The organism is Reyranella sp. (genome assembly GCF_004297265.1).
Classification (GTDB): domain Bacteria; phylum Pseudomonadota; class Alphaproteobacteria; order Reyranellales; family Reyranellaceae; genus Reyranella.
In genome coordinates, this window is record NZ_SCUT01000036.1 from 1 (window position 1) to 55,542 (window position 55,542).

The 55,542-nt window shown below is 66.9% G+C and carries 56 protein-coding genes (1 of these 56 only partly in view); 31 read left to right on the forward strand and 25 right to left on the reverse strand.

Annotated elements, in window-relative coordinates; translation table 11 throughout:
- Positions 1-852: SEC-C metal-binding domain-containing protein (locus EPO41_RS16110; RefSeq protein ID WP_296326893.1), on the forward strand; the 852-nt coding region annotated here is incomplete at its 5' end.
- Between the two features lie 53 nt (positions 853-905).
- On the opposite strand, the gene EPO41_RS16115 is transcribed toward EPO41_RS16110, so the two are convergent.
- Positions 906-1,484: a hypothetical protein gene (locus EPO41_RS16115; protein ID WP_296326895.1), complete on the reverse strand. Its 579-nt coding sequence runs from the start codon at positions 1,482-1,484 to the stop codon at positions 906-908.
- 58 nt (positions 1,485-1,542) lie between these two features.
- On the opposite strand from EPO41_RS16115, the gene EPO41_RS16120 reads away from it, so the two are divergent.
- Positions 1,543-2,079, forward strand: a complete 537-nt coding sequence (locus EPO41_RS16120; protein WP_296326896.1) for a Crp/Fnr family transcriptional regulator — start codon at positions 1,543-1,545, stop codon at positions 2,077-2,079.
- Between the two features lie 35 nt (positions 2,080-2,114).
- On the opposite strand, the gene EPO41_RS16125 is transcribed toward EPO41_RS16120, so the two are convergent.
- On the reverse strand, positions 2,115-2,882 hold the full coding sequence (locus tag EPO41_RS16125) for a helix-turn-helix transcriptional regulator (protein WP_296326898.1): 768 nt from the start codon (positions 2,880-2,882) through the stop codon (positions 2,115-2,117).
- Between the two features lie 80 nt (positions 2,883-2,962).
- Here EPO41_RS16125 and EPO41_RS16130 point away from each other — a divergent pair, with 80 nt between their 5' ends.
- On the forward strand, positions 2,963-3,730 hold the full coding sequence (locus EPO41_RS16130) for a class I SAM-dependent methyltransferase (protein ID WP_296326900.1): 768 nt from the start codon (positions 2,963-2,965) through the stop codon (positions 3,728-3,730).
- Positions 3,731-3,774: 44 nt separating this feature from the next.
- Here EPO41_RS16130 and EPO41_RS16135 read toward each other — a convergent pair whose 3' ends face one another.
- Entirely contained in the window at positions 3,775-4,047 is a 273-nt protein-coding gene (locus tag EPO41_RS16135) for a hypothetical protein (RefSeq protein WP_296326902.1), read from the reverse strand.
- Between the two features lie 102 nt (positions 4,048-4,149).
- On the reverse strand, positions 4,150-4,524 hold the full coding sequence (locus EPO41_RS16140) for a hypothetical protein (RefSeq protein WP_296326904.1): 375 nt from the start codon (positions 4,522-4,524) through the stop codon (positions 4,150-4,152).
- Positions 4,525-4,584: 60 nt separating this feature from the next.
- Here EPO41_RS16140 and EPO41_RS16145 point away from each other — a divergent pair, with 60 nt between their 5' ends.
- The 5 genes from EPO41_RS16145 (at position 4,585) to EPO41_RS16165 (ending at position 10,303) form a co-directional block, all read left to right on the forward strand.
- Positions 4,585-5,022: a Rap1a/Tai family immunity protein gene (locus EPO41_RS16145; protein WP_296326906.1), complete on the forward strand. Its 438-nt coding sequence runs from the start codon at positions 4,585-4,587 to the stop codon at positions 5,020-5,022.
- Entirely contained in the window at positions 5,001-5,984 is a 984-nt protein-coding gene (locus tag EPO41_RS16150; protein WP_296326908.1) for a class I SAM-dependent methyltransferase, read from the forward strand. Before EPO41_RS16145 ends, EPO41_RS16150 begins: the two co-directional genes overlap by 22 nt.
- A 92-nt stretch (positions 5,985-6,076) precedes the next feature.
- A complete protein-coding gene (locus EPO41_RS16155; RefSeq protein WP_296326909.1) occupies positions 6,077-8,242 on the forward strand; it encodes a TonB-dependent receptor in 2,166 nt (721 codons plus the stop codon).
- A 47-nt stretch (positions 8,243-8,289) separates the two neighbouring features.
- A complete protein-coding gene (locus tag EPO41_RS16160; protein WP_296326911.1) occupies positions 8,290-9,045 on the forward strand; it encodes a tyrosine-protein phosphatase in 756 nt (251 codons plus the stop codon).
- 22 nt (positions 9,046-9,067) lie between these two features.
- A complete protein-coding gene (locus EPO41_RS16165) occupies positions 9,068-10,303 on the forward strand; it encodes an epoxide hydrolase family protein (RefSeq protein ID WP_296326913.1) in 1,236 nt (411 codons plus the stop codon).
- Between the two features lie 8 nt (positions 10,304-10,311).
- On the opposite strand, the gene EPO41_RS16170 is transcribed toward EPO41_RS16165, so the two are convergent.
- From EPO41_RS16170 to EPO41_RS16200, 7 genes are all read right to left on the reverse strand, one after another.
- The gene (locus EPO41_RS16170; RefSeq protein WP_296327000.1) at positions 10,312-11,187 is read right to left on the reverse strand and encodes an ABC transporter permease; all 876 of its coding nucleotides are present in this window, start codon (positions 11,185-11,187) and stop codon (positions 10,312-10,314) included.
- A gap of 19 nt (positions 11,188-11,206) precedes the next feature.
- On the reverse strand, positions 11,207-12,175 hold the full coding sequence (locus EPO41_RS16175) for an ABC transporter permease (protein WP_296326915.1): 969 nt from the start codon (positions 12,173-12,175) through the stop codon (positions 11,207-11,209).
- Between the two features lie 31 nt (positions 12,176-12,206).
- Positions 12,207-13,817, reverse strand: a complete 1,611-nt coding sequence (locus EPO41_RS16180; RefSeq protein WP_296326917.1) for an ABC transporter substrate-binding protein — start codon at positions 13,815-13,817, stop codon at positions 12,207-12,209.
- Positions 13,818-13,874: 57 nt separating this feature from the next.
- Positions 13,875-14,885: an ABC transporter ATP-binding protein gene (locus EPO41_RS16185; protein ID WP_296326918.1), complete on the reverse strand. Its 1,011-nt coding sequence runs from the start codon at positions 14,883-14,885 to the stop codon at positions 13,875-13,877.
- Complete coding sequence (locus EPO41_RS16190) at positions 14,882-15,880, reverse strand: ABC transporter ATP-binding protein (RefSeq protein WP_296326923.1); 999 nt, start codon at positions 15,878-15,880, stop codon at positions 14,882-14,884. Before EPO41_RS16190 ends, EPO41_RS16185 begins: the two co-directional genes overlap by 4 nt.
- A 253-nt stretch (positions 15,881-16,133) precedes the next feature.
- On the reverse strand, positions 16,134-17,384 hold the full coding sequence (locus tag EPO41_RS16195; RefSeq protein ID WP_296326925.1) for an MFS transporter: 1,251 nt from the start codon (positions 17,382-17,384) through the stop codon (positions 16,134-16,136).
- A 7-nt stretch (positions 17,385-17,391) separates the two neighbouring features.
- Positions 17,392-18,252 (reverse strand): MaoC family dehydratase N-terminal domain-containing protein, encoded by an 861-nt coding sequence (locus tag EPO41_RS16200; protein ID WP_296326926.1) that lies wholly within the window; start codon positions 18,250-18,252, stop codon positions 17,392-17,394.
- A gap of 45 nt (positions 18,253-18,297) precedes the next feature.
- Here EPO41_RS16200 and EPO41_RS16205 point away from each other — a divergent pair, with 45 nt between their 5' ends.
- The gene (locus EPO41_RS16205; protein ID WP_296326927.1) at positions 18,298-18,804 is read left to right on the forward strand and encodes a GNAT family N-acetyltransferase; all 507 of its coding nucleotides are present in this window, start codon (positions 18,298-18,300) and stop codon (positions 18,802-18,804) included.
- 111 nt (positions 18,805-18,915) lie between these two features.
- Here EPO41_RS16205 and EPO41_RS16210 read toward each other — a convergent pair whose 3' ends face one another.
- Positions 18,916-19,812: a TauD/TfdA family dioxygenase gene (locus EPO41_RS16210; protein ID WP_296326928.1), complete on the reverse strand. Its 897-nt coding sequence runs from the start codon at positions 19,810-19,812 to the stop codon at positions 18,916-18,918.
- Positions 19,813-19,895: 83 nt separating this feature from the next.
- On the opposite strand from EPO41_RS16210, the gene EPO41_RS16215 reads away from it, so the two are divergent.
- Positions 19,896-20,546 (forward strand): TIGR02466 family protein, encoded by a 651-nt coding sequence (locus tag EPO41_RS16215; protein ID WP_296326929.1) that lies wholly within the window; start codon positions 19,896-19,898, stop codon positions 20,544-20,546.
- Positions 20,543-21,829, forward strand: a complete 1,287-nt coding sequence (locus EPO41_RS16220) for a tetratricopeptide repeat protein (RefSeq protein WP_296326931.1) — start codon at positions 20,543-20,545, stop codon at positions 21,827-21,829. Before EPO41_RS16215 ends, EPO41_RS16220 begins: the two co-directional genes overlap by 4 nt.
- A 74-nt stretch (positions 21,830-21,903) precedes the next feature.
- On the opposite strand, the gene EPO41_RS16225 is transcribed toward EPO41_RS16220, so the two are convergent.
- Genes EPO41_RS16225 through EPO41_RS16235 form a run of 3 tightly spaced genes read right to left on the reverse strand, consistent with a single transcriptional unit; the run spans position 21,904 to position 24,854 of the window.
- Complete coding sequence (locus tag EPO41_RS16225) at positions 21,904-22,920, reverse strand: LLM class flavin-dependent oxidoreductase (RefSeq protein ID WP_296326933.1); 1,017 nt, start codon at positions 22,918-22,920, stop codon at positions 21,904-21,906.
- A gap of 5 nt (positions 22,921-22,925) precedes the next feature.
- Positions 22,926-23,879, reverse strand: a complete 954-nt coding sequence (locus tag EPO41_RS16230) for an acetyl-CoA carboxylase carboxyltransferase subunit alpha (RefSeq protein WP_296326935.1) — start codon at positions 23,877-23,879, stop codon at positions 22,926-22,928.
- Positions 23,880-23,912: 33 nt separating this feature from the next.
- Entirely contained in the window at positions 23,913-24,854 is a 942-nt protein-coding gene (locus tag EPO41_RS16235) for a site-specific tyrosine recombinase XerD (protein ID WP_296326937.1), read from the reverse strand.
- Positions 24,855-25,173: 319 nt separating this feature from the next.
- Here EPO41_RS16235 and EPO41_RS16240 point away from each other — a divergent pair, with 319 nt between their 5' ends.
- From EPO41_RS16240 to EPO41_RS16255, 4 genes are read left to right on the forward strand one after another with little or no spacing between them, the layout of a single operon-like run.
- Positions 25,174-25,755, forward strand: a complete 582-nt coding sequence (locus tag EPO41_RS16240; RefSeq protein WP_296326939.1) for a shikimate kinase — start codon at positions 25,174-25,176, stop codon at positions 25,753-25,755.
- Complete coding sequence (aroB, locus tag EPO41_RS16245) at positions 25,752-26,879, forward strand: 3-dehydroquinate synthase (RefSeq protein WP_296326941.1); 1,128 nt, start codon at positions 25,752-25,754, stop codon at positions 26,877-26,879. The genes EPO41_RS16240 and aroB overlap by 4 nt, the downstream gene beginning before the upstream one ends.
- Positions 26,880-26,887: 8 nt before the next feature.
- Complete coding sequence (locus tag EPO41_RS16250) at positions 26,888-28,192, forward strand: HlyC/CorC family transporter (protein WP_296326943.1); 1,305 nt, start codon at positions 26,888-26,890, stop codon at positions 28,190-28,192.
- Positions 28,193-28,220: 28 nt separating this feature from the next.
- A complete protein-coding gene (locus EPO41_RS16255) occupies positions 28,221-28,874 on the forward strand; it encodes a DUF2889 domain-containing protein (protein ID WP_296326944.1) in 654 nt (217 codons plus the stop codon).
- 137 nt (positions 28,875-29,011) lie between these two features.
- Here the strand turns inward: EPO41_RS16255 and EPO41_RS16260 are convergent, their stop codons facing one another.
- Entirely contained in the window at positions 29,012-29,296 is a 285-nt protein-coding gene (locus tag EPO41_RS16260; protein WP_296326946.1) for a BolA family protein, read from the reverse strand.
- A 52-nt stretch (positions 29,297-29,348) separates the two neighbouring features.
- Between EPO41_RS16260 and EPO41_RS16265 the strand changes: the two genes are divergently transcribed.
- The 4 genes from EPO41_RS16265 (at position 29,349) to EPO41_RS16280 (ending at position 34,142) form a co-directional block, all read left to right on the forward strand.
- Positions 29,349-29,930: a J domain-containing protein gene (locus EPO41_RS16265; protein WP_296326948.1), complete on the forward strand. Its 582-nt coding sequence runs from the start codon at positions 29,349-29,351 to the stop codon at positions 29,928-29,930.
- A gap of 111 nt (positions 29,931-30,041) precedes the next feature.
- A complete protein-coding gene (gene cobS / locus EPO41_RS16270) occupies positions 30,042-31,046 on the forward strand; it encodes a cobaltochelatase subunit CobS (protein ID WP_296326950.1) in 1,005 nt (334 codons plus the stop codon).
- Between the two features lie 13 nt (positions 31,047-31,059).
- Complete coding sequence (gene cobT / locus EPO41_RS16275; RefSeq protein WP_296326952.1) at positions 31,060-32,973, forward strand: cobaltochelatase subunit CobT; 1,914 nt, start codon at positions 31,060-31,062, stop codon at positions 32,971-32,973.
- A 176-nt stretch (positions 32,974-33,149) separates the two neighbouring features.
- Entirely contained in the window at positions 33,150-34,142 is a 993-nt protein-coding gene (locus EPO41_RS16280; protein ID WP_296326953.1) for an esterase-like activity of phytase family protein, read from the forward strand.
- A gap of 134 nt (positions 34,143-34,276) precedes the next feature.
- Here EPO41_RS16280 and rpmB read toward each other — a convergent pair whose 3' ends face one another.
- The 5 genes from rpmB to EPO41_RS16305 form a co-directional block, all read right to left on the reverse strand.
- A complete protein-coding gene (gene rpmB / locus EPO41_RS16285; RefSeq protein ID WP_295141896.1) occupies positions 34,277-34,582 on the reverse strand; it encodes a 50S ribosomal protein L28 in 306 nt (101 codons plus the stop codon).
- 73 nt (positions 34,583-34,655) lie between these two features.
- Positions 34,656-35,138 carry a YcgN family cysteine cluster protein gene (locus tag EPO41_RS16290; RefSeq protein ID WP_296326955.1) on the reverse strand — a complete coding sequence of 161 codons (483 nt, stop codon included), beginning with the start codon at positions 35,136-35,138 and terminating at the stop codon, positions 34,656-34,658.
- Positions 35,128-36,126: a methylmalonyl Co-A mutase-associated GTPase MeaB gene (gene meaB / locus EPO41_RS16295; RefSeq protein ID WP_296326956.1), complete on the reverse strand. Its 999-nt coding sequence runs from the start codon at positions 36,124-36,126 to the stop codon at positions 35,128-35,130. The genes EPO41_RS16290 and meaB overlap by 11 nt, the downstream gene beginning before the upstream one ends.
- A gap of 15 nt (positions 36,127-36,141) precedes the next feature.
- The gene (locus EPO41_RS16300; RefSeq protein WP_296326958.1) at positions 36,142-37,299 is read right to left on the reverse strand and encodes an MFS transporter; all 1,158 of its coding nucleotides are present in this window, start codon (positions 37,297-37,299) and stop codon (positions 36,142-36,144) included.
- Positions 37,286-39,154 carry an ABC transporter ATP-binding protein/permease gene (locus EPO41_RS16305; protein WP_296326960.1) on the reverse strand — a complete coding sequence of 623 codons (1,869 nt, stop codon included), beginning with the start codon at positions 39,152-39,154 and terminating at the stop codon, positions 37,286-37,288. Before EPO41_RS16305 ends, EPO41_RS16300 begins: the two co-directional genes overlap by 14 nt.
- Positions 39,155-39,299: 145 nt before the next feature.
- On the opposite strand from EPO41_RS16305, the gene EPO41_RS16310 reads away from it, so the two are divergent.
- From EPO41_RS16310 to EPO41_RS16350, 9 genes are all read left to right on the forward strand, one after another.
- Positions 39,300-40,094 carry a DUF3108 domain-containing protein gene (locus EPO41_RS16310; RefSeq protein ID WP_296326962.1) on the forward strand — a complete coding sequence of 265 codons (795 nt, stop codon included), beginning with the start codon at positions 39,300-39,302 and terminating at the stop codon, positions 40,092-40,094.
- A 365-nt stretch (positions 40,095-40,459) separates the two neighbouring features.
- Positions 40,460-40,969, forward strand: coding sequence for a TRAP transporter small permease (locus tag EPO41_RS16315; RefSeq protein WP_296326963.1), 510 nt, complete (start codon positions 40,460-40,462; stop codon positions 40,967-40,969).
- Positions 40,966-42,255: a TRAP transporter large permease gene (locus EPO41_RS16320; protein ID WP_296326965.1), complete on the forward strand. Its 1,290-nt coding sequence runs from the start codon at positions 40,966-40,968 to the stop codon at positions 42,253-42,255. Before EPO41_RS16315 ends, EPO41_RS16320 begins: the two co-directional genes overlap by 4 nt.
- 19 nt (positions 42,256-42,274) lie before the next feature.
- Positions 42,275-43,300 (forward strand): TRAP transporter substrate-binding protein DctP, encoded by a 1,026-nt coding sequence (gene dctP / locus EPO41_RS16325; protein WP_296326966.1) that lies wholly within the window; start codon positions 42,275-42,277, stop codon positions 43,298-43,300.
- A gap of 70 nt (positions 43,301-43,370) precedes the next feature.
- Positions 43,371-44,567: a CoA transferase gene (locus tag EPO41_RS16330; RefSeq protein ID WP_296326968.1), complete on the forward strand. Its 1,197-nt coding sequence runs from the start codon at positions 43,371-43,373 to the stop codon at positions 44,565-44,567.
- Positions 44,564-45,712: a CaiB/BaiF CoA-transferase family protein gene (locus EPO41_RS16335; RefSeq protein WP_296326970.1), complete on the forward strand. Its 1,149-nt coding sequence runs from the start codon at positions 44,564-44,566 to the stop codon at positions 45,710-45,712. Before EPO41_RS16330 ends, EPO41_RS16335 begins: the two co-directional genes overlap by 4 nt.
- Positions 45,713-45,720: 8 nt before the next feature.
- A complete protein-coding gene (locus tag EPO41_RS16340) occupies positions 45,721-46,851 on the forward strand; it encodes an acyl-CoA dehydrogenase family protein (RefSeq protein WP_296326972.1) in 1,131 nt (376 codons plus the stop codon).
- A complete protein-coding gene (locus EPO41_RS16345) occupies positions 46,851-47,870 on the forward strand; it encodes an acyl-CoA dehydrogenase family protein (protein ID WP_296326974.1) in 1,020 nt (339 codons plus the stop codon). The genes EPO41_RS16340 and EPO41_RS16345 overlap by 1 nt, the downstream gene beginning before the upstream one ends.
- An 11-nt stretch (positions 47,871-47,881) precedes the next feature.
- On the forward strand, positions 47,882-48,682 hold the full coding sequence (locus tag EPO41_RS16350) for an enoyl-CoA hydratase-related protein (RefSeq protein WP_296326976.1): 801 nt from the start codon (positions 47,882-47,884) through the stop codon (positions 48,680-48,682).
- Here the strand turns inward: EPO41_RS16350 and EPO41_RS16355 are convergent.
- From EPO41_RS16355 to phaZ, 3 genes are read right to left on the reverse strand one after another with little or no spacing between them, the layout of a single operon-like run.
- Complete coding sequence (locus EPO41_RS16355; protein ID WP_296326979.1) at positions 48,679-49,461, reverse strand: IclR family transcriptional regulator; 783 nt, start codon at positions 49,459-49,461, stop codon at positions 48,679-48,681. The two genes, EPO41_RS16350 and EPO41_RS16355, sit on opposite strands and share 4 nt — an antisense overlap.
- Before the next feature lie 34 nt (positions 49,462-49,495).
- The gene (scpA, locus tag EPO41_RS16360; RefSeq protein ID WP_296326980.1) at positions 49,496-51,652 is read right to left on the reverse strand and encodes a methylmalonyl-CoA mutase; all 2,157 of its coding nucleotides are present in this window, start codon (positions 51,650-51,652) and stop codon (positions 49,496-49,498) included.
- A 41-nt stretch (positions 51,653-51,693) separates the two neighbouring features.
- Positions 51,694-52,905 (reverse strand): polyhydroxyalkanoate depolymerase, encoded by a 1,212-nt coding sequence (phaZ, locus tag EPO41_RS16365; protein ID WP_296326982.1) that lies wholly within the window; start codon positions 52,903-52,905, stop codon positions 51,694-51,696.
- 79 nt (positions 52,906-52,984) lie between these two features.
- On the opposite strand from phaZ, the gene EPO41_RS16370 reads away from it, so the two are divergent.
- Positions 52,985-53,641, forward strand: coding sequence for a glutathione S-transferase family protein (locus tag EPO41_RS16370; RefSeq protein ID WP_296326984.1), 657 nt, complete (start codon positions 52,985-52,987; stop codon positions 53,639-53,641).
- 30 nt (positions 53,642-53,671) lie between these two features.
- Here the strand turns inward: EPO41_RS16370 and EPO41_RS16375 are convergent, their stop codons facing one another.
- The gene (locus EPO41_RS16375; protein WP_296326986.1) at positions 53,672-54,205 is read right to left on the reverse strand and encodes a DUF3833 family protein; all 534 of its coding nucleotides are present in this window, start codon (positions 54,203-54,205) and stop codon (positions 53,672-53,674) included.
- Positions 54,206-54,301: 96 nt separating this feature from the next.
- Here EPO41_RS16375 and EPO41_RS16380 point away from each other — a divergent pair, with 96 nt between their 5' ends.
- Positions 54,302-55,288: a tripartite tricarboxylate transporter substrate-binding protein gene (locus EPO41_RS16380; RefSeq protein WP_296326988.1), complete on the forward strand. Its 987-nt coding sequence runs from the start codon at positions 54,302-54,304 to the stop codon at positions 55,286-55,288.
- A gap of 2 nt (positions 55,289-55,290) precedes the next feature.
- On the forward strand, positions 55,291-55,542 hold the start of the coding sequence (locus EPO41_RS16385) for an alpha/beta fold hydrolase (protein ID WP_296326989.1). 552 nt of this gene lie beyond the right edge of the window; the window shows 252 of its 804 coding nt (coding positions 1-252); it begins with the start codon at positions 55,291-55,293; the stop codon falls past the right edge of the window.

Here is a 55,542-nt window from a genome sequence, read left to right on the forward strand (position 1 = left end):
CGCAACTTCGAGATCCGCAAGAACCTGCTGCGCTTCGACGACGTGATGAACGCCCAGCGCCAGGAGATCTACAAGGAACGCATCGAGCTGATGGGCACCGACGACGTGTCCGATACGGTCGCCGGCATGCGCCGCGACGTGGTCGACGCGCTCATCAAGCGGACCATTCCCGAGGGCGTCTACGCCGAGCAGTGGAAGGTCGGGGAACTCAAGGACGAGGTGCAGCGCATCTTCGGCCTCGACCTGCCGGTCGACGAGTGGGCCAGGGAAGAAGGCATCGCCGACGAGGAGATCAAGGTCCGCCTGAACGATGCGGTCGAGCGGGTGTTCGCGCAGAAGGCCGCGCAATACGGGCCCGACGTCTGGCGCCAGGTCGAGAAGAGCGTGCTGATGCAGCTCTTCGACCAGAGCTGGAAGGACCATCTGCTGCATCTCGACCATCTGCGCCAGGGCATCGGCCTGCGCGCCTACGGCCAGAAGGATCCGCTGAACGAGTACAAGCGCGAGGCCTTCAACCTGTTCAGCGACCTGCTGACCAACCTGCGCGAGCAGGTGGTCACGTTGCTGGCGACGCTGCAGATCCGCATGGAGCCGCCGCCCATGCCCGACATGCCGTCCAACATGCACGAAGTGCACGAGGATCCGGCCCTCGCCGCCTCGATGAGCGACGACCCCGCCTACGATCCGGCCGACCCGGACGGCGGCGGCGTGGCGACGCTGCACCGCCCGCGCCCGGTCGCCAAGGGCCCGGTCGACCCCAACGATCCCTCGACCTGGGGCAAGGTCTCACGCAACGCCGCCTGCCCCTGCGGCTCGGGCAAGAAGTTCAAGCACTGCCACGGGCGGGTCTGAAGTTCAGGCTCACCAGGTACGACGCGAGCACCCGTCGAGCCGGGCCGGTACCGTCAGTGCGGATGCTGCCCGCGAGCAATCATCAGGTGATGCTCCTGGTGATGCATGCCTCTCGTCATTACGCCAATGAAGCCCAGAGCCTTCGGCTTTGCCATGTCCGCTGGCGGGACATGAACTTCCAGAACGGCACCACGATCGACATCCGCCGCCTCGAAACGCCAGCCGCCGACGCCGTTCATCGTAGCTGCGTGAGCGGTGATCATCCTGCGAATGGACGCAACGACAGGACCTGAACCCGTCACCGTAAAGCGCATTCCGTCGCTGAGCGGCTCGCTGCCGACAACGGCGAGCAGGGTCACGTTGCTCATGTCGATGAGGTGCTGGCGAAGGGCCTCGATGTCGACCTTCGTCCAGTCCGTTTGGGGGTCTGCCTCCAAGACCTCGACGATCTCCTGGATAGCCGCGAAGGCATCCTGACCCGGCTGCTTTGGCGTGAAAGCCGGGTTCGCGTGCCCCAACTTCATGTGGTCGGTTGGCGACATTGATTGCGTCGTGGCGCCATGGTTGTGCGTCTGGGCATACGCAAGGGTCGGAAGAAGCGCCAACAAACAGCAGAGGAATCGGAACATCATCGTTCTCCTTCACCTCTGCTCTTGCCACGGCACGCTGGTGACGAACATGATATCCATCATGTTCAACGACCTTGAACCGCGGTTGACCGGCCTGATCCGGCACAAACTCGTGTACCAGCCTGGGCGATACCTGTTTCATCGCGGTGATCCGGTGCGGCGCATTCACTTCGTGACTGCTGGGACGGTACACCTGGTCCGCCATCTGCCATCGGGAGCACCGCTCGTCATCCAGCGTGCCGGTTCAGGCGATCTGGTGGCTGAGGCCTCGCTATACGCTGCCAAGTACCACTGCGATGCGATCGCGACGACGGAGACAAGCATCCGGGCATTTGCGAAGCGGGAGCTGCTTGTTCGCCTTGCCGATGACCCCGTCCTGGCTGCAGCGCTGTTGAAACGGCTGGCCGCAGAGTTGCAACATGCCCGTTTTCACGCCGAGATCCTCTCTCTCAAAACGGTCGCGTGTCGTCTTGATGCGTGGATGGAATGGAAGGGGACCGTTCCCGCGAAAGGGGAATGGGTCCGTCTCGCATCGGAACTCAGTGTGAGCGCGGAAGCGCTGTATCGTGAGATGGCAATCCGTCGCGCCAAGACCTGAGGACGCCGAACCGCACAAGAGTTGGCGATCGAGGCTCAACGGGCCGCGGGAACGAGAACGACCAGCTTGTAGTCGGGACGGTCCGAAGGGCTGAATGTGTGCTGCTCGAAGCGCAGCGGCCCGGCCTGGGGATGCGCGAATGTGCGCAGTCCGCCGGCCCGTTGCTGGACGTCCTGCTCGTCCCAGGCCTTCGCGAAGAACGGACTTTCACGCCGCAGCGCGTCCACCAGCGCCCGCGCGCCCCGGAAGTTGGTGCCATAGTCCGCTCGAAACTCCGCGAGAAGGCGTCTTGCGCGTTCCTCCCATTCAGGGATGAGGCGGTGGGCAGCCTCGTCCAGGAAGACGAAGCGCAACAGATTGCGCTGGCACCCCTCGCCAAGCCACCCGACGAAAAGGCCTGCCGCCGGTTCGTTCCAGCAACAGGCATTCCAAAGCGGGTCCAGTCCATAGGCAGGATGCCCGACCGCGGTGACGAGCGCGACCAGCGATGCCGGCGCGTCCGGAACGGGATCGGATGGTGCCGCGGGATCGAGACGTCCCGCGAGTTCGAAGAGGTAGGCGCGCTCGGCCCTCGACAGAGCGAGGGCCGCCGCGAGCCGTCCCAGCGTCTCCGGCGAGGCCTGGACGGGCCGCCCCTGCTCGATCCACGCACACCAGGTCGTGCTTATGCCCGCCCGTTCCGCCAGTTCCTCCCGGCGAAGCCCCGGTGTGCGCCTTCGCGCACCGGCTTCCTGCGGTCGCATCCGCGCGCGATGGGCACGGACGAACTCGCCGAGAAGCCGCCTCTGGTCGGTGTCGAGCATGAGGAAATCTATAATAGGATAAATCCCACATTGTAACAGGCTGGGTTTGAGGCACGGTGCCGTCATCAGGAGGGAACGAGATGACGGGCAAAACCCACAAGGATCTGATCGACGCGCAGTTCGGCCCGCGCGCAAAAGCCTATGTGGAGAGTGCCGTGCATTCGCGCGGCCCGGATCTCGATGCCCTGGAGTCGATCGTCCGCGACATCGCCCCCTCTCGCGCGCTGGATCTCGGCTGCGGCGGCGGCCATGTCGCCTATCTGCTGGCGCACCATGCCGGGAAGGTCACGGCCACCGACCTGTCGCCCGAGATGCTCGCCGCGGTTGCCGAAACAGCGAAGTCCCGTGCGTTACATAATATCGAGACGGCCGAAGCATCGGCGGACCGGTTGCCGTTCGAGGACGGCGCCTTCGACTTTCTCGCCTGCCGCTACTCGGCCCATCACTGGCGGGATTTCGAGGGCGGTGTACGCGAGGCGCGGCGGGTGCTGCAACGCGGCGCGACCGCCGTGTTCATCGATGTCGTCGCCCCGGCGCATCCGCTGCTGGACACGCATCTGCAGGCGGTCGAACTCCTGCGCGATACCTCGCATGTCCGGGACTACAATGCCGCGGAATGGATCGCGGCCGTCGGCCGGGCAGGATTTGCTCCGAACGTCTATCGGACGTGGCGCGTACGGATGGACTTTCCCGTCTGGATTGCCCGGATGCGTACACCGGAACTGCACGCAAGCGCGATCCGCAGCCTGCAGGACGGGGCGTCCGCCGAGATCCGCTCGCACTTCGCCATCGAGAGCGATGGCTCCTTCATGCTCGACGTCCAAATGCTCGGGATGAACGCGGCCTGACCGCGTACGTCCCGCCAGCATGACAGGCATCGCGAGCGGCGTCGCTACTTCAGAAGCTTGAGGCACTCCCCGGCCGCCTCGGCCGCCGTGCGCGCGGCATCGCGGGACAGCGTGCCGTTCATCACCAGCGGACGGGCCTGCGCGGTGAGGGCGTCCTTGATGTCGCTCTGCGGCGTGATCGTCGGGGCGGTCTTGTTGTAGAGCATCTGACCGGTCGGCGACAGATTGGCCGCGCAGGCGTTCCCCGCAGCTTGGTCGGCATGGGCCGCGACGGGAAGAACGACAAGCAGCACCGCCGCGAAGATCCGGTTTTTCATTGCAGGAAGCCCTTTCGAAAAGACGTCGCGAGGATAGCGGCGAGGCAAGCGACGCCGCAACAGATCAGTAAGACCGCGACCGCCTGTGACGTTTCAATCGTATCACGCGCTCTCTTGCGTCGCGAGCCAGGCGCGGGCCTTCTTCTCCGTCTTGAACAGGGCCGCCGGTCGCTTCGACGGCGAAATATTGACGAAGCGCTTGAAGGCCATGACGACCGATGGGTCACCGCCGACGACGGCCAGCGGACCGCTCGGGAAGTGGGACGTGTAGGCGCTCAACCGCGCGCCCATCGCCATCACGTCGGCGTCGTCGTAAACCGGCTTGAGGCGGGTCGCATCGAACAGCTTCGAATAGGCGAGCGCATTGGCCACGACGAGGGCGTCGAAATGCTCCTCCATCTCCTTCAGCGTGACCTCGCCCTCGGCGACGATATGAATGAGTTTATCCGAATGAAGGATCTCCCAGCGCAGCGGCATCGTATTCGTCTCCAGCAGCCCTCGTCCCCGTGCAGCGAGCCCGAGCCTATCACGGGCAACATGCAACCCGCCAAAGCCTGTTCGCAGGCCTGCGCTGCGCGCTATCATCGCACGGAAACCGAAGAGAACGGACGGATGAAGCTGGCTCATCGTTTGGCTGTGGCATTGACCATTGCCCTCGCCACCCCCTTGACCTCTCCCGGAGCCAGGGCGCAGCAGGACACGAACTCGGCCAACTACATCATGCTGGGCTGCGAGGCGTTCCTCCTCGATCCGATTCCGACATCCAAGCTGCTGATCGCCGGAGTCTGCGCCGGGATCATCGACACGCTGCAGGCGGTCAAGCCGAACATCTGCCTGCCCGGCATCTCGACGCGGCGGCTGCTGGTGCGTGGGGTCGTCACCTACATCAACAACAATCCCGCGCGCCTTCATGAAAATTTCATCGAGCTGGCGGGCGAGGCCCTGGAGCAGACTTGGCCCTGCACCCCGAAGTAGCGGCGACGCTCGTATGTCCGCGCGACCGCACGCGCCTTTCGGGCACGAGCGACCAGCTGGTCTGCGAGCAGGGACACCGCTTCCCGGTATGCGGCGGCATACCGGTACTGGTGCTGGATGACGGCCCCGGCATTCACGTCTCCGTCGCACGCGCCCTGGATGAAGCCGAACGCACCGAGGATCTGGGGCTCGACGATGGCGAGACACCGCCGCCGACGACGCTCCATCCTTTCGTGCGCGAGCTTCAGGGCGCCACGAGCGGTGCGATGTTCCATGCCGCCCGCGACCGCTTCACCACCTATCCCATTCCGGAGCTTCGCCTGCCCGACGGCGCGGGCGAGCGGCTGCTCGACATCGGCTGTGCCTGGGGACGCTGGTCGATCGCGGCGGCCCGGAAGGGCTATCGCGTCACCGGTATCGATCACAATTTCAGCCGCCTGGTTATCGCCCGTCGCGTTTGCCGGCAACTGGGCGTCGAAGCGGATTTCGTCTGCGCCGACGCGCGCCGCCTGCCTTTCGCCGATGGCGGCTTCGACGTTGCCTTCAGCTATTCCGTCGTCCAGCACTTCAGCAAGGACCAAGCGCGCCTGATCCTGGCGGAGGTCGGGCGTGTCCTCGCGGCGGGCGGCACGGGCATGATCCAGATGCCGAACCGCTACGGCATCCGTTCGCTTTACCATCAGCTTCGCAAGACATGGACGCCGGCGCGGCCTTACGACGTGCGCTACTGGACGGCACGCGAACTGTTAAGGGACTTCGAGGCGGCGATCGGGCCGTCACGACTCACGATCGACGGCTTTTTCGGCCTCGGCATCCAGGCTCGGGATTCAGAAAGATTCCTGCCGCACCACCGCGCGATCGTCCGGCTCTCCGAACGGCTGCGCCGCGCGCCTTGGCTGGCCCCGGTGGCCGACTCTCTCTACGTGCACTCGACGGCGCGTTCGCCTCGCTCGACGACGTAGGGAACAAAACGCGCCGCGCCCCAGGGACCATCTCAATTGACGGATAAAATGTTATACTATAACTAGCAACAGTATAACATTTTTGTGCGTAGATGGAGACCCAGATGCAGCGGATCGGCGTATCGGCATTGGCCCTCGCGGCAGGTCTTTCCGCGGCTCACCCGGTACGGGCGCAGACTCCGCCAGAGGCCCAGCCCCAGCCGGCGCCTTCGGACGGGCTGGCGATCGAAGTGGTCGGCAAGCGGCTCGACCGCGAGCGCAGCGAGATCCAGCCGAGCCTCGGCGCCACGCGCTACGATTTCAGCAAGACGGCGATCAGCAACACGCCGCTGGGCGAGAACGCCACGCTCAACCAGGTCCTGCTGCGCGCGCCCGGCGTCGTGCAGGACGGCTTCGGCCAGATCCACGTGCGCGGCGACCATGGCAGCCTGCAGTATCGTCTGGACGGCGTGCAGCTGCCCGAGGGCCTGGCGCTGTTCAGCAGCATCCTTTCGCCGCGCTTCGCCGACCAGCTCTCGCTGATCACCGGCTCGCTGCCCGCCCAGTACGGCCTGCGCACCGCCGGCGTGGTCGACATCACCGTGAAGTCGGGCACGACCAATCCCGGCGGCGAGGCCTCGGCGATGGTGGGATCCAACAACTGGGTCCAGCCGGCGCTGGAATATGGCGGGCGCTCCGGCAACTTCGACTATTTCGCGGTCGGTCAGTATGTCAGCAACAACATCGGCATCGAAAATCCGACGCCCAGCACCTCGCCGCTCCACGACTCGACGGCGCAATGGTACGCTCTGACCAAGCTCAGCGCCCTGGCCGACGAAAATACGCGCCTCAGCTTCATCGCCGGCGGTGCCAGCGCGCGCTACCAGATTCCCAATGTGCCGGGGCAAACGCCAGAGTTCCCCGTCAATGGCATCACGAACTGGAACAGCGCGGTGCTCGACCAGCGCCAGTGGGAGGACACGTACTTCGGCATCGCCTCGCTGCAGAAGAGCTACCAGAACTTCAACATGCAGCTCTCGGGCTTCGGCCGCTATTCCAAGCTCTCCTACCAGCCCGACGCGCTGGGCGACCTGCTCTACAACGGCATCGCGCCCTGGTCGCAGCGCTCGAGCCTCGCGTTCGGCGTGCAGGGCGATGCGAGCTGGAAAGTCGCCTCGAACCACACGCTGCGCGGCGGCTTCCTCGTCCAGCGGGAACAGGTGTCGAGCTACAGCCAGAACAATGCGCTGGGTCTGGTCCCGGACCCCAGCGATCCGACAGCACTCATTCCCGGCGAGAATCCAGTGGGCTTCAGCGACGGCTCGACCCTCGTCGGCTGGACCTACAGCGTCTACGTCCAGGACGAATGGAAGGTCATCCCGACGGTGACCGTGAACTTCGGCGCCCGCTTCGATGCCATCTCCGGACAGGTCTCGGAAAACCAGGTCAGCCCGCGCATCAACGTCGTCTGGGAGCCGACGCCGCAGATCAGCCTGCGGGCCGGCTACTCGCGCTACTTCGTGCCGGCGCCGCTCAACCAGGTGGGCTTCGGATCGCTCGCCGCCCGTTTGGGCACCACGGCCGAACCCGAGAATTTCATCAACGATCCGGTGCGGGCTGAACGCTCCGACTATTTCGACGTCGGCCTCACCGTGAAGCCCCTCGAAGGGCTCACCATCGGCTTCGCCGGCTACTACAAGATCGCCGAGAACTATCTCGACAAGGGCCAATTCGGCGCGCCGATCCAGCTGGCGTCCTTCAACTATGCGAACGCGCAGGTGAAGGGCTTCGAACTCTACGCCAACTACGACCAGGGTCCGTGGTCCGTCTACGGCAACCTTGCCTGGTCCAAGGTCAGCGCGACCCGGATCAACTCCGCCCAGTACAATTTCTCGCCCGAGGATCTCGCCTATATCGGCAACTACTGGATCGCCGCCGACCACGACCAGGGTTGGACCGGCTCCGCCGGTGTCGCCTACATCTTCAACTCCGGCAGTGACCGGGCAACCCGGGTTTCGGCGGACATGCTGTTCGGCAGCGGCCTGCGCACCAGCGTCATCACACCCAACGACACGTCGCTGCCGGCCTATGCCACGCTCAACCTGTCGGTGACGCAGAAGATTCCGATCAACGGCAGCAAGGGCACCCAGATCCGCCTCGACGCGATCAACGTCACTGACGGCGTCTACGAACTGCGCACCGGCGAGGGCGTGGGCGTCGGCGCACCGCAATACGGAATGCGCCGGGCCTTCTTCGTGACGCTCGCGCAAAAATTCTGACGCGCAAACGACATGATGTGGGAAGGCCGGGCATGGTAGAAAACACCATGCCTGACACCAGCCTTCCCTTCGTCCTGACCCTTCAGGGCGGCTCCAACTTCCGCGACCTCGGCGGCTACAAGACCGAGGACGGCCGCACCGTGCGGCGCAACACCGTGTTCCGCTCGGCCCATCTCGGCGGCCTGACCGACGAAGACCGCGGCGCCCTCGGGCGCCTCGGCGTCCGCACCATCGTCGACCTGCGCGGCGTCAGCGAAGCGGCCGAGACACCGCACCTGATCGAGGGCCTCGCCTGCCGCATCGTCGGCGCGCACATCGAACCGGGTGTCGGTGACAAGATCCGCGGTGCCGTGGCCGACGGGACGGCCAACCCGCACGTCATGATGGGGTTCCTCACGGACCACTATCGTGACTATCCGCGCCGCTGCGCGCCGGGCTTCCGGACCCTGTTCGCAACGCTCAGCGACGGCGAACATCGTCCGCTGGTGTTTCACTGCACCGCCGGTAAGGACCGCACCGGCTTCGCCTCGGCCCTGCTGCTCTCGCTGCTCGGCGTGCCCTGGGAAACGGTGATGGAGGACTATCTCCGCACCAACGAGCTGTGGACCGGGCATATCGGCCGCTATCCCGAACTCGACATCGACACGCGCGCCGCCATCATCGAAGCCCGCACGCCTTATCTCGAAGCCGCCTTCGAGGTGCTGCGCGGGGACTTCGGCACACCAGAAGACTTCGCGGAAAAGGCGCTTGGCCTCGACGCCAAGGCTCGCGACCGGCTGAAGGCGGATTTGCTGGAAGGGTGAGTTCCGCGCTACGCCTGTCGGCATGGCCGACACGCGCTACGACACACCCGAACCCTTCAAGGTCGACATTCCCGAACGGGCGCTGATCGACCTCGACGAGCGGCTGCGCCGCTGGCGCCCGCCGGTGGCGATTGCCGACGGCGGCTCCTGGGCCTCCGGAACCGATCCGGCTTTCCTCGCCGAGCTGGTCGACTACTGGCGCCACGGCTACGACTGGCAGCGCTGCCAGGAGGCCATCAACCAGTGGCCCAATTATCTCGTCGATATCGGCCCGCAGCGCCTTCATTTCATCCGCGAACCCGGCACCGAGGTCGAGGACGCGCCGCGACCGTTGCCTCTGGTCGTGACCCATGGCTGGCCGGGATCGATCGTCGAGTTCCTGCACATCATCGACGTCCTCGCCCATCCGGAGGACCATGGCGGCGATCCGCTCGACGCCTTCGACGTGATCGTGCCCTCCCTGCCGGGCTACGGCTTCTCCGGCCCGCCGATCCGCGCCGACGGCACGCAAGGTCCGATCGGTCCGCGCGCCATCGCGGGCCTGTGGCACAGGCTCGTCACTGAAAAGCTGAACTACGACCGTCCCTACGGCGCGCAGGGCGGCGACTGGGGTGCCGTCGTTTCGTCATGGCTCGCCTTCGATCAACCGATGAAGGACGAGACCGGCGTCCTCGGCGTCCATCTCAACATGATGGGACTGCGCCCCGGCATCGATCTCGAGACCGTCACCCTCAGTGCCGACGAACAGGCCTGGCTCGCGAAGATGGGCAGCGCGCTCGACGACAAGACCGCCTACCAGCGCATCCAGGCAACACGGCCGCAGACGCTCGGCGTGGCGCTCGCCGATTCGCCGGTGGGACTGGCCGCCTGGATCGTCGAGAAGTTCCAGGCGTGGAGCGATTGCGGCGGCGATCCGCTCAAGCGCTTCCCGATGGACACGCTTCTCGACAACGTCATGGTCTACTGGCTCACCGGCACGGCCGGCACCTCGACGTGGCTCTATCGCGGCGTCACCGAGCAGAAGCCGCGCGCCTTGCCAGAAGGCGCAAAGGTCGAGACGCCCACGGGCTTCGCCGCCTTTCCCGCCGACATCGCGCCGGCCCCGCCGAAGGAATGGATCGAACGCGCCTTCAACCTGCGGCGCCATACGATCATGCCGAGCGGCGGCCACTTCGCGGCGCTCGAGGAACCCGAGCTGCTGGTCGAGGACATCCGCGCCTTCTTCCGCCCCCTGCGCTACGGCGCGGCAAACGATTGAGGAAAGTGTCAGCGCTCCCGCAGTTTCGGATCGATGGCATCGCGCAGCGCATCGCCGAAAAGGCTGAAGCCGAACACGGTGAGGGCGATCGCGAGCCCGGGAAAGATCGCGATCCAGGGCGCCGTGGAGGCGTATTCCTCCGCCCCACCCTGCAGCATCAGCCCCCAGGCCGGCGTCGGCTCCTGTACGCCGAGCCCGAGATAGGACAGAGACGCCTCGGCGAGGATCGCCTGCCCCACGAAGGCCGTGAGCATGATCAGGAACGGCGCCACCACGTTCGGCATCATGTGACGCAGGATGATGCGGCTGTGGCTGAAGCCGGAGGTGCGCGCGGCGTCGATGTAGGGCACTTCGCGGATCGAGAGCGCGCTTGCCCGGACCACGCGGGCGCAGCGCGGGATCAGGGGCACGGTGATGGCGGCGATGACGTTCTGCACGCCGGTCCCGAAGATCGCGACCACGGCCAGCGCCATGATGATCAGTGGAAACGCCATCAGGATGTCCATCACGCGCTGCAGGATCAGGTCGATCTTGCCGCCGAAATAGGCGCTGCCGACGCCCAGCACCAGGCCGGCGAAACCGCCGACGAAGGCCGAGATGAAGCCGATGATGAGCGCGGTGCGCGCGCCGTAGATGATTCGCGACAGCAGGTCCCGGCCGAACTGGTCGGTGCCCAGCCAGTGCGCCCAGCTCGGCGCCTCGGTCATGGCCTCGAAATCGTTGGCGGTCGGGTTGTAGGGCGCGATCCATTCGGCCGACAGGCCGGCGATCGCGGTGACGATCACGATCGCCAGGCCGAACGTGCCGAGCGGTTGACGGCGGCAGAAACCAAGCGCGGCCGTGCGCCACGAACGGTGGATCTCGTCGGGAGCCTCGCTGGTCATGACGGCCACCGCTCTCTCCTCAGGCGAAGCGGATGCGAGGGTCGAGCCACGCATACAGAACATCGACGACAAGATTCGTGACCACGAAGATGGCGACCGTGAGCATCACCAGCGCCTGGGTAAGGGTGTAGTCCTGGTTCTGGACGGCGAGCACGAACAGCCGGCCGATGCCGTTCAGGTTGAAGACCTGTTCCGTCACGACCAAGCCGCCGATCAGAAAGGCGAACTCGATGCCGACCAGCGTCACCACCGGCAGCATCGCGTTCTTGAGCGCGTGGCGGTTTACGATGAGCTGCTCCAGGAGACCCTTGGCGCGGGCGGTTCGTATGTAGTCCTCCCGCAGCACCTCGAGCATGGCCGAGCGGGTCATGCGCATGGTCACCGCGGAATAGCGGTAACCGATGGTCAGCGCCGGCAGGATCACGATCGAAAGATTGTGCAGCGGATCTTCCCAGAACGGCACGAAATTTATCGGCGGCATCCAGGGCGCTCCGAACAGGAGGTGGGAGACGTCGAGCACGATCAGTATCGACATGATGCCAAGCCAGAATGACGGCGTTGCGATGCCGGCAATCGCCACCGTGCGCACGACATGGTCGAGCCAGCTGTTCTGATGAAGCGCCGAGATGGTGCCGAGCGGGATGGCGATCACCACCGCCACCACGGTGGCCAGGATCGCGATCTCCAGCGACACCGGGATGCGGGTGGCGATCTCCTCTGAAACGGGCTTGCCCGACCACATCGAGGTTCCGAAGTCGCCGCTTGCGAATCCCACGATGAAGTCGACGAACTGCAGCAGCAGGGAGCGGTCGAGGCCCAGTTGGGCATGGCAGTTGGCGACGGCAGCAGCGTTGATCGAACTGCCGGAGCCCAAGCGGATGACGCAGATGTCGCCCGGGATCAGGCGCATCAGGATGAAGACCAGCGCGGCCGCCCCGATCAGCGTCGGGACGGCCAGCAGCAGACGGTTCAGGATGTAACGATACATCTGTGCGCCCGATTCCTCGACCCGGGTGCTGCTACTTGTCGAGCCAGATGTTCGCGAGGTTGAGGTTCAGATAGTGGCTCGGGCTGATCTTCCAGCCCTTCATGTACGAACGATGGGCGAGGATGCGATTCCACCACGGCGTCATGATGGTGACGACCTTGGTATCGAGCGCATAGGTCTCGAAGTCTCGCATCCTGGCGCGCTGCTTCACCGGATCAGTTTCCTTGAGCATCGCATTGTACAGCTCGATCAGCTTCGGATCCTCGTAGCCGCCGTAATTCTCGGGATAGACCGAGCGCGGCAGGACCTTGGCGACATCGAGCAGCGGGTTGACCATGTTCTGGCAATTGAATTCGACGGTGACCTCGAAATTGCCGCTGCGCAGCGCCTCATAGAACGGCCCTGTCGGCAGCACGCGCTGCGTCACCTTCAGGCCGATCTTGCTCCACTCGTCGATCGCCCAGGTGGCGACGAACTTGTAGGGCTGGTCGACGTTGCGGTTCATGAGTTCGAACTTGAGCCCTTCCGCGCCGGCTTCCTTCAGGAGCTTGCGGGCCTCGGCGCGCGCCTTCTCGATGTCCGGGCCGAAGCCCGCGATCTTTTGCAGTTCCTCCTTGTTCGCGGCCAGCGGCGAGCCCGGGAAGACCAGTCCGCCGACCGTGTGGACGGTGGCAATCCGCGACAGCGCGGGGGCGCCCTTCCAGGGATCGATCGCCAGCGCGAGCGCCCGCCGCACCCGCACGTCGTCGAACGGCTTCTTCTTCTGGTTGGGCGTCAGCAGGTTGACGCAGTTCCAGTCGCTGGTCTGGACGGTGATCTTGTCGCCCAACTCCTTCACCAGCTCGTCGCGCGCCGACGGCGGCATGCCCCGGAACTCCGTCGCGGCGCGATCGGCCCGGATGGCGTCGACGCGGACAGACTGCTTGGCGGCGAATATGGCCGTGAAGCCGTCGATATAGGGTTTGCCCTCGTGGTAGTAGTCCGGGTTGCGCGTCCCCTTAATCGACTGGCCGGTCTCGTACCCGACGAACTTGAAGGGCCCCGATCCCATCACGTTCTTCTCGTACCAGTGCGGTTCCTTCTCGAGGATGTCCTTCTTGTAGATGTACGCGAAAGGATCGGCGAGCGCGGGCAGAAACGCCGACGTGGCGAACTTCAGCCGGAAGACCACGGTCTCCGGATCGGGGTTCTCGATCTTGTCGACCATCGACATATAGGCTTCCCGCGCGCTCGAAACGCCCGTGGGCGGGAACGCGATGTACTGCCAGCTCTTCGCCACATCGGCGGCCGTGAGCGGCGTGCCATCGTGGAACTTGACGCCCTTGCGGATCTTGAACGTGTAGGTCTTGCCGTCGTCGGTCGGCTTCGGCATCTCCGTGCAGAGATCGCAGACGATATCGGTCGTCGACGACGGATTGTCGGGATTGATCGAGATCAGGGTGCTGTAGAATGGCGCCGTGGCGTGCAGCGTGGCAAAGGTGTTTTCCTTGTGTCCGTCGAGACTGGGCGGCGCATCGGCCGGAATCATGTAGGTGAGCGTGCCGCCTTTCTTGATCGCCTGCGCCGCAACGGGCGTGGCGGCAAGTGCGGCCGTGACAGCAATCGAAAAGCTTACGCCAAGCCACCCGGTTCGATTCATCATGGTCGCCTCCCTTGACTCTTTTCAGGTCGTTCTGGTTTTCCCCGATTGGTTATCGCTTCAACTCACTTCACTGCACGCCACCCAGTGGCCGGGCCGCAATTCGCGCAGCGCGGGCCGCATCCGCCGGCAGCTCTCGACCGCCTTCGGGCAACGCGGATGGAAGACACAGCCTCCAGGTGGATTGATCGGGCTCGGCACCTCGCCGAGCACCGGTTGGAAATTCCGGCCGGCCTCGATGACCGGATCCGGCACCGGCACCGCGGCCAGCAGGGCGCGGGTGTAGGGATGGAGCGGGTTGTCGAACAGTTCGTCGCAATCGGCCAGTTCGACGATGCGGCCGAGATACATCACCGCTACGCGCTGGCAGAGATGGCGCACCACGGACAGGTCGTGGGCGATGAAGAGATAAGTCAGGCCGAAACGCTCGCGCAGATCCTCGAGCAGGTTGATCACCTGGGCCTGGATCGACACGTCGAGCGCCGAGACCGCCTCGTCGCAGACGATGAACTCGGGTTCGAGCGCCAGCGCGCGGGCGATGCCGACGCGCTGACGCTGACCGCCCGACATCTCGTGCGGATAGCGATCGGCGAAGCCGGGGTTCAGGCCACAGACCTGCAGCAGTTCACGCACGCGCGCACGCCGCCGCGCCGCATCCGGTGCAAGGCCATGGACATGGATCGGCTCGCCGACGATGTCGCCCACCTTCATGCGCGGATTGAGCGAGCTGTAGGGATCCTGGAAGATCACCTGGATGCGCCGCCGCAGCGCCAGCCTCTCGCTGCGCGACAGGGTGTTGATGTCGACGCCGTCGTACAGGATGGCACCCGAGGTCGGGCGCTCGAGCTGCAGGATGCAGCGGCCCGTGGTGGTCTTGCCGCAGCCGCTCTCACCCACCAGGCCGAGCGTCTCGCCGCGCCGCAGGCTGAAGTCGACCCCGTCGACCGCCTTCACCTCGCCGACCTGGCGCCGCATCAGGATTCCCTCGGAGATCGGGAAATGCATGTGCAATCCCTTGATCTCGAGCAGGGGTCTGTCGGCGCCGGCGTCCGTCATGGCGATGCCCGTCATGCCGCGACCTGCACGGAGGGAAGTTCGTCCCGGCGGAAGCAAGCCGACAGGTGGCCCGCCGCGCCGATCGCCTCGAGGGCCGGACGCGACTCGCCGCAGGCCTCGACGGCGAACCGGCAGCGCGGACGGAACGCACATCCGCCGTCGAGCCGTGTCAGGTCGGGCGGCTGGCCGTCGACCGGATCGAGTCGTGCCTGGCGAGGCCGGTCGAGCCGTGGCACCGAGCGCAGCAACGCCATCGTGTAGGGGTGGCGCGGATCGTGATAGACCTCGGTCGCCGGACCACTTTCGACCAGGCGACCGGCATACATGACGTTAACCCGCTTGGCGTAGCGGGCGACGACGCCGAGATTGTGCGTGATGATGATCAGCGCGACATTGAGACGCCGCGTCAGCTCGGCCATGAGCTCCAGAATCTGCGCCTGGATCGTGACGTCGAGCGCCGTCGTGGGCTCGTCCGCGATGATCAGTCGGGGCTCGCAGGTCAGCGCGATGGCGATCATGATCCGCTGGCGCATGCCGCCCGAAAGCTGATGCGGATACTGCCGCAGCCGGCGCTCGGGATCGGCGATGCCGACCAGGTTCAACAGCTCGACGGCACGCCGGTCCGCCGTGGCCCGGTCGGCGCCGCGGTGCTGCTGCAGCGTCTCGGTGATCTGGCGCCCGATCGTCAGCACTGGATTGAGCGACGTCATCGGTTCCTGGAAAATCATGCCGATCTCGCTGCCGCGCACCTCCCGCATCTCCTCGGTGGACAGGCTGAGCAGATCACGACCGGCAAACAGGATCTGCCCCTGGGTAATTCGCCCCGGCGGATCCGGAATGAGGCGCAGGATCGACATCGCGCCGACCGACTTGCCCGACCCGCTCTCGCCGACGACGGCCACGGTCTCCCCGGAATGGACTGTGTACGAGACGCCATCGACAGCACGCACCACTCCCGCTCCTGTGCGGAACTCGGTGTGCAGCCCTTTTACCTCGAGCAGCGGCGGCATGCGGTCTCGCTCCGTAAAGCCTGATCAACGACTACGCACGGTGAGAACTAAGCACGGTAAGAACGACGCACGGCGATGCACTTCGCGGTGGCGCGGCATCACAGGTCCCCCAACGGCCTGTGCCTCTACATCGATCTGTCTCTACGCGAAGTCTGTTTCGTCCCTGTCCGCTCCGCCGGTTCAATGCCGGCGGGCGCAGCCTCTTGCGGGCTTGCGCGAATCGTACGGGAGTGAGCCGCACATCGCAAGCCGCTTAAGCCGGGTCGGGCGGTCGTCGCGCCAGCAGCGCCGCCACCACCGCACATGACGCCAGGATACCAAACAAGATCAATGAGTCGGTGTAGTTGCCGCTCCAGTCGCGCAGCATGCCGGAGGCCAGCGGCCCCGCGGCCTGCGCCGTCACCTGCAGAGACAGGGCCACGCCGCGAATGGCGCCGTAGCTTTCGCGACCGAAATAGTCGGCCCAGGCGACCGGCAGCAGCAGCATGATTCCGCCGATGCCGATGCCGAACAGGCCGGCCGCCGCCATCGCGGTCTCCACGCCGGAGACGAAGATCAGCCCGTAGCTGCCGAGCGCCATGCTCGCCGCACACAGCGCCATCTGGTAGCGCACCGGCCAGCGGCGCGGCAGGAAGCCGATGCCGAAGCTCGCCGCGCCCGAGAGCATGGCGACGAAGGCGATCACCGAGGCCGCCGCGACAGGCGACAGGCCGCGTTCGATCAGGTGCGGCGCATTGTGGAGGCTGACGCCGGCCTGCACGGGAAACACGAGGACCGTGTAGAGCGAGAGCAGCCAGAAGGCCGGCGTCCGCATGGCCTGCGCCCGGCTCCAGCGCGGCTCGACCAACGGCGCTGCCTTGCCATCGGCCAGCCGGTCGGGCTGGAGGCCGACATCCTCCGGCCGCCGCACCAGCAGCAGCCAGCACGGCACGAAGCCCACCAGCAGCACCGTGACGCCGACCGCGATCCAGCCGGCGCGCCAGTCGGCGCCGCCGATGGCGAACTGCGCGATCAGCGGCAGACCGACCAGCCCCGACATCTGTGCGAGCGTCGCAAACGAGGCGGCGATGCCGCGGCGTGCCACGAACCAGTTGTTGAGCGCGCCGTAGAGGCCGAGGTCGAACGGCCCCGCCCAGATCATGCGGGCGAAACAGAACAGCAGATAGAAGAGCAGCAGCGACTGGACGAGCGACAGCGCCATGCAGGCGATGCCGGTGCCCGCCACCGCGAGGCAGAGCACGAGGCGCGCGCCGCGGCGGTCGACGAACGGCCCGATCAGCGGCGACAGGATCGCCGCCAGCACCCCGCCCAGCGACACCGCGCCCGACATCTCCGTCCGCGACCAGCCGAAGGCCTCGGTCATCGGCACGACGAAGATCGAGAGCACGGCAACGGCCGGCCCCTGCCGCGCGAAGCCCGCGAGGCAGATGCAGCCCAGCACCACCCATCCGTAGAAGAAGGGCAGCCGCGGGATCAGGAACCGCGGCAGGGGTGGTGCTTGCATCGAAAGCTTAGGCGAAGGTCGCCGTCGCCTGCGCCGCGATCGTGCCCTGGGGCGTCACGGTCCAGAGTTCGGCGCCCTTGCCGTCGGCGGTCGGCCGGCCGATCGCGTCGAACGGCGCGGTGTCGAACAGCGGCGCGCGCGCGCGGATGGCGAAAGTCTTGACCGTCCGGCCGGGATTGGAATCGCGCAGCAGGTCGAACAGGCATTGCTGGGCAAACGGTCCATGCACCACCAGGCCGGGATAACCCTCGGTCTCGATGCAGTAGGTGCGGTCGTAGTGGATGCGATGCGGGTTGAAAGTGATGGCGGAATAGCGGAACAGCATCACCGGATCGGCCTTGATGGTGCGCCGCCACGGCACGTCGGTGGGGGCCGCCTCGCGCACCGGCACGCCGCTCTTCTCGCCCGCCTTCACCTCCTCGCGGAACACGGTGTTCGCCACTTCGGTGACGGCGAGGCCGCGCGGCGTGTAGATGCGGCGTGTCTGGCTGGTGACGATCAGGCTGCCGGTGCCGCCGCCGCGCAGCTGCACATCGGAGAACTCAGTCTCGCGGCGGAGCCTGTCGCCGACCCTGATGTCGCCGTCGAAAGTGAAGGTCGAACCGGCATACATGCGGCGCGGCAGCGGGATCTTCGGCAGCACGCCGCCCTCGGTCGGCAGCCCGTCCTCGGCCAGGACGTTGCGGCGGGCGTAGGAATGCAGGAAGCAGAGGTGCCAGCCCGGCGCGATCGGCTCGCCCTCCGCCGGCACCTTGTCGTCGCGATCGAAGGTCGCGATCATCGCCTTCAGCGGCGCCTGGGTGACGACGTCCTCGTCCTCGATCTTGCGGCCGAGTTCCTTCTTCAGCGGTTCGATGTCGATGGTCATGGTTGCTTCCTCCGGACTTTCAGCCAGCCTAACCAATCCCCTGCCATGATTCGCCGCCCGCATCCGCATGAAATCAAGCTGCTGCCGCAGATCGAAAACGAGGCCGATCTGCGCTACCGGCGCGCGGGCCTCGGCCGCATTCTCGACATGCCGCCCGCCAGCCTGGCGTCGCTCGAGGCAGGACGGCGTGAGGCCCGGCTCTGGGTCGCCGTCTCGCCACTCAACCGGCCGGTGGGTATTGCCCTGATGAAGTTCCCGGGCGGCACGGCCTGGCTCGACCAACTCTCGGTGCTGCAATGCTGGCAAGGTCGAGGATATGGCAGCGCGCTGATCGACCGGACCGCCGCAGCCGCTCGCGATCTTGGCCATCGCGCGCTCCATCTGTCGACCTATCGCGACGTCCCGTGGAACGCGCCCTACTACGCGCGCCGCGGCTTCGAGGAGGTGCCGCGCAGAGAGTGGCCGCACGTCTTCCGGATGCAGGCGATGGAAGAAAACAGCCAAGGCCATCCACCGTGGCGCCGCACGATCATGAGGCGGCTACTCGATTGAGAGGCGGTGCGCAGCCCCCTCACCCAGCCTCTCCCCCTAGCGGTGGAGAGGAGTCTGAATTTCATGTTCCTCTCCCCCGATCGGGGAGAGGTTAGGTGAGGGGGCGACGCACTACTCCGCGGCGACGGCCAGGCCCATCTGCTCGCAGGTCGGGGCGACGTCGGAGACGGTGGCGCGGCGCATGTCGCGCTTGTAGCGCTGGTCGTCGAACGCCATGCCGCGATGCATGGTGCAGCGATTGTCCCAGATCACCAGGTCCTTCTCGCGCCAGCGATGGGCGTGGACGAACTGGCGCTGCGTCGCGTGCGCGGTGAGCTCGTCGATGAGCTGGCGCGCCTCGTCGTCGGCCATGCCGCGGATCGCACCGGCGTGGCTGGCGATATAGAGGCTCATGCGGCCCGAATCCTGCAGCCGGCGCACCAGCACCTGCGGCACCGGCGCGAAGGCCTGGCGCTCGCTCTCGTCGAAATCCGCGAAGCCCAGCTTCGCGCGCGAGGTCATGATCGAATGCTCCGCCACCAGCCCGACGATGCGCTGCTTCGTCGCCTCGGGCAGCGCATCGTAGGCCGCACGCATGTCGGCGAACTCGGTATGGCCGCCGATCGGCGGGATCGAGCGCGCATGCAGCATCGAGCAGTAGGCCGGCAGGCGCTTGAACGAGGAGTCGGTGTGCCACAGCCGGTTGCCGAGATTGTAGAGCCGCTGCCGGTTGTTGGTCTCCAGGATCCGGTTGTCGGCGTCGAGATTGCCGACATCGGCCATGTTCTGGTGCAGGCGCAGGTTATGGCCCTTGCGCGCCATGAAGACCGTCGTCTCCAGCGGGCCGAAATGGCGCGCGAAGGCGAGCTGGCTCTCGTCGTCGAATTCCTGGTCGGGGAAGACCAGCACCGCGTATTTGGTGAAGGCTTCGCGGATCGCGGCGAGGTCCTCGCGCGAAACGCTGTTCAGGGCGACATCGCCGACTTCGGCCACGAAATCCGGCGTCACGGCATGGATCGACAGGGCCACGGGATTCTCCTCCTCGCTTTGCTTATGCGGCGGATTGGACCACCTAACGGACATCCGGGCAATCGCGGGATATACTTTCAGCCATGATCGAGAAGCAGGAAGTGCAGGAGATCTTCCCGACCCCGTTGTGGATCGTGGACCTCCAGCCGGCCGCCGCAGCCAGCCTCAATGCGAAACTAAAGGCCGAGATCGAACGGTTGATCGCGCCTCGTCCGAAGGTGCCGGCCGGCAGCAACTGGCAGACGCCGCAGGATCTGCACACGCGACCGGCCTTCGCCGAGTTCGTGAAACTGGTCGAGACGGCGGGCCGCGGCGTCGCCCGCTTCCTGCAGGTCGATCAGTATCCGATGGCGATCACCGGATGCTGGGCGAACATCAATCCGCCGGGCGCCTACCATCCGATGCACCACCATCCGAACAACTACCTGAGCGGCGTCTACTACGTGTCGATCCCGGCCGGCGGTTCGCAGATCCTGTTCCAAGATCCCCGCGGCCAGGCCTCGATGATCATGCCCAGACCCCGCCAGTACACGCGCCTCACGGCCAACGGCGCCAACGCGCCGAGCAAGGAAGGCCGCATGGTGATCTTCCCCTCCTGGCTGAAGCACACGGTGCCGGCCAACGACGGTGAGAGCGAGCGCATCAGCATCTCGTTCAACCTGATGTTCAAGAATTTCACCGAGACCATGGCTTCACCGATGTGGGATCCCACGGCGGGCAAGGAGAACGCATGAGCAGCCTGCAGGATCGCTACGGCAACGAACTCGGCACCCAATCGGTCGCGGCGCGCGACGCCTATCTCGCGGGCGTCGACAGCCTGATGGCCGCGACACCCGGCATGGACACGGCCTTCCAGAAATCCGTCGAAGCCGACGAGACCTTCGCGCTGGGGCACATTTCGCTGGCCCGCGCCAAGCAGTTGCTGGGCCGCGGCCACGAGGCCAAGCAGCCGCTGGCGCGCGCAAAGGAGCTGGCGGCGAACGCCACCCCGCGCGAGCAGAGCCAGATCGCGATCTTCGAGAAGATCCTGACCGGCCAGGGCGCCGCCGCCCTCGAGGCGATCCGCGAACACATGAAGGAGTGGCCGCGCGACGCCATGGCGCTCGCACCCGCGACCAGCGTCTTCGGCCTGATCGGCTTCTCCGGCATGACCGGCCGCGAGGTCGATCAGTTGGCGCTGCTCGAACCCTTCGAGAAGCACTATGGCGACGACTGGTGGTACCGCACGCAGCTCGCCTTCGCCCAGATCGAGCTGCAGAAGCTCGACGAGGGCCGGCGCAACATCGATGCGGCGCTCGAAGCCTTTCCGAGGAGCGCCCACGCCGCGCACATCCGCGGGCATCTGTTCTACGAGCTGGGCGAGCGCGAGGCCGGGCTCGCCTTCCTGAAGGAATGGATGAAGGACTATTCGCGCGACGGCCTCATGCACGTCCACAACAGCTGGCATCTCGCGCTGTGGTCGATGGAAACCGGGCGGATGGACGAAGCCTGGCGCATCTATGACGACGCGCTCAGCCCCGCCGTCGCCTGGGGACCGCAGATCAATGTCGCGACCGACTGCGTGGCGTTCCTGGCGCGCGCCGAGATGGCGGGCGAACCGCGCCAGGCGCAGCGCTGGCGCAAGATTGCCGACTACAACACCAAGTGGTTCGGACGTCCGGGCCTGGGCTTCGTCGACATGCACACGGTGCTGGCCTACGCGATGGCCGGCGATGGCGCGGCCCTGGCAAAGTTCACGGAGAAGCCGGCCGGCGCCACGGCCGACATGCTGCCGCCGCTGGCGCGCGGCTTCGAAGCCTATGCGCAGGGCGACTGGACGCGCGCGATCGGCGAAATCGAGCCGCTGCTCGCGACGCACGAGCGCCTGGGCGGCAGCCGCGCCCAACGCGACCTGCTCGAATACGTCGTGACGTCGGCGATGGTGAAGGCCGGCCGCACCGCGGAGGCTCGCGCGATGATCGAGAAGCGCCGGCCGCAGAACGGCAAAGGCAAGGGCTTCCCGCTGGCGGGGCTTTGATCATTGGAGCGCGCCACTCCAGTGGCGCAATCATGATCATGAGCGCCACTGGAGTGGCGCGCTCCGTTGAGACGCTACGCGCTCAGCCCGAACTCTTTCGCCAGCAGCTCGTAGGACCGCTTCCGCTTCTCGAAGTCGTAGCAGATCGTGACCGCCATGATCTCGTCGACCTCGTAGGCGGCGGCGTGGCGTTCGAGGCCGGCGCGGACGGTCTTGGGCGAGCCCACCACCGAGCGGCGGCGCAGCGCCGGCAGCCAGCGTTCGGCGCCCGGTTGCTTCGCCGCTTCCAGCGCTTCCTCGACCGACGGCACGGGGCCGGGGTTGCCCAGCGTCCTGAGCCGCATCGCCCAGACCTCGCGACTGCGCGAAAGAAGATCAGCCTCCTCGTCGGTCTCGGCGCACAGGACCGAGATCGCCATCATCGGCACCGGCCTGGGGTGCAGCGAAGACGGCTTGAAATGCGCGCGATAGGCGCGCGTCACGCCGTCGCCGCCGTCGGGATTGATGAAGTGCGCAAAGCAGAACGGCAGGCCGAAATGAGCGGCAAGCGCCGCGCTGTCGTCGCTCGAGCCCAGCAGCCAGACGTCGGGCGCCGTCTCGCCGGTCGGCTGCGCCACGACGCCAGTGCCTTCGTGGTTCAGCGGCAGCGCGTCGTGCAGCCAGGCGACGAGGTCGCGCACCTGGTAGGGATACTTGTCGGCGTTGCTCCAGTTGGGCTTGCCGTCGGCCAGGATGCGCATCGTCTGCTGGTCGCTGCCCGGGGCACGGCCGATTCCGACGTCGATGCGGCCGGGGAACAGCGTCTCCAGCATGCGGAAGTTCTCCGCCACCTTGTAGGCGCTGTAGTGCGGCAGCATCACGCCGCCCGAGCCCACACGGATGCGCTCGGTGAGACCGGCGACGCGCGTGATCAGCACCTCGGGCGTCGAGCCGGCCAGCGCCTCGCTGCTATGGTGCTCGGCCAGCCAGTAACGCGTGTAGCCCAGGCGGTCGCAGAGCTGCGCCAGTTCCAGCGTGTCGCGCACGGCTTCGGCCGGCGTGCCGCCTTTGCGGATCGGCGACTGGTCGAGAACGCTGAGACGCAGCGACAAGGAAGTCAGAGGCCCTTCTTGCCCATCGCCAGGAACTTGTCCTGGCGGCGCTCGCGCAACGTGTCGGCGTCGAGCTTCGTGAGGTCGGCGATCGCCTCGGCCACGACGCGCCCCACGACGTCGATCGTCTCGCCGGGCGCGCGATGGGCGCCGCCCATCGGCTCGGGGATCACGTCGTCGATCACCTCGAGCTTCTTGAGGTCGGCGGCCGTGACCTTCATCGCCTCGGCCGCATCCTGCGCGTTGGCGTTGTTGCGCCACAGGATCGAGGCGCAGCCTTCCGGCGTGATCACCGAATAGACCGAGTTCTCCAGCATGTAGACGCGGTCGGCCGAGGCGATGGCAAGCGCGCCGCCCGAACCGCCCTCGCCGATCACCACGCTGACCAGCGGCACGCCGAGCCCGAGGCAGGTCTCGATCGAGCTGGCGATCGCCTCCGCCTGGCCGCGCGCCTCGGCCTCGATGCCGGGATAGGCGCCGGGCGTGTCGACCAGGGTCAGCACCGGCAGCTTGAACCGGTCGGCGAGCCGCATCAGGCGCTGCGCCTTGCGATAGCCCTCGGGCCGCGCCATGCCGAAATTGTGCTTGATGCGCGAATCGGTGTCGTCGCCCTTCTGCTGACCCAGCACGACGATGCTGCGGCCCTGCAGGCGGCCCATGCCGCCCACGATCGCGGCGTCCTCGCCGAAGGCGCGGTCGCCGGCCAGCGGCGTGTAGTCGGTGATCAGTCGGTCGATATAGGCCTGGGCATGCGGCCGTTCGGCATGGCGGGCAACCTGGACCCTCTGCCACGGCGTCAGCTTCGCATAGGTCGCGCGAATCTGCTTATGCGCCTTGTCCTGCAGGCGCATGACTTCCTCGGCGATGTCGACGTCGCCGGAATTGGGCAGGTGCCGAAGCTCGGCGATCTTGCCTTCCAGCTCCGCGATCGGCTTCTCGAAGTCGAGGTAAGTCGTCATTGAGGGCAGGTGTCGCCCGGTCGCGGAATCCTGTCAACCGGCCGGCCGGCGCTTTCGCCGTGCCAGCGGATGATGCTCCTGCACCAGCGACCGCAGCTTTTCGTCGAGCACGTGGGTGTAGATCTGGGTGGTGGCGATATCCGCATGCCCCAGCATCAATTGGACGGAGCGCAGATCAGCCCCGCCCGCCAGCAGATGGCTGGCAAAGGCATGGCGCAGCACGTGCGGCGACACCCGTGCCGGATCGATGCCGGCCCCCAGCGCCGCTTCCTTCAGGAGCTGTGCGAAACGCTGCCGCGTCAGGTGGCCGGTCCGGCCGCGCGAGGGAAACAGGAACCGCGACGTCTCGCCCTCGGCGAGCTGGCCGGCGCGCATGCGCAGCCACGCGACGATCGCCATCCGCGCCGGGTCCGACAGCGGCACCAGCCGCTCCTTGTCGCCCTTGCCCCGCACCAGCAGCATCGAGGGATCGCGTTCGACCGCGGACAGAGGCAGGCTCACGAGCTCCGACACACGCAGGCCTGCGGCGTAGAGGATCTCGAGCAGGGTCGCCATGCGGCCGCCGTCGACGGCGTCCCTGGCGCGTGTCGCGTCGATCAGGCGGTCGACCTCCTCGCGCGACAGGACCTTGGGCAGGGGCCGGCCGAGCCTCGGCGAATCGAGCGTGCTCGCCGGATCGTCGTCGCGCCGCCGCTCGGCCAGGAGGAAGCGGAAGAACTGGCGCATCACCGACAGACGCCGCGCCACCGTGCGCGGCGTCATGCCGACATAGTCGAGCGACTTCAGATAGGCGCGCAGTGCCGTCGCATCGGCCGTCACCGGGCTCTGCTTGCGCCGCGCCAGGAAACCCTGGAGGTCGGCCAGGTCCGCGGCGTAGGCGAGCAACGTGTTCTTCGAGGCGCCGCGCTCCGCCTGCAGCATCTCGAGAAAGGCCTCGGCCTCGCGTACATGCCTGAAGGCCGGCTTGCGCTTCACGGGCCGTGAGCGCGGCTAGCGAGCAAGACGCTCATTGGGGACGGGTATCTCGAAATGCCTGAGCGGCGGGCGCGGCTCGACGACCGCGAGAGCGACCAGCCCGGCAATCACCACGGCAAGGACAGCGACGGCTATCACAGGCCCGAGACGCAGGGTGGGCATGCTGAATCGGTTTCTGGAGCGGAACAGGGCCACGACCGCGGCAACCTACCTGCCCACCGTCCGGGCGGCAATTGCCGAGAGCGCGGGCGGCCCTGATCGGAGGCCGGTCGCTTGAAACCCGGGTCATTATGGGCGACATGCATGGCTGCAGCTCGACATGGACGCCTCTTCCCCCCTGTCCTTGCCGCGCACCGTGGCCCTGGTGGGGCTGATGGGCGCGGGCAAGAGCGCCATCGGCAAGCGACTGGCGGCAAGACTCGGCCTCCCGTTCGTCGACGCGGATGACGAGATCGAACGCGCGGCCGGCTGTACCATCGCCGAATTCTTCGAGAGATTCGGCGAGCAGGAGTTCCGCGCCGGCGAGCGCCGCGTGATCTCCCGGCTGCTCGACGAGACGCCGCGTGTCCTGTCGACCGGCGGCGGCGCCTACATGGACCCTGAAACGCGCGCGCTGCTGCGGGCCAAGGCGTTGACCGTGTGGTTGCGCGCCGAACTCGACGTGCTGTTCGACCGGGTGAAGAAGCGGACGCACCGTCCGCTGCTGCGCCAGGGGGATCCGAAGGAAATTCTCGCGCGGCTCATGCAGCAGCGCTATCCGATCTACGCCGAGGCCGACATCGTGGTCGATTCGACCGCCCAGCCGGCCGACCGAACGACCGAACAGGTGATCGACGCGATCCGCGCGCACCTGCGGGTCCAGGCACACGGGCAGCCCCAGACGACAGGACAGACGGCATGAGTTCGCCCCGTACCATCAGTGTCGACCTGGCCGGCCGCGCCTACGACATCGTCATCGGTCCCGGCCTGATCGATCGTGCCGGTGAACTCTCGCGCCCGCTGCTGGCCGCGCCGAGGGTCACCATCGTGAGCGACGACACGGTCGAGCCGCTCTACGGCGCGCGCCTTGCCGCCGCGTTCGAGAAGGCCGGCATCAAGACACGGACGGTGACGGTGCCTGCCGGCGAGAGCAGCAAGGACTTCGCGAGCTTCGGGCGGCTGATGAACGAGCTGCTCGACCTGCGCCCCGACCGCAAGACCACGCTGGTGGCGCTGGGCGGTGGCGTCGTGGGCGACCTTACGGGCTTCGCCGCCGCCGTGCTGCTGCGCGGTGTCGACTTCGTCCAGGTGCCGACCACCCTTCTGGCCCAGGTCGATTCCTCGGTCGGCGGCAAGACCGGCATCAACACCCGCCATGGCAAGAACCTGGTCGGCGCCTTCTACCAGCCGCGCCTCGTGCTGGCCGACACCACGGCGCTCGACACGCTGCCGCGCCGCGAGCTGCTGGCAGGCTACGCCGAGGTCGCGAAATACGGGCTGATCGACGATCCGGATTTCTTCGCCTGGTGCGAGGCCAACGGCGACAAGGTGCTGGCCGGCGATGCCACGGCGCGCACGTACGCGATCGAGCAGAGCTGCCTGTCGAAGGCGCGTATCGTCGCGGCCGACGAGCGCGAGACCACCGACCTGCGCGCCCTCCTCAATCTCGGCCACACGTTCGGCCATGCGCTCGAGGCCGAAACCGGCTTCGGCGGGGCGCTGCTGCACGGCGAGGCCGTCGGCGCCGGCATGGCGATGGCCTTCGACCTGTCGGCCCGGCTCGGCCTCTGCCCCGCCGCCGATGCCGAGCGCGTGCGGCGCCATCTCGGCGCCGTCGGCCTGCCCGTCCGGCTGCGCACGATCGGCGGCGACAACAGCCGCACCTGGGATGCGGCGAAGCTGATCGAGCACATGCGCGGCGACAAGAAGGCCGAGGGCGGCAAGCTCACCTTCGTGCTGGCGCGCGGCATCGGAAAATCCTTCGTCACCCGCGACGTCGACGAGGCGGGCCTGCGCGGTCTGCTCGACGACGCCATCGCGGCCTGAGGAGCGGCATGGACGCCGAGCTGCATTTCGACATCCCGCTTTCCTTCGCGGTTCCGCTCGTGGTGCTCTGCCTGCTCCTGGCGGCCTACCTGTCGGCGGCGGAGACGGCGATCACGGGCGCCTCGCGGCCGCGCATGCATCGTCTCGCCCAGCAGGGCAACCCGAAGGCGGCCGTCGTGAACGCGCTGCTCGACCGCAAGGACGAGACGGTGAGCGCCGTCCTGCTGGGCAACAACGTGGTCAACATCTTCTCCGCCTCGCTCTCGACGGCGGTGCTGACGGCCCTGTTCGGCGCGGCCGGTGTCGTCTACGCAACGATCGTCATCGGCGTCCTGATCGTGATCTTCGCCGAGGTCATGCCCAAGACCTGGGCGCTGCTGCGCGCCGACCGGGTGGCGCTGGCGCTGGCGCCGTCGATCATGGTCACGCTGACCATCCTCGGCCCGATGGCGCGCGGCGTCGCGGCGGTCTCGCGCTTCTTCCTCAGGCTCCTGAACGTGCGCACCGACCGCACGCCCGACGCCGAGGAGCAGAGCGATGCGCTGCGCGGGGCCATCGAACTGCACGGCGAGGGCCAGACCGGCGACAGCGCGCCGGCCGAAAAGGCCATGCTGCGCTCCGTCCTCGATCTGGGCGACCGCACGGTGGGCGACGTCATGACCCATCGCGGCAACGTCGTGCTGATCGACGCCGACCAGCCGACCGAGGCCATCGTCACGCAGATGCTGGCAGCGCCCTATACGCGCATCCCCCTCTATCGCGGCGAGGCGGACAATGTCGTGGGCATCATGCACGCCAAGGATCTCTTCCGCGCCGTCGAGGCGGCGGGCGGTCCGAAATCGGTGCAGATCGACCCGATCCTGACCCCTCCCTGGTTTATTCCGGAATCCACGATCCTGTTCGACCAGCTCGAGGCCTTCCGCGCCCGGCACGAGCATTTCGCCCTGGTGGTCGACGAATACGGCGCACTGCGCGGCATCGTCACGCTCGAGGACATCCTCGAGGAGATCGTCGGCGACATCGAGGACGAGCATGACGCCATCCGCCGCGGCGTCGCCCGGCGCGACGACGGCAGCGTGGTCTGCCGGGGCGACGTTCCGATCCGCGACCTCAACCGCGAGTTCGGCTGGGGCCTGCCCGAGAGCGTCGCCACGACCATCGCGGGGCTGGTGCTGCACGAGGCGCGGCGCATCCCCGAAGTCGGCCAAGTCTATGCATTTTACGGATTCCGCTTCGAGATTTTGAAGCGCGAGGGCACGCGCGTCGCCGAGTTGCGGATCGTGCCGCCCACCGCCATACAGACGGGCAACTGACTTCCACCCGACACCACGAGGAACGACCATGCCGCTTTCGCCGCCGGTCGGGCGACAGCACCTTCATACGCGCCGCGTCGTCTGCCAGGGATTTTTCCGCGACGACGGGCTGTGGGACATCGAGGGCCGCATCACCGACGAGAAGACCTACGAGCACGCCAATGAATGGCGCGGGCCGCTGCAGCCGGGCGACTTCGTCCACGACATGTCGATCCGGCTGACGATCGACCATAAGTTCACGATCGTCGACGCCGAGGCGGTGACCGACAAGTCACCCTACCGGATGTGCGGCGACATCGCGCCGGCCTTCCGGAAGCTGATCGGCCTGCGCATCGGCGGTGGCTTCCATCGCGCGGTGCGCGAGCGGCTGGGCGGCATCCATGGCTGCACGCACATCGTCGAGCTGCTGGGGCCTGTCGCGACGACGGCGTTCCAGACCGTTTCGTCGAAGAAGGCGCAGGACCTCAACCGGGCCCATCGCGAAAAGGCTGGCACCCTGCCGCCGAAGAATCCCGACGCCCCGCCCAAGCCGCGGCGCAAGCCCTACATGCTCGACACCTGCCACACTTGGGCGTCGGACAGCGAGATCACCAAACGCTGGGTGCCGCATTTCTATACCGGCCCCGACGCCGAGGCCGTCCGCGCCGCCGTCGAAGGCAAGGACGTGGAAATGGAGGGCTGACGCTGTCGTGAGCAGCGCCGTGCGTCGCCCCCTCACCTAACCTCTCCCCCTATCGGGGGCGAGGGACATGAATCCGAATCTCATATTCCTCTCCCCCGATAGGGGGAGAGGTTAGGTGAGGGGGTTGCGCATGGCGCTTACGACCTCTTTCCGTCTTCCGCCGGCGTCAGGGTCTCCATCGCGAGCGCGTGCAGGCCGGCGTCGAGTTCTTCCTTGAGGGCGGCATAGACGAGGCGCTGGCGGGCGACGCGGGTCTTTCCGTCGAAGGCCTGCGACACGATTTCCACCCGGAAATGCGTCTCGCCGCCCTCACGCCATCCGGCGTGGCCGTGATGCTTGGAGGATTCATCTTCGATGGCGAGGCGCACCGGCGCGAAGGCCGCCCGAAGCTTGCTGTCAATCGCCGTCGCTACCTTGCCCATGACCATCTTGCCTCATCTTGCCGGTTCAATTGGTTGAACACATATTAGCCTGATGGCCCGACGGAGAGCGAACCCACTGGCGGCACTGGATGGTGCGAAGCCGCACCAGCGCGTCTGCGAGGCGCCGGGCTGCCGCCTGCAGGGTGAGTACCGGGCGCCTCGCGCGCGCGACAAGCTCGACGAATATCGCTGGTTCTGCCTCGACCACGTCCGCGACTACAACAAGAAGTGGGACTATTTCGCCGGCTTGGAACCCGACCAGATCGAAGCCCATATCCGCGCCGACACGACCTGGCGCCGGCCGGTCTGGCCGCTGGGCGCCCGCCGCAACGGCAATTCCTATGCCCACATCAAGGATCCGTTCGGCTTGGCCGACGATGCCGGGCTCGGGGAAAAGCCGCCGCCCAAGTACGATGGCAGCGAACAACTGACCCCGGCCGAGCGGAACGCGCTCGATGTCCTCGAACTTTCATGGCCGCTTACCCGGAAAGTCGTGAAATCCCGGTACAAGGAGCTGGTGAAACTGCACCACCCCGACGCAAACGGCGGGGCGCGCGAGGCCGAGGAGAAACTCAAGGAAATCAACGCCGCCTATTCCACTCTGCGGGCCTCGGAGCACCTTCCGGCCGAATGATTAGCCCTGCTTGGGGCTGTCCGTGCATTTGGCCGCTTGCAGTGCACAATCCTGCCTGCGACTATGAATTTGCCCGCAATTGGCGGGCATTGTTTTGTAGGAATTCGTGTGATGGCCTCTACGACGACCGCGGCGCGTCAGAATGTTTCGGGCATGCCGGATATCAAGGTTTCTGCGCGCCAGGTTTTCGGCATCGACACCGACATGGAGGTGCCGGCTTTCAGCACGCCGACCGAGCATGTTCCCCAGGTCGACGATGCCTACCTGTTCGATCACGACACGACGATGGCGATCCTCGCGGGCTTTGCCCACAACCGCCGTGTAATGGTCCAGGGTTATCACGGCACCGGCAAGTCGACCCACATCGAGCAGGTGGCGTCGCGCCTCAACTGGCCCTGCCTGCGCGTCAACCTCGACAGCCACATCTCGCGCATCGACCTGATCGGCAAGGATGCGATCGTCCTGCGCGACGGCAAGCAGGTGACCGAGTTCCGTGAAGGCATCCTGCCCTGGGCGCTGCAGAACCCGACGGCCCTGGTGTTCGACGAATACGATGCCGGCCGCGCCGACGTCATGTTCGTGATCCAGCGCGTGCTCGAGGTCGACGGCAAGCTCACGCTGCTCGACCAGAACAAGGTGATCCATCCCCATCCGGCGTTCCGCCTGTTCTCGACCGCCAACACGGTCGGCCTCGGCGACACGACGGGCCTCTATCACGGCACCCAGCAGATCAACCAGGGCCAGATGGACCGCTGGTCGATCGTGACGACCTTGAACTACCTGCCGCACGAGCAGGAAGTGAACATCGTTGCCGCCAAGACGCCGCACTACAACACCGAGGAGGGTCGCAAGACCATCGCCGCCATGGTGGCGCTGGCCGAGCTGACGCGCGCCGGCTTCATCGCTGGCGACATCTCGACCGTCATGTCGCCCCGTACGGTGATCACCTGGGCCGAGAATGCGCGCATCTTCGGGGGCGACGTGGGCTTTGCCTTCCGTCTCACCTTCCTGAACAAGTGCGACGAGGTCGAGCGCAGCACGCTCGCCGAGTATTACCAGCGCTGCTTCGGCAAGGAACTGCCGTCGTCGAGCGCCAAGGGCGGCAAGCTGCACTAACGGAGAGGGCCGCATGGCCAAGGACTCCACTCCCCTCGAGGAGTTTCGTCGCGTCACCGCCACCACCATGCGGGCGGTGTCGCGCAAGGAAGTGAACGTAGCCTTCGTCCCCGACGGCGGTTCACTGCTGGGCCAGGAAGCCCGCATCACCGTGCCGGCGCGCGATCTGCCGGTCGAGGATGTGAGCCGCGTCCGCGGCGAGGCCGATTCAATGGCGCTGAAGCTGCGCCATCACGACCGCAAGACCCATCTGCGCCGCGTCCCCCGCGGCGAGGCGGCGCGCGCGATCTTCGAGGCGGTCGAGCAGGTTCGCGTCGAGGCTTTAGGGGCCCGCAAGATGGTCGGCGTCGCCGACAATCTCTCGGCCCTGTGGCGCCAGCGCTCCGACCAGCGCGGCCATGCCCGCATCAAGAACAAGGAAGACGCCCCGATCGCCGACGTGATCGGCCTGATCGCCCGCGAGCAACTGCTCGGCGCCGCGCCCCCGGAGTCGGCCAAGGCAATGGTCGACATGTGGCGCGCCGACGTGGAAAGCGCCGCCGGCCGCGATTTCCAGAAGCTGCGCGATTCGCTCACCAACCAGGAAGCCTTCGCCCGCGCCGCCCGCCAGCTGATCCGCGACCTCAAGCTCGGCGACGAGACCGCCGAGTTGCAGGACGACGACAACGAGGATTCGCAGGACCAGGAGAACGCCGACGGTCAGTCGAACGAGACCGGCGACGACCAGAGCGATTCGAGCGAGACCCAGGGCTACGGCGCCCAGGGCGAGGAGAGCGAGGACGCGTCCGAGCAGGATGACGCCTCCGAGACCGCCGCCGACCAGGCCCAGACCGAGATGCAGATGGGCTCGGGCGACGAGGAGGAGCCGGGCCGCGCCGAGCGTCCGTGGTTGCCGCCGGGTGCGCTCAGCAACGAGCCGGCCGGCCAGCAGTATCACGCGTATTCCAACAAGTTCGACGAGATCGTCGAGGCCGACGCGCTGTGCGACGCCGAGGAACTGGGCCGCCTGCGCAACCATCTCGACCAGCAGCTCGCTCATCTCCAGGGCGTGATCGGCAAGCTCGCCAACCGCCTGCAGCGCCGCCTGATGGCGCAGCAGAACCGCGCCTGGGAGTTCGACCTCGACGAGGGGATCCTCGACGCCGCGCGCCTCACCCGCGTCGTCACCAACCCGATGCACGCGTTGTCGTTCAAGACCGAGCGCGACACCAACTTCCGTGACACCGTCGTGTCGCTGCTGATCGACAATTCGGGCTCGATGCGCGGCCGTCCGATCACGGTGGCGGCGATGAGCGCCGACATCCTCGCCCGCACGCTCGAGCGCTGCGGCGTGAAGGTCGAGATCCTGGGCTTCACGACGCGCGCCTGGAAGGGCGGCCAGAGCCGCGAGCAGTGGCTCGCCGCCGGCAAGCCGGCCAACCCGGGCCGCCTCAACGACCTGCGCCACATCATCTACAAGCCGGCCGATGCGCCGTGGCGTCGCGCCCGCAAGAACCTGGGCCTGATGCTGCGCGAGGGCATCCTCAAGGAGAACATCGACGGCGAGGCGCTCCTGTGGGCGCACAACCGGCTCCTGCCGCGGCCCGAGGAACGCAAGATCCTCATGGTCATCTCCGACGGCGCGCCGGTCGACGATTCGACCCTGTCGGTCAATCCCGGCAACTATCTCGAGCGGCACCTGCGCGACGTCATCGACTGGATCGAGACGCGCTCGCCGGTCGAACTGGTGGCCATCGGCATCGGCCACGACGTCACGCGCTACTATCGCCGCGCCGTCACCATCGTCGACGCCGACCAGCTCGGCGGCACGATGATGGAGCAGCTCGCCTCGCTGTTCGACGACGACGAGAAGAAGGACACCCGCGCCGCCCGCGGCTCGGCCAAGCAGCCCGGCAAGGGTGCCAAGTCCGGCAAGCGCGCCGCCTGAGCGAGTCGTTTGACTTCAGAAGCGCCGTCGTCTCGACCGGAGCGCGTAGCGCGGAGTGGAGAGACCTTCCCTCCACCAAATGCCAGCAAATCGTGGAGAGAAGGTCTCTCCACTCCGCCTCGCTTCGCTCGGCTGCGGTCGAGACGACGGGTCTTGTAGTTCAGGCCATAATTTCAGTGACCAACCGCTTTCTTCTCACGCTCTCCCTGCTCGTCGCGGCCTGCGCCGGTGTCTCGCCGCCGGCCGCGGCGCAGGAGCAGCCCGTCACGATCGACAGCTCGGCGCTCACGCTCAAGATCGACGAGCCGAAGGCTGCCCGCGTCGGCCGCCTGGTCTGGCGAGGCGGCCTCGAAATGCGCGGCAACCTGCGCATTTTCGGCGGCCTGTCGGATCTCCACGTCACGCCGGACAACCGCACCCTCACCTCGATCTCGGACGAAGGCTCGTGGCTGGTCGCCACGCCCCGCTTCGACGCCAACGGCACTCTGGTGGGCCTGGGCGATGCGCGGATGGGCCAGCTGCGCGGCCTCGACGGCAAGCCGATCGAGAGCAAGGCGGAAGCCGATGCCGAGGCGTTCGCGCGCCTGCCCGACGGATCGTGGCTGGTGGCCTTCGAACGCCGGCACAGGCTGTGGCGCTATTCGTCGCTCACCGCGACGCCGCTTCCCGTCGAGGGACCCGCCGACATCGGCCGCCAGCCCGGCAACGGCGGCATCGAGGCGCTGACCGCCCTGGCCGACGGGACGGTGATTGCCATCAGCGAGGAATACAGCCTGCAGCCCGCGACGGTCGTGGGCTGGATCGGCAAGCCCGATGCGGCCGGGCGCTATACGTGGAGTTCGTTCAGCTACGCCACGGTCCCCGACTTCAAGCCGACGGCGCTGGCGGTGCTGCCGGACGGTGCGTTCGCCACGCTGGAGCGGGCTTTCGACATGGTGCGCGGGGTGCGCGTGCGCGTGATGCGGATCGACGCGGCCCAGCTCAAGCCCGGCGCGACGGTGCGGCCGGAGGAGCTTGCGTTCCTCGCGTCACCTTACGCAGTCGACAATCTCGAAGGCTTGGCGGCAACGCGCGGCGCCAAAGGCGAGACGCTGCTCTGGCTGATGTCGGACGACAACTTCAATCCGCTTCAGCGCAATATCTTGATGCTGTTCGAACTTTCTCAGTAGATCCCCCTCCTCATTCAAATGGGGAGGTGTCGGCGTAGTCGCCGACGGAGGGGTCTGAGGGTCGTTCGTCCTTCGGCGCTCTCGGACATTGCAAGCAATGTCCTGTCGCTCACGGGGCTGAGCTTCGCTCAGCCCTAAGCCGCCTTCTTCGCGTCCTTCTTGCCCTTGGCCGACACGACGCGGCGCTTCAGCACCTTCATCTCGGGCGAGAGCTTGCTGTCGTTCGTGTCGAGCAGGTAGGCGTCGATGCCGCCATTGTGCTCGATCGTCTTGATGCCGCGGGGGGTCAGGCGCAGGCGCACCGCATGTCCCAGCGCATCGGACAACACCGAAGCGACCTGGAGGTTCGACATGAACCGGCGCTTCGACTTGTTGTTGGCGTGGCTCACATTGTTGCCGTACTGGACGGCCTTGCCCGAGAGGGCGCAACGACGAGGCATGACGATATCCGCTAAAAAACGATCCCGCCGGAGGGCGGGAAGGCCGGCTTTTTACGGGCCTGAAGGGTGCCCGTCAAGCAAACCAATCCACCACTCTTTCGCTGATGTCCTCGACCTGGTCTTCCGGGATCACCCGCCCCCGGGCCGAGATTCCCGCCTCGTGCACGGTGTTCGGGTCCCCGGAGACCAGGGGATGCCACCAGTAGAGATCCTGCTTGAAGTGGACCAGCCGGTAGCCACAAGTCCTGGGGAGCCAATCCATCTTGGCCACCACCTTTGGGGTGAGCTGGATGCAGTCCGGCACGATCTTCTTGCGATTCTTGTAGTCCTTGCAGAGCGCGGTCCTGGGGTCGAGCAGCCGGCAGCAGGTGTCGGTCTGCACCAGCTCGCCCGTGCCCTCGTATTCCAGCTTGTTGACGCAGCACATGCCGCAGCCGTCGCAGAGGGACTCCCATTCCTGCTTCGTCATCTCGGCCAGGGTCTTGCGTTTCCAGAAAGGTTCCTTCTGGGCCTCGGCGGCGCGGCGCGCCCGCTTCAGGAAGGATTTAGCGGCCATGAAAGGCTTGTAGCATGGACCGGGCCGCCGCGGCGGGGGTCAGCCGGCCGGCCTCGACTTCGCGCTCCAGGCCTCCGACCAGCCGGCGCACGTCGGGATGAGCCTTCAGTTCCGCCAGCAGGGTCTCGCCGACCTCGTTCCACATCCAGGCGCGGGCTTGTTCGGCGCGGCGCTTCTGGATGCCCTTCTCGCCCACGGCCTGGTTGAAACGCTCGACGACATCCCAGATCTCGACCACGCCGTCGCCCGTCTGCGCGGAGCAGGTGGTGACCTCGGGCGTCCAGCCGGGGGTCGGCGAACGCAGCATGCGCAGCGCGTGCTGGTAGTCGGCGGCGGAGCGCCGCGCGGTCGCCTTGAGGTCGCCGTCGGCCTTGTTGACCACGATCAGGTCGGCGAGTTCGATCACGCCCCGCTTGATGCCCTGCAGGTCGTCGCCGCCAGCCGGCAGCAGCAGCACGATGAACATGTCGACCATGTCGGAGACCGCGGTCTCGGACTGGCCGACGCCCACCGTCTCGACGATCACGGTGTCGAACCCGGCGGCTTCCACCAGCAGCATCGTCTCCCGCGTGCGCCGGGCGACACCGCCCAGGGTAATGCCGGCCGGCGAGGGGCGGATGAAGGCCGCGCGACGGCGCGACAGTTCCTCCATGCGCGTCTTGTCGCCCAGGATCGAGCCGCCGCCGCGCTTGGACGAAGGATCGATCGCCAGCACGGCCAGCGACTGGCCCCGGTCCAGCAGCGACAGGCCGAAGCGCTCGATCAGGGTGGACTTGCCGACGCCGGGCACGCCGGTGATGCCGAGCCGCACGGACTTGCCGGTATGCGGCAGCACCTCGGCCAAAAGCGCGTCGGCACGCGCGCGATGGTCGCTGCGCGTCGATTCGATCAGGGTGATGGCCTGCGCCAGCGCCCGCCGGTCGCCCTTCAGCAGGGGCTCGAGAAGCGGATCGGCCGGCACGCCGGAAATCGCTGCGGACGCACTCATCGGCGGCCAGACTTATCAGCCGCGGCGGCGCATTGCCAGCAAAGCGCCGACTGTCGCGATTGCGTAGAAGAAGCCCAGAGTCCAGCCGAGGCCGGGCTCACCGACCGCATCCATGGCCGCCCCGGTGAGCGGCCGCCCCACGAGCCCGCCCACGACGTAGATCAAGCTGAAGGCGGTATTGGCGCGGGCGATGTCGCCGCCGTTGAAGCGCTGGCCGAGCAGCGCCAGGCCCACCGGATAGATCGCGAACGAGATGCCGCCCCACAGCATGATGACGCCCACGATCGAGAGCGACTGCGCCGGCACGAAGGTGAGGCCGACCACCAGCGCCGCACTGACGATGGCGAGCCCCGCCAGCACGCCCCGCCGGTCGAAATGGTCGGCCAGCCAGCCGATCGGCCATTGCAGGGCGACGTTGCCGACGACGAACGCCGACAGCCACAGCGCACCGGTCTCCGGCGCGACGCCGGCGCTGACCGCGTAGACGGGCAGGAAGCTGAAGGCGACCTGCTCGCCGAGGCCGCCGGCGAAGGCCGCCAGCATGGCCAGCGGGGCGGCCACGATGATCGAGGCATAGCCGCTGTCCTTGTGATGCCGGATCGCCGGCGCCCGGTAGCGGTAGGGCAGCAGCGGCAACGCCACGAGAAGGGCGAGTCCGGCGCAGGTGAGGAACGGCACCGGCCCGTAGACTCCGACGACCTGCAGCACGAAGGGCCCGAGCGCCATGCCGCCCGCGAACATCGCGGCATAGATCGCCATGACCCGGCCCCGCCGCTTCTCCTCGACGACGAGGTTCATCCAGATCTCGCTCACCACCCAAGGCACGCCGCCGACCGCGCCGTGCAGGAAAGTGAGCGCGAACCACGCGACCGGGTTCGTGGTCAGCGTATAGCCGACCGTGCACAGGGAACCGGCCAGGACCGCAGCCAGGATGAGCGGCACGGCGCCGAAGCGCGCGGCCAGCCGCGGAATGTACGGGCCGGTGGTGAGCATGCCGATCGCCCAGCCCGCGGCGATGATCCCGATGGTCAGCTTGTCCGCGCCCTGCCGCTCCAGCGCGAGCGGTACCAGCGGCATTGCGGCGCCCGACTGCAGGCCGATGGCGGCACAGGCGGTGAAGACGGGAACGAGGGAACGCCAGGAGCCGGTGGCTGCCGGCCTAATCGGCGACACGCAAATGCCCCTCTCCCCTCAAGGACGCCGCCTCCTCGACCCGGCGCTCGGCCTCGGCGGCGGCCTCCTGCTGGCGACGCCACATGTCGGCGTAGAGGCCGTTGCGGGCCAGCAGTTCGCCGTGGCGACCGCGCTCGGCGACGCGGCCGCGGTCGAGGACCACGATCTCGTCGGCGTTGACGATGGTCGACAGGCGATGGGCGATGATCACCGTGGTGCGGCCGCGGCTCACCTCTTCGAGCGAGCGCTGGATCTCCTGCTCGGTGCGCGTGTCGAGGGCGCTGGTCGCCTCGTCGAACAACAGGATGCGCGGGTTCTTCAGGATGGTGCGGGCGATCGCCACGCGCTGCTTCTCGCCGCCCGAGAGCTTCAGCCCGCGCTCGCCCACCGTGGTGTCGTAGCCCAGCGGCAAGGCCATGATGAAATCGTGGATGCGGGCCAGCCGGGCCGCCTCCTCGACCTGCTCGCGCGTGCAGTTCGGCCGGCCGTAGCAGATATTGTAGTAGATCGTATCGTTGAACAGCACCGTGTCCTGCGGGACGACGCCGATGGCGGCCCGCAGGCTCGCCTGCTGGACGTCGCGGATATCCTGCCCGTCGATGCGCACATGGCCCGCCGACACATCGTAGAAGCGGAACAGGATGCGCGAGATCGTCGACTTGCCGGCGCCGCTCGAGCCGACGATGGCCACGGTGTGGCCGGGCGCCACGCGGAAACTGACATCGTGCAGGATCGGACGGGACGGCTCGTAGCAGAAGTCGACATGGTCGAAGACGATCTCAGCCCCGGCGACGGCGAGCGGCGGGGCGCCCGGCTTGTCGGCGATCTCGGCCGGCACGTCGAGCAGGCCGAACATTTTCTCCATGTTCACCAGCGCGTTGCGGATTTCGCGATAGGCGAAGCCCAGCATGTTGAGCGGCATGTAGAGCTGGATCAGGAAGGCGTTCACCGCGACGAAGTCGCCGATCGTCATCGTGCCGGCGATGACGCCCTGGCCCGCCATTCCCATGACCGCGACCAGGCCGACGGAAATGATGGCGCCCTGCCCGATGTTGAGCAACGAGAGTGTGCGGCTGGAGCGGATGGCGGCGTCCTCGTAGCGCCGGCGGCCGACATCGTAGCGCCGCGCCTCGTGCGCCTCGTTGCCGAAATACTTCACGGTCTCGAAGTTCAGCAGGCTGTCGATCGCCTTGGCATTCGCCTCGGTATCGGCCTCGTTCATCGAGCGCACGAACTTGATGCGCCATTCCGAGAACACGATCGAGAAGACGATGTAGACGCCGACCACGACCAGCGTCACGACGGAGAAGCGCCAGTCGTAGAGGCTCCACAGGATGGCCCCGACCAGGACGATCTCGAACAGCGTCGGCAGGATGTTGAAGGTCGTGAAGCGGATCAGGAAGTCCATGCCCTGCGTGCCGCGCTCGATGACGCGGCTGATGCCGCCGGTCTGCCGCTCCAGATGGAATCGCAGAGACAGTGCATGGAGATGCCCGAACACTTCGAGCGCCAGATTGCGGATCGCCCGCTGGGCCACCGGGGCGAAAACGGCGTCCCGGATTTCGCCGAAGGCCTGCGCGGCCACGCGGGCGACGCCGTAGGCCACGATCAGCGCGATCGGCACCGCGACTGCCTGCGCGGCAGGCGTTCCCAGCGCATCCACCGCGCCCTTGTAAAGGATCGGGACGTAGACGTTCGTGACCTTGGCCACCACCAGCAGCACCAGGGCGATCACCACCCGCGTGCGCAGCGCCATTTCATTCTTCGGCCACAAATGGCGTCCGAGAATCTTGATGACGTCCCAGACGCGGGGGCCGTCGACCTTGGGAATGCCGTCAGGGCCGGGATTCGACATGAACGAAAAATGCCTTATTGGGCCACCATGTTGGGTGGCGAAGGGAGCGTCCGGCTTCTATCGTGCCCGGGGAGCCGACGTAAGCCCTTCCGGGAAAGGGAGTCTCATGAGATTTCGTAGGGCGTTGGTGGCGATAGCCTTGAGTGTGGGTGCACCTGCCGCGGTGTCGGCCGAGGCATCGGCCCAGGACGCACGACAGGTCGACATCGCCTACGAAATCACCTTCGCGGGCCTGTCGGGCTTCCGCATCGACGTCACCGCCAAGTTCAACGGTGCGAACTATGATGTCGAGAGCCGGACCTTCAAGGAAGGCCTCCTGCGCGCGGTCACCATGCATTATGACGGCCGCAATCGCGCCTGGGGCGGTTTCTCGACGCAGGGCGCACGCCCGTCCGCCGGCTCGCTGTCGATCGTCGTCGGCGACAAGCCGCGCACCTGGATCGCACAATATGGCGGCGGCACGATGCAGGAGCAGCACAACCCGGCCTACAAGCCGTCGCCGCAGAACACCATCTCCGAGGAGCAGCGCCGCGGTTCGCTCGATCCGCTCTCGGCCGCGCTCAGCGTCGGCATGGCCGGCGACGCGGCCTGCGACCGCACGGTGCAGACCAACGACGGCAAGCGCCGCATCGACGTCATCATCAGGAAGGTCGGCACCGAGCCCGCCGCGAAAGCGGGCGTTCCCGGGGCGCAGGGCGACCTGCTCATCTGCGAGATTTCCACCAGGCGCATCGCCGGCGAGTTCGACGAGGCGCCCAAGGAGGCCGAGGCCGAGCGCGACCGCCCGATGCGCGTCTGGTTCGCCCGCCTGGACCAGACCCAGATGCGCTATCCCGCCAAGCTGGAAGCCCATACCGGTTTCGGCACGATCCGCGGCCGCATCCTCACCTTCCGCGAACGCCCGATGACCCCGGACGAAAGCCAGGCGATGCGGAAGTAGCTCCGCATCAGTTCGCTCTCGTTTCCCCGAGAATCACGAGGGCGAAACGTCTGCCCAGGGCGGGTGAGCCGCCGCCAGGGCCGGGATCGCTTCGATCCGCCGGATACTCATCGACGAACCCGTCGTTCTGACTTCCCACCAGTTGCACGGACGCCGGATGCAGGCGGGCCGGCGGGCCGGCGCTTGCCCGCAAGGTGCACAGCACTCCTCAACATCGCCCCGTCGCCGGCCGTCACCGGGCCTCCAACATCATTGGAATCCGCTTGGCGGCACCGCTGGATGATTCGGGTTTGAATAATCTTTCAAAATACGGAAAGAGTATACAATAAGCAAAAAACGGCCGCCGAACGGACCGAGGAGGAACTTTGGTCAAAGTCATCCGTGCCTGCGAGAACGGTGCCCGATACCTCGGCATTGCCGCGACCGTCGCAATCATGGCGATCATCGCGTGCGACGTGGTCCTCCGTTACGCATTCAATGCGCCGCTCGCCTGGGCCTACGAATTCATAGGGCTCTATGTAATGGCTGCGCTGTTTTTCCTGCCACTGGCGTACGTACAGCGTTGTCACGGCAACATCGCCGTCGACCTTTTCGTCAAGCTGCTGCCCCTGCCGGTACGGTCCGCCTTCACGCGCCTGGGCAACGTGCTTGCGGCCTCCGTCTTCGCGATCGCGTGCGGTGCCTTCGCGGTGAAGGCGCTCGACGCCTTCCGGAGCGGCGACGAGATCATCGGTCCCTACATCTGGGTCACTTGGCCGATCTACACCATCGTCGCGGTCGGGCTGGGCCTGTTCGTGCTGCGCCTGCTGCTCCAGGTCTTCCAGTCCGAATCAACTCTCCAGCACGACGCCGCCGAGGGGGACCACGGCATATGAGCCCCGTTCTGATCGCCTGCCTCCTGCTGGGAGGACTGCTGCTGTTCGGCGTACCCGTAGCCTTCTCGCTGGCCATCGCCGGCGCGGTGGGCCTGTTCATGATCGGCGGTTGGGACAGTCTGGTCGGGATCCTCGAGACGACGACGCTGTCGAGCGTCAGCGCCTACGAACTGGTCTCGATCCCGATGTTCATCCTGATGGCCGAGTTCGTCATCCTGAGCGGCATCGCCAACGGGCTCTTCGAGGCGGCCTCCCTGTGGGTCGGCCGTGTTCGCGGCGGTCTGGCGATGGCTACCGCCCTGGCCGGTGCCGGGTTCGGTGCGATCTCGGGCTCCAGTACCGCTTCCGCCGCCACGCTGGCTTCGACGAGCCTGCCCGCGATGCTGCGCCAGGGCTACGATCCCAAGCTGGCCAGCGGCGTCGTCGCGATCTCCGGCACGCTGGCGATGCTGATCCCGCCAAGCGTTGCATTGGTCCTCTACGGCGTCATCGCCGACATCAGCGTCGGCAAGCTGCTGATTGCAGGCGTCATCCCCGGCCTCATCGTCACCCTGGCCATCATACTCACGGTCTACGTGATCGTGCTGTTCGACCCCAAGGCGGCTCCGACGGCGGTCTCCGTTCCCTGGCGCGTGAAGTTTGCGGCGTTGAAGGAACTGGGGCCGATGCTGCTGCTCTTCGGGCTGATCACGGTGTGCATCTACACCGGCCTCTCGACCCCGACCGAGGCCTCGGCGATCGGCGCGATCGGCGCGCTGGGCCTCGCGGTGCGCAGCGGAAACTTCAGCCTCACCGCCTTCGTGTCGGCCTGTTCCCGGTCGGCGCGGACCACCTGCATGATCCTGCTGATCATCGTCGGCGCGCATATCTTCGGCTACTTCTTCACGCTGACGCGGACGACCTATTCGATCGTGACGTGGGTCTCGGCGCTGCCGCTAGATCCCTTCGTCATCCTGGCCATCATCCTGTTCGGCTACATCGTGCTCGGCTGCGTGATGGATCAGGCGGCCATCCTCATCCTGACGGTGCCGGTGGTATTGCCGGTCATCAAGGCGCTGGGCTTCGACCCGGTGTGGTTCGGGGTCATGGTGGTCGTCACCGCCGAACTGGGCATGGTGACTCCACCAGTGGGACTCAATGTCTTCGTCGTCTCGAAAACGACGGGCATGCCGCTCGGCACCGTGTTCCACGGCGTCTGGCCGCACGTCATCGCTCACATCCTCGTCCTGGCGCTGCTGACGGTCCTGCCGGGACTGGTGATGTGGCTTCCGTCCAACATGCAGTGAAGAAAGCAGGAGGATTCACATGAAGATCGCACATTTCGGCATGCCGCTGCTGGCGCTCGTCGCCGTCGCCGGATCGGCCGCGACGGCCTCGGCCCAGATCGTCATCAAGATCGCCGATTCGTTTCCCGCCGGCCATTACGTCGTCGAGAACATGACCAAGCCGTGGATGGAAGAGGTCACCAAGCAGACCGGCGGCAAGGTGAAGTTCGAGTATTATCCGGCCGAGCAGCTCGGCAAGGCCAAGGACATGCTGTCGCTCACGCAGAGCGGCGTGGCCGACATGGCCTATGTCGTTCCGTCCTTTGTGCCCGACAAGATGCCGCTGTCGCCGGTGGCCGAGCTGCCGCTCGCGGAAGCGGTCGGCTGCAACGGCGCCATGGCCTACTATCATCTCGTCAACTCGGACAGCCAGCTGCGCAAGCTCGACTTCGACGCCAATCGCGTGCGCCCGCTCCTGGTACAGAACCTGCCGCCCTATCAGGTCTTCACCGCGAAGAAGATCAGTTCGTTGAAAGATCTGCAGGGCATGAAGATCCGTGTCACGGGCTCGGCCAAGGCCGCCGTCATCCAGCGCATCGGCGCGGTGCCGGTCCAGATCCCGACACCGGAAGTTCGTGAGGCGCTGTCGCGCGGAACCGTCGATGGCATCAACTTTGTCTACACCAGCCTGTTCCCGTACGACCTCAATCCGCTGGTGAAGACCGGCACGGCGGATGTGAACTTCGGCGGCTGGATCTCCAGCTACATCATCAACGACCGCAAGTGGAAGTCCCTGCCGCCCGACGTCCAGCAGGTGATGTCGACGCTGGCGGAGAAGTACTCCCGCCAGAACTGCGAGAAGGTCATGACCGACGATGTGCGCGACCGCGACCGGCTCGTGCAGGGCGGCATGTCGCTGCTGCGCCTCACGGACGCCGAGAAGGCCGACTTCGAAGCCAAGACGCGCGACGTCGCCGACCAGTGGGCCGCCGACCTCGACAAGCGCGGCAAGGCTGGCAGCGTCGTTCTGAAGGAATATCGCGACCAGCTCGCCAAGAAGAACTGACATCACCCGAGTTCCCCGGTCCCCTTGCGGGACCGGGAAGGTGTTCCGCTTTTCCTGGGGTTTCTTGACGATGCCGCTTTCCGGAGTGAAGGTTCTCGATCTGACGACGGTGCTCATGGGCCCGTATGCCACGCAGCTCCTGGGCGATTTCGGCGCCGAGGTGACCAAGGTGGAGGCGGCGGGCGGCGATTCGGTCCGCGGGATCGGCCCCGGCCGCAATGACGGCATGGGCGCGGCCTTCCTCGCGGTCAATCGCAACAAGCGCAGCATCTCGATCGACCTCAAGCAGGAGGGCGGACGGCAATTGCTGCTCGACCTCGCGCGTCATGCCGACGTGCTTGTCTACAATCTGCGTCCACACGTCATGGAGAAGCTTGGCCTCACCTACGAGGTCTTCGAGGCGATCAACCCCAGGCTTCTCTATGTCGGCGTCTACGGCTACGGCCGCCACGGCCGCTACGCCAGGCGACCGGCCTACGACGACCTGATCCAGGCGATGACGGCCATCCCCTCGCTCTACGCGCAGTCGACAGGCTCGGATCCGCGCTACGTGCCGTTCCCGGTCGTCGACCGCTTCGTCGGCCTGTACGCGGCGATGACCATCGCGTCCGCGCTCTACGAGCGCACGCGTTCGGGCCGCGGCCAGCGGATCGACGTGCCGATGTTCGAGACCATGGCCAGCGTCGTGCTGGGAGACCATATCGGCGGACATGCATTCGTCCCGCCGATCGGCCCGCCCGGCTATGCGCGCCAGCTGTCGCGCAGCCGTCGTCCCTACCCCACGCGGGACGGCTACCTCGCAATCCTCCCCTACAACGACGAGCAATGGCGCCGATTCTTCCGATCGGTCGACAAACTCGAGCTCTTCGAGAACGATCCGCGGTTCGCCGACATCGGGGCGCGTACGCGCAACATCGATGCGCTCTATGACATCGTGGCCGACATCCTGACCACGCGCACCACCGACGAATGGCTGGAAGTGATGGCCGATGCGGATATTCCGGCGACTCCTCTCTATGGGCTGGCCGACGTGTTCCAGGATCCGCATCTCCAGGAGGTCGGCTTCTTCCGCGATCGCCAACATCCGACCGAGGGACAGGTGCTGTCCATGCGCGTGCCGTCGGAATGGTCCCGGACGCCGCCGGCGCATGACCGGCCGGCGCCGCGCCTGGGCGCCGACTTCCGGGACATCCTGAGCGAGCTGGGGCTTTCGCCCGAACGCATCGAGGCACTCACGGAGGCTGGCGTGGTGAAGGCGTACCAATGAGCATGAAAGGCGTTCTTTCCGGAGTCCGGGTCGTCGAGTTCGCCGGCATCGGCCCGTCGCCGATGGCGGCCATGCTGCTGGCCGAACTGGGCGCCGACGTGCTGCGCCTCGACCGTACCGCCAAGGTTCAGCTCGGAACGCACAAGCCGGAGCGCTTCAATCTCCTCTATCGCAGCCGCCGCACGATCGACGTCGACCTCAAGGCCCCCGAGGGCAGGACGCTCGCGCTCGATCTCGTGGCCAAGGCCGATATCGTGCTGGAGGGCTTCCGTCCCGGCGTCATGGAGCGCCTCGGACTCGGTCCGGACGATTGCTTCGCGCGGCGCCCCGGCCTCGTCTACGGCCGTGTCACCGGCTGGGGCCAGGACGGGCCGCTCAGTGCCTATGCCGGTCACGATTTGAACTACGTCGCGCTCTCGGGCGCCCTGCATGCGATCGGGGCGAAGGACGGTCCGCCCATCCCGCCGCTCAATCTCGTCGGGGATTTCGGCGGCGGCGCTCTCTACATCGCGATGGGCGTGCTGGCGGCCCTCGTGCAGGCACGAGCCACAGGCAAGGGTCAGGTCGTCGACGCCGCCATGGTCGACGGCGCCCTGTCGCTGATGACGGTCTTCTATGGCGTCCATGCGGCCGGCCTGTTCTCGACCGAACGGGGCACCAACGCACTGGACGGCAGCGATCCCTTTTACGCGGTCTATGCCTGCGCCGATGGAAAGTACCTGTCCGTGGCGCCGATCGAGACGCGCTTCCGCGAAGCCTTCTCGGACATCGCGGGACTTGGGCTGCGAGGGCATCCGGATCTCACGCCCACGACGACGGAGGACAAGGAACGCGTACGGCGTCTGGTCGCGGCGAAGCTGCTCACGAAGACGCGGGACGAATGGGCCGCGCTGTATGCCAACAGCGACGCCTGCGTGGCACCCGTCCTCTCGGTCGAGGAGGCGCCGACGCATCCGCATCTCGCGGCGCGTCGCGCCTTCACGACGCTGGATGGCATCGTCCAGCCGGTCCCTGCCCCGCGCATGCCGAGCAACGACAAGCCGGCGGAGCTGGCGCGCCGAGGCGACCCGGCAGGTGCACTGGCCGACTGGGGGATCGACGCCGCCCGGGCCGAAACGCTGAAGACCGCCGGGCTGCTGGCGTAAGGAGTTACATGCTGCAGATCGCCTTTCCGCACCGGAACGCCGACCTCGACACCTTCGGCGAGTTCCGCGAGCGCGTGCACGCCTTCCTCGCCGACGATCCAGCCACCCGCGAACCGCATGCCGATTCCTGGTCGCAATTCGACGCCGCGTTCAGCCGCCGCCTCGCGGCGAAGGGGTTCCTCGGCCTGACCTGGCCGAAGAAATATGGCGGTGGCGAGCGATCGTCGCTCGAGCGCTTCATCCTGCTGGAGGAATTGCTGGCCGCCGGGGCGCCCGTCGGCGCCCACTGGATTTCCGAGCGGCAGGTCGGCCCCCTGTTGCTGCGCTATGGAACCGAGGCGCAGCGGGCGGAATTCCTGCCACGCATCGCCCGTGCCGAGCTCTTCTTCTGCATCGGCCTCAGCGAGCCGGACAGCGGGTCGGATCTGGCGAGCCTGCGGACGAGCGCGGTGTCGACGCCGGAAGGCTGGCGGGTCCGCGGCCGCAAGATCTGGACGTCGAACGCCCATCGCAACCACTACATGGTTCTGCTGTGCCGCACCGACCCGCAGTCACAGCGTCATGCGGGCCTGTCCCAGCTCATCGTGGACATGGCGTCGCCCGGCCTGACGCTGCGACCGATCCCCAACATGTCGGGCGAGCACGAATTCAACGAGGTCACCTTCGACGACGTGCTCGTGCCGCATGACCGGGTGGTCGGCACGGTCGGCAATGGCTGGGAACAGGTGACGAGCGAACTTGCCTTCGAGCGCAGCGGGCCCGAACGCTTCATGTCGTCCTTCATTCTGTTGCGGCATCTGGCGAAGACCACGCACGCTTTACCTGCCGAGAAGCTCGGCCTGCTGGCGGCGCGGCTCATCGGCCTGCGTGCCCTCTCGGTTTCCGTCGCCGCGATGTTGAATGACGGCAAGCTGCCCAATCTCGAAGCCGCACTCGTGAAGGAGCTGGGCTCGCGCCTCGAACAGGATGTCGGGGAGGTCCTGCTCGACGGGATCGACAGTGCGCCCGATCCGGGAAGCGCCGATACGATGAACCGCCTGATCGCCCAGACGCTGCTTCATGCGCCGTCGTATTCCATCCGCGGGGGAGCCCGCGAAATCCTGCGCGGCATCATTGCGCGCGGCCTGGGGTTACGCTGATGATCGAAGACAGTCCCGTTCATGCCTCGGCTCTGCGCGCGCTGGCGCCGATCTCCACGATCGGCAAGGCCAGCGACATGCCGGCGGCCGACGCCTGGATCGAGCTCTGGCCGGCATTGGAGCGCGACGGCTTCACCCTGCCCGCGGTATCGGCCGATCTGGGCGGCACCGGTGGCGAACTGCAGGACGAGCTCGCGGTGATCCATGCCTGCGCTGCCGTGGCGGCACGCTGCCCGCTGCCAGAAACCGCCGTCGCCGGTGCCTTGCTGGCGATGGCCGGGCACACCGTGCCGACAGGTCCGCTCACCCTCGTTCCGCCGGCCGGGTGCGCCAGCCTCGTGCTGACCGACGGTCTGCTCGACGGTGTGGCGATGGGCGTACCCTGGGCCGCACATGTCGGCCTCGCGCTGCTGCCTCTGTCCCAGGGGCTGGCGCTCGTCAGTCTCGAGGGCTGCCTCATTGAAGCCGGCCGAAATCTCGCCGGCGAGCCGCGCGGGTCGGTGCGTTTCCACCAGCAGCGCCTGCTGGCATTGTCGACCGAGGTATCGGCGGACGAGGTGCTGCTGCGCGGCGCGCTGATGCGCTCGGTACAGATCTGCGCGGCGGCCGAACAGGCGCTCAAGCTGGCCATCGGCCACACGACGACCCGAAAACAGTTCGGCAAGCCGCTGGCCTCCTTCCAAGCCGTTCAGCACCAGATCGCGGGCGCCGCCAGCAAGCTGGCCGCCGCGCGGATCCTGCTCGACGCCGCCTACGATGCCCTGGCGAGCGGCGATGCCAGTCGTGAGATCGCAGCGGCGCGGATCAACGCCTGCCTCGCCGGCGGCGACTGCGCGGCGGTCGCCCATCAGGTGCACGGGGCCATGGGATATGCCTGGGAATACGACCTGCATCGCCACACGTCGGCCATCCAGGCCTGGCGCGCCGAGTTCGGTCCCCTCGCCTATTGGGCAGAGCGTCTCGGGGCCCAGGCCGGCGCTTCGCCATCTGGCGATCTCTGGCAGTTCATCACGTCATGAGAGGGTCTGACATGGAGCCCGCAGTCCTGGTCGAACGGCAAGACGGCATCGCCGTCGTGCGCCTGAACAGGCCGCAGCGTCGCAACGCCTTTACCGACGTCGCGATGATCGACGAGGTGGCGGATACGATCCGCGCGCTCGATCGCGACCGCGAGGTGAAGTGCCTCGTGCTGACGGGCAACGGCTCGGCCTTCTCGGCCGGCGGCGATCTCAAGGCCATGCTCGACGGCACTTCGCTGGTCGATCGCGAGCGTCCCGAGGCAACGCGCATGGCCTATCGCCGCGGCATCCAGCAACTGCCCGAGCTGTTCGAGGCACTCGAAGTGCCGGTAATCGCCGCGGTCAACGGGCCGGCCATGGGCGCCGGCTGCGACCTCGCCATGATGTGCGACATCCGCATCGCCTCCGAAACCGCGCGTTTCGCCCAGACATTCGTCACTCTGGGCCTGGTGTCGGGCGATGGCGGCGCCTGGCTGCTGCCGCGCACGATGAGCTTCGCGGACGCCTGCGAGCTGGCTTTCACTGGCGACACGATCGACGCGGCGCGGGCGCTCGAGATCGGCCTCGTCAGCAGGGTCGTCAAGCCGGAGAGCCTGATCGAGGAGGCGATGTCGCTGGCCCGGCGTATCGCCCGTCACCCGGCCGACGGCGTGCGCATGACCAAGCGCCTGCTGCGGATGGGACGCAACATGCAGATCAACCATCTGCTCGAAGTCTCGGCCGCGATGCAGGCGCTGGGGCACAACACCCCGGAACATCGCACGGCCCTGGCGGAGGCCTACGAGCGCATCTCGCGGAAACCAGCGCGCTAATTGCTGCTGATCGCCTCGGCGGTGGCCTGCAGCCGTTCGAAGTTTTCCTTGAAGTTCGTCTTGATGCGCACGGTGGGACCGGAAATCGCCAAGGCATAGTGCTCGCCGCGCATCGTCAGCGGCACGCAGAGCGACGTCATGTCGGCGATGGTCTCTTCCACGTTCGTGTACCAGCCGCGGCGACGGCTCGCGGCCAGCTCCTTCCTGAGCTGGCCGGTGTCGGTGATCGTCTGCCGCGTGACTTTCTCCAAGGTCACGTGCGACAGGATCTTCTCCAGCTCCTCTTCCCGCAACGATCCCAACAGCGCCTTGCCGATGGCCGTCGCATGGACGGGCCGCAGGTCGCCGACCTGGGGCATGTAGCGCGATGGGGCCGAGGTCACCTCCACGGCGAGCAGGATGACCCTGTTGCGGCAGAGCTTGCCGAACATCGCGGTCTCCCGCGATTCGTCGCAAAGCTGGCGCACCGCGCTGCCGACCACCGACAGGACCGGGTCGGCCTTGGTGATGTCCTCCGCGACGTCGCGCAGGCGGGCGGTGGGATAGAAGCTGTTGCCGGGCGGCAGGTTGAAGAGATAGCCGCGGGCCTCCAGCGTGCGGATGATCGAGAAGCAGCTCGACACCGGCATCTTGAGCGCCCGCGCCATTTCCGAGACGGTCATCGGACGGCGGATCGTCGCAAACGCCTCGAACAGGTCGATGGTGCGCGATGCGGCGCGCACGTTGATCCCGCCGGCCGGCTTGCCGTCCTTGTCCTTCCTCGGTTCCTTCAACGCCACCTCGACCAGCTCGAGCGGACCAGGCCCGCGCGCGTCAGGCGGCGCGCTTCTGGTCGCGCTGGCGCAGGATCGACAGGATCTCCGCGGCGGCGGCCGGGATGTTGGTGCCCGGGCCGTAGATCGCCGCGACGCCTGCCTTCTTCAGGAAGTCGTAGTCCTGGGCGGGAATGACGCCGCCGACCACGACCATGATTTCGGACGCATTCTGCTTGGCCAGTTCCTCGATGAGCTGCGGCACCAGGGTCTTGTGGCCGGCGGCCTGGCTCGAGATGCCGATCACGTGCACGTCGTTCTCGATGGCGGCGCGCGCGGCTTCCTCGGGCGTCTGGAACAGCGGGCCGACATCGACGTCGAACCCTAAGTCGGCGAAGGCCGTGGCGATCACCTTGGCGCCGCGATCATGGCCGTCCTGGCCCATCTTCACGACCATGAGGCGCGGCCGGCGGCCCTCCTCCTCGGCGAAGGCCGAGATGTCGGTGCGGATGCGCTCGAGGCCGGCGTCGCCTTCCCATTCGCCGGCATAGACGCCGGAGATCGAGCGGATGGTCGCCTGGTAGCGGCCGTAGACGCCTTCCAGCGCCGACGAGATCTCGCCCACCGTGGCGCGGGCGCGGGTCGCCTCGATCGAGAGCCCCAGGAGATTGCCGGTGCCGTTGCGCGCGGCCTCGCCCAGCGCCTTCAGCGCGGCGACGCACCTGGCCTCGTCGCGGGTCGTGCGGATCTTGTGCAGGCGGCTGAGCTGCGCCTCGCGCACGACGTCGTTGTCGATGTCGAGGATGTCGATCGGCGGCTCTTCCTTGAGCTGGAACCTGTTCACGCCGACCACGATCTCCTCGCCGCGGTCGATGCGGGCCTGGCGGCGCGCCGAGGCTTCCTCGATGCGCATCTTGGGCATGCCGGCCTCGACGGCCTTGGTCATGCCGCCCAGCGCCTCGACTTCCTGGATGAGCTTGCGCGCCTCGGCGACCAGGCTGGCGGTCAGCGATTCGACGTAGTAGCTGCCGGCCAGCGGATCGACGACCTTGGTGACGCCGGTCTCGTGCTGGAGGATCAGCTGGGTGTTGCGCGCGATGCGCGCCGAGGTCGGCGTCGGCAGCGCGATCGCCTCGTCGAACGAGTTGGTGTGCAGCGACTGCGTGCCGCCCAGCACCGCCGCCATCGCCTCGTAGGCGGTGCGGATCACGTTGTTGTACGGATCCTTCTCGGTGAGCGACACGCCCGAGGTCTGGCAGTGGGTGCGCAGCGACAGCGAATCGACCTTCTTGGGCTCGAACGGCTTGATCAGCTCGGCCCACAGGAAGCGCGCGGCGCGCAGCTTGGCCGCTTCCATGAAGAAGTTCATGCCGATGCAGAAGAAGAAGGAGAGGCGCGGCGCGAAGGCGTCGATGTCGAGGCCCTTGGCCTTGGCGGCGCGCACGTATTCGAGCCCGTCGGCCAGCGTGAACGCCAGCTCCTGGACGAGCGTCGAGCCCGCCTCCTGCATGTGATAGCCGGAGATCGAGATCGAGTTGAACTTGGGCATGTAGAGCGCGGTGTGCTCGATGATGTCGGCCACGATGCGCATGGAGGGTCCGGGCGGATAGATATAGGTGTTCCGGACCATGAACTCCTTGAGGATGTCGTTCTGGATCGTGCCCGACAGCTTGTCCTGCGGCACGCCCTGCTCCTCGGCGGCGACGATGTAGCCGGCGAGCACCGGCAGCACGGCGCCGTTCATCGTCATCGACACGCTCATCTTGTCGAGCGGGATGCCGTCGAACAGGATCTTCATGTCCTCGACGGAATCGATCGCCACGCCCGCCTTGCCGACGTCGCCGACCACGCGCGGATGATCCGAATCGTAGCCGCGATGCGTGGCGAGATCGAAGGCCACCGACAGGCCCATCTGGCCGGCCGCGAGGTTGGCGCGATAGAACTTGTTGCTCTCTTCCGCGGTCGAGAAGCCGGCATACTGGCGGACCGTCCAGGGACGCCCCGTGTACATCGTGGCCTTGGGCCCGCGCGTGAAGGGCGGGAAGCCCGGCAGCGAGCCCACCGTCTCGATCTGCTCGAGGTCGGCGGCCGTGTAGAGCGGCTTCACCTGGATGCCCTCGGGGGTCGTCCAGGTGAGGTCATCGAGCGGGCGGTCGCGCAGCTCCTTCGCTGCGAGCTTTTCCCAGTCGGCGAGGGTCTTCTTCGGAAAATCGGCCATACCCACAATGTACTGCGGATTTCCGGCCTGAAAAGACCTGCTTATTCGTTGGCCAGAATCGTGTTTCGCACCAGGGGATAGATCTGGCCGGCCCAGCGGCGGCCGCTGAACACCCCGTAATGGCCGACGCCGGCCTGCATATAGTGCTTCTTGCGATAGGGTCGCAGGCTGGAACAGAGGTCGTGGGCGGCCACGGTCTGGCCCAGCGCGCAGATATCGTCGCGCTCGCCCTCGATGGTGAACAGGGCGGTGCGGCGGATCGCCTTGGGATCGACCCGCCGGCCCTTCCAGTCGAGCTCGCCCTTGGCCAGCCGGTGCTCCTGGAACACCCACTGGACGGTCTCCAGGTAGAACTCCGCCGTCATGTCGAGCACGGCGAAATATTCGTCGTAGAAGTCCTTGATGGTCTTGGCCTGCTCGGTCTCGCCCTTGGCCAGGTGCTTGTAGAGGTCGACCTGCGCCTTGATGTGGCGCTCGGCATTCATGCTCATGAAGGCGGTGAGCTGGACGAAGCCGGGATAGACGCGGCGCGTCGCGCCGGGATAGCGGATCGGCACGCGATGGATCAGGTTCTGCTCGAACCAGCTGATCGGCTTGCCCATGGCCAGCTCGTTGACCTTGGTCGGGCTGATCCGCGTGTCGATCGGGCCGGCCATCAGGGTCATGCTGCGCGGCTGCGCCGGATTGTCGTCCTCGGCCATGATCGCCGCCGCCGCCAGCGCCTGGACGCAGGGCTGGCAGACGGCGATGACATGGGCGCCGGGGCCCATCACCTCGAGGAACTTGATCAGGTGCTCGACATATTCGTCGAAGCCGAAGCGGCCGTTCCAGATGCCGACGTCGCGGGCATTGGCCCAGTCGGTGATGTGGACGTCGTGGTCTGGCAACAAAACGCGCACCGTGTCGCGCAGAAGCGTCGCGAAATGCCCCGAAAGAGGCGCGACCAGCAGCACCTTGGGCTGCGGCGGGACCCCCACCTTGGCGAAGCGCAGCAGGGTGCCGAACGGCGTGGCGAAGACCTCTTCCTCGCGCACCGCCACGGTCTGGTTGCCGTAGGGCACCTCGGATAGGCCGAAGGACGGGCGCCGATGGGTCAAGGTCGCCCGTGACGTCATCTCGCACAATGCGCTGGCCGCCCGCCAGCTGTCGGGCGTGGGATTCGCCCCTGTGGACAGGGTCTGGCCTGCCGCCGTCGCCCAGAGACGGATCGGAAGCATCATGTCGGCGGCGGTCTGATACATCGCATAAAGCATAGGGGGCGACCGGCTCGGAATTTGCATCTGCGAGGGCACCTAAGATACAGACAACCACCAACCGGGAGGGGTGGAGTCCATGGCCGAGGCCTCGCTCACCATCAGTAGCAAGAACTATTCCTCTTGGTCACTCAGAGGCTTTCTGTTGTGCCGGATGGCCGGCCTCGATTTCGAGGAGCGGATCGCGCCGTGGGACGATCCGTCCACCCGGGCCGAGCTGCTGCTGCTCTCGCCCTCCTTCCTGGTGCCCTCGCTGGAGCATGGTCCGGTCAAGGTCTGGGACACGCTGGCGATCGCCGAGTATCTGCACGAGATCAAGCCGGACGCCGGCCTGCTGCCCAAGGATCCGGTGGCGCGCGCCCATTGCCGCGCGGTCTGCGGCGAGATGCATTCGGGCTTCGCCAACCTGCGCTCGGCCCTGCCGATGAACCTCAAGGTCCGTCACGAAAGCTTCAAGGTGTGGGGCGGCGCCCAGGCCGACATCGAGCGGGTCACGACGATCTGGCGCGACTGCCTGCAGAAATATGGCGGGCCCTACCTGTTCGGGAAGACCCCGACCATGGCCGACGCCATGTACGCCCCGGTCTGCACCCGCTTCGCGACCTACAACGTGAAGCTCGACCCCGCCTCGGCAGCCTATCGCGACCTGATGCTGGGCTTCCCCGCGATGAAGGAATGGACCGCCGCCGCGAAGTCCGAGCCCGAGGAAGTGGAGGAGCTGGACGTCGAGTTTTAGGCTGGGTTTGCTGGGGGCGCGCCCCCAGCACTAACTCCCCGGCGCCCGCTTTAGCTCGAGTTCGACGCGTCCCACGCGGATGCCCCATTTGCCGACGGTGGCCTTGTTGATCAGGGAGCCGTCGGGATTGAGGGCGAGCACGTCGGAGAAGTCGACGGTCCAGCCGCCGAGGCTCACGGCATATTCCAGCCGCACCACCTTGCCCTCGGTCCAGGCCCGCGCCTGCCCCACGACGTCCTCGCGCATGCCGGTGTAGGTGCCGGGCGCGGTGCGTTCCAGGCGCCAGGTCTTGCGGTCCTTCTCGCCGTCGGCATAGGCGAAATCCTCGACCAGGGTCAGCACCTTGCCGTCCCAGCTGCCGTCGATCACCACGTCGAAGCGGCGCTGCGAACCGGTCCAGCTGTTGGTGAACACGCCCTGCCCGACCGTGCGGCCGGGGAAGAACTGTTCCAGCACCAGCGGCGGTGAAGAAGCGGCGACGGTCGCCTCCGGCGGTGCGGCGCAGGCACCCAGCAGCGCGAGGAGGCCCAGCGGGGAGAAGCGCTTCGGCGTGAAGGTTGTCATCGTGCCGGTTGTACGACCGAGATGCCGCCACCGGATCACCCCTTGTCGCCTCCCCTGCCGCCGCGCAGACTTCCGCCAACGAAGCGGAGGAAACAAATGACCATCACCCGCCGCGCCGCGATCGCGGGGCTTGCGGCCCTGCCGGCCGTGCCGATCCTGAGCGCCGGCGCCCGCGCCCAGGCCACGTTCCCGAGCAAGCCGCTCACGCTGATCATCCCCTTCCCGGCCGGCGGCCCGGCCGACACGTTCGGACGGCCGCTCGCCAAGGGCATGGGCGAGCGGCTGGGCCAGGCGGTGGTGGTCGACAACAAGAGCGGCGCGGCCGGCGTCACCGGCATCGACGTGGTGGCCAAGGCGGCGACCGACCCGCACATGCTGGGCCTGATGAGCGCCAGCGCCGGCGCCATCATGCAGAGCCTGATGCCGAAGATGCCCTACGATCCCGGGAAGGACATCGTCCCGGTCACCCTGGTCGTGCGGGTGCAGGAAGTGCTGGTGGTCAGCAGCAAGCTCGGCATCGACGACTTCAAGGGCTTCGTGGCCTATGCCAAGGCCAATCCCGGCAAGCTCACCTATGGATCGGCCGGCACCGGCGGCATCACCCATCTCGCCACCGAGCTGTTGAAGCGCGAGGCCGGTATCGACCTCCTGCACGTGCCCTATCGCGGCGCCGCGCCCGCGACCAACGACCTGATCGCCGGCACGGTGAACTGCGCGCTGCTCGACGTGCCGGTGCTGCTGCCGCACATAAGGTCGGGCGCGGTGAAGGCGCTGGCCGTCAGCTCCGACACGCGCGCCAAGCTGCTGCCCGACGTGCCGACCATGGCCGAACTGGGCCTGCCCAAGGTGAACTCCGACAACTGGTATGCGCTGGTGGCGCCGGGCGAGGCGCCGGCGGCGGCGCGGCAGAAGATCCACGAAGCCGCGGTCGACACCTTGCGCTCGAAGGAAGTGATCGACGCCTATGCCGCGGTCGGCGGCGTCGCGGTCGGCGATTCGCCGGCCGAGGTGACGGCCTATCTCAAGTCCGAAGTGGCCAAGTGGGCGGCGGTCATCAAGGCCGCCAACGTGAAGCTCGAATAGCCATGCCTTTGCCCATCGAGCGCGGCCTGGCGAAGACCTTCGCCGGGCACATCCACTACAGGGCCTGCGGCAGCGGTCCCGTCGTGATGGTGAGCCACATCAACCAGCAGAGTTCGGCCCTGATGGTCGAGCTGCTGCAGGCGCTGGGCCCGCACTTCCGCGCCGTCGCCATCGACTATCCCAGCCACGGGCATTCCGACCACATCGACTGGCAACCGCGCATAGAAGATTACGCCCGCGCCGTGATCGAGACG

Excerpts from the sequence above, each read along its gene's own strand:
- EPO41_RS16115 (WP_296326895.1), bottom strand. The coding sequence starts at position 1,484 with ATGATGTTCCGATTCCTCTGCTGTTTGTTGGCGCTTCTTCCGACCCTT.
- EPO41_RS16120 (WP_296326896.1), top strand. The coding sequence starts at position 1,543 with ATGTTCAACGACCTTGAACCGCGGTTGACCGGCCTGATCCGGCACAAA.
- EPO41_RS16125 (WP_296326898.1), bottom strand. The coding sequence starts at position 2,882 with ATGCTCGACACCGACCAGAGGCGGCTTCTCGGCGAGTTCGTCCGTGCC.
- EPO41_RS16130 (WP_296326900.1), top strand. The coding sequence starts at position 2,963 with ATGACGGGCAAAACCCACAAGGATCTGATCGACGCGCAGTTCGGCCCG.
- EPO41_RS16135 (WP_296326902.1), bottom strand. The coding sequence starts at position 4,047 with ATGAAAAACCGGATCTTCGCGGCGGTGCTGCTTGTCGTTCTTCCCGTC.
- EPO41_RS16140 (WP_296326904.1), bottom strand. The coding sequence starts at position 4,524 with ATGCCGCTGCGCTGGGAGATCCTTCATTCGGATAAACTCATTCATATC.
- EPO41_RS16145 (WP_296326906.1), top strand. The coding sequence starts at position 4,585 with ATGCAACCCGCCAAAGCCTGTTCGCAGGCCTGCGCTGCGCGCTATCAT.
- EPO41_RS16155 (WP_296326909.1), top strand. The coding sequence starts at position 6,077 with ATGGAGACCCAGATGCAGCGGATCGGCGTATCGGCATTGGCCCTCGCG.
- EPO41_RS16160 (WP_296326911.1), top strand. The coding sequence starts at position 8,290 with ATGCCTGACACCAGCCTTCCCTTCGTCCTGACCCTTCAGGGCGGCTCC.
- EPO41_RS16165 (WP_296326913.1), top strand. The coding sequence starts at position 9,068 with ATGGCCGACACGCGCTACGACACACCCGAACCCTTCAAGGTCGACATT.
- EPO41_RS16170 (WP_296327000.1), bottom strand. The coding sequence starts at position 11,187 with ATGACCAGCGAGGCTCCCGACGAGATCCACCGTTCGTGGCGCACGGCC.
- EPO41_RS16175 (WP_296326915.1), bottom strand. The coding sequence starts at position 12,175 with ATGTATCGTTACATCCTGAACCGTCTGCTGCTGGCCGTCCCGACGCTG.
- EPO41_RS16180 (WP_296326917.1), bottom strand. The coding sequence starts at position 13,817 with ATGATGAATCGAACCGGGTGGCTTGGCGTAAGCTTTTCGATTGCTGTC.
- EPO41_RS16185 (WP_296326918.1), bottom strand. The coding sequence starts at position 14,885 with ATGACGGGCATCGCCATGACGGACGCCGGCGCCGACAGACCCCTGCTC.
- EPO41_RS16190 (WP_296326923.1), bottom strand. The coding sequence starts at position 15,880 with ATGCCGCCGCTGCTCGAGGTAAAAGGGCTGCACACCGAGTTCCGCACA.
- EPO41_RS16195 (WP_296326925.1), bottom strand. The coding sequence starts at position 17,384 with ATGCAAGCACCACCCCTGCCGCGGTTCCTGATCCCGCGGCTGCCCTTC.
- EPO41_RS16200 (WP_296326926.1), bottom strand. The coding sequence starts at position 18,252 with ATGACCATCGACATCGAACCGCTGAAGAAGGAACTCGGCCGCAAGATC.
- EPO41_RS16205 (WP_296326927.1), top strand. The coding sequence starts at position 18,298 with ATGATTCGCCGCCCGCATCCGCATGAAATCAAGCTGCTGCCGCAGATC.
- EPO41_RS16215 (WP_296326929.1), top strand. The coding sequence starts at position 19,896 with ATGATCGAGAAGCAGGAAGTGCAGGAGATCTTCCCGACCCCGTTGTGG.
- EPO41_RS16220 (WP_296326931.1), top strand. The coding sequence starts at position 20,543 with ATGAGCAGCCTGCAGGATCGCTACGGCAACGAACTCGGCACCCAATCG.
- EPO41_RS16230 (WP_296326935.1), bottom strand. The coding sequence starts at position 23,879 with ATGACGACTTACCTCGACTTCGAGAAGCCGATCGCGGAGCTGGAAGGC.
- EPO41_RS16240 (WP_296326939.1), top strand. The coding sequence starts at position 25,174 with ATGGACGCCTCTTCCCCCCTGTCCTTGCCGCGCACCGTGGCCCTGGTG.
- aroB (WP_296326941.1), top strand. The coding sequence starts at position 25,752 with ATGAGTTCGCCCCGTACCATCAGTGTCGACCTGGCCGGCCGCGCCTAC.
- EPO41_RS16250 (WP_296326943.1), top strand. The coding sequence starts at position 26,888 with ATGGACGCCGAGCTGCATTTCGACATCCCGCTTTCCTTCGCGGTTCCG.
- EPO41_RS16255 (WP_296326944.1), top strand. The coding sequence starts at position 28,221 with ATGCCGCTTTCGCCGCCGGTCGGGCGACAGCACCTTCATACGCGCCGC.
- EPO41_RS16260 (WP_296326946.1), bottom strand. The coding sequence starts at position 29,296 with ATGGGCAAGGTAGCGACGGCGATTGACAGCAAGCTTCGGGCGGCCTTC.
- EPO41_RS16265 (WP_296326948.1), top strand. The coding sequence starts at position 29,349 with ATGGCCCGACGGAGAGCGAACCCACTGGCGGCACTGGATGGTGCGAAG.
- cobS (WP_296326950.1), top strand. The coding sequence starts at position 30,042 with ATGGCCTCTACGACGACCGCGGCGCGTCAGAATGTTTCGGGCATGCCG.
- cobT (WP_296326952.1), top strand. The coding sequence starts at position 31,060 with ATGGCCAAGGACTCCACTCCCCTCGAGGAGTTTCGTCGCGTCACCGCC.
- rpmB (WP_295141896.1), bottom strand. The coding sequence starts at position 34,582 with ATGCCTCGTCGTTGCGCCCTCTCGGGCAAGGCCGTCCAGTACGGCAAC.
- EPO41_RS16290 (WP_296326955.1), bottom strand. The coding sequence starts at position 35,138 with ATGGCCGCTAAATCCTTCCTGAAGCGGGCGCGCCGCGCCGCCGAGGCC.
- meaB (WP_296326956.1), bottom strand. The coding sequence starts at position 36,126 with ATGAGTGCGTCCGCAGCGATTTCCGGCGTGCCGGCCGATCCGCTTCTC.
- EPO41_RS16305 (WP_296326960.1), bottom strand. The coding sequence starts at position 39,154 with ATGTCGAATCCCGGCCCTGACGGCATTCCCAAGGTCGACGGCCCCCGC.
- EPO41_RS16320 (WP_296326965.1), top strand. The coding sequence starts at position 40,966 with ATGAGCCCCGTTCTGATCGCCTGCCTCCTGCTGGGAGGACTGCTGCTG.
- dctP (WP_296326966.1), top strand. The coding sequence starts at position 42,275 with ATGAAGATCGCACATTTCGGCATGCCGCTGCTGGCGCTCGTCGCCGTC.
- EPO41_RS16330 (WP_296326968.1), top strand. The coding sequence starts at position 43,371 with ATGCCGCTTTCCGGAGTGAAGGTTCTCGATCTGACGACGGTGCTCATG.
- EPO41_RS16335 (WP_296326970.1), top strand. The coding sequence starts at position 44,564 with ATGAGCATGAAAGGCGTTCTTTCCGGAGTCCGGGTCGTCGAGTTCGCC.
- EPO41_RS16340 (WP_296326972.1), top strand. The coding sequence starts at position 45,721 with ATGCTGCAGATCGCCTTTCCGCACCGGAACGCCGACCTCGACACCTTC.
- EPO41_RS16345 (WP_296326974.1), top strand. The coding sequence starts at position 46,851 with ATGATCGAAGACAGTCCCGTTCATGCCTCGGCTCTGCGCGCGCTGGCG.
- EPO41_RS16350 (WP_296326976.1), top strand. The coding sequence starts at position 47,882 with ATGGAGCCCGCAGTCCTGGTCGAACGGCAAGACGGCATCGCCGTCGTG.
- scpA (WP_296326980.1), bottom strand. The coding sequence starts at position 51,652 with ATGGCCGATTTTCCGAAGAAGACCCTCGCCGACTGGGAAAAGCTCGCA.
- phaZ (WP_296326982.1), bottom strand. The coding sequence starts at position 52,905 with ATGCTTTATGCGATGTATCAGACCGCCGCCGACATGATGCTTCCGATC.
- EPO41_RS16370 (WP_296326984.1), top strand. The coding sequence starts at position 52,985 with ATGGCCGAGGCCTCGCTCACCATCAGTAGCAAGAACTATTCCTCTTGG.
- EPO41_RS16375 (WP_296326986.1), bottom strand. The coding sequence starts at position 54,205 with ATGACAACCTTCACGCCGAAGCGCTTCTCCCCGCTGGGCCTCCTCGCG.
- EPO41_RS16380 (WP_296326988.1), top strand. The coding sequence starts at position 54,302 with ATGACCATCACCCGCCGCGCCGCGATCGCGGGGCTTGCGGCCCTGCCG.